Annotated in this window: 42 protein-coding genes (1 of these 42 cut by a window edge); 26 read left to right on the forward strand and 16 right to left on the reverse strand. The window is 52.6% G+C overall.

Annotated features, from left to right (window positions below):
• Positions 1-687, reverse strand: the 5' portion of a protein-coding gene (gene cas3 / locus SH580_RS19805; RefSeq protein ID WP_319832545.1) for a CRISPR-associated helicase Cas3'. 1,956 nt of this gene lie to the left of the window's left edge; the window shows 687 of its 2,643 coding nt (coding positions 1-687); its start codon is at positions 685-687; its stop codon lies off the left edge, out of view.
• A gap of 296 nt (positions 688-983) precedes the next feature.
• Here cas3 and SH580_RS19810 point away from each other — a divergent pair, with 296 nt between their 5' ends.
• The gene (locus tag SH580_RS19810) at positions 984-1,808 is read left to right on the forward strand and encodes a BrxR family helix-turn-helix transcriptional regulator (RefSeq protein WP_319832546.1); all 825 of its coding nucleotides are present in this window, start codon (positions 984-986) and stop codon (positions 1,806-1,808) included.
• 198 nt (positions 1,809-2,006) lie between these two features.
• Here SH580_RS19810 and SH580_RS19815 read toward each other — a convergent pair whose 3' ends face one another.
• Genes SH580_RS19815 through SH580_RS19845 form a run of 7 tightly spaced genes read right to left on the reverse strand, consistent with a single transcriptional unit; the run spans position 2,007 to position 10,268 of the window.
• Complete coding sequence (locus tag SH580_RS19815; RefSeq protein ID WP_319832547.1) at positions 2,007-4,526, reverse strand: BatD family protein; 2,520 nt, start codon at positions 4,524-4,526, stop codon at positions 2,007-2,009.
• On the reverse strand, positions 4,526-5,461 hold the full coding sequence (locus SH580_RS19820) for a hypothetical protein (RefSeq protein ID WP_319832548.1): 936 nt from the start codon (positions 5,459-5,461) through the stop codon (positions 4,526-4,528). Before SH580_RS19820 ends, SH580_RS19815 begins: the two co-directional genes overlap by 1 nt.
• On the reverse strand, positions 5,422-6,639 hold the full coding sequence (locus SH580_RS19825; protein WP_319832549.1) for a vWA domain-containing protein: 1,218 nt from the start codon (positions 6,637-6,639) through the stop codon (positions 5,422-5,424). Before SH580_RS19825 ends, SH580_RS19820 begins: the two co-directional genes overlap by 40 nt.
• Positions 6,636-7,664 (reverse strand): VWA domain-containing protein, encoded by a 1,029-nt coding sequence (locus SH580_RS19830; RefSeq protein WP_319832550.1) that lies wholly within the window; start codon positions 7,662-7,664, stop codon positions 6,636-6,638. The genes SH580_RS19825 and SH580_RS19830 overlap by 4 nt, the downstream gene beginning before the upstream one ends.
• Positions 7,661-8,410: a hypothetical protein gene (locus SH580_RS19835; RefSeq protein ID WP_319832551.1), complete on the reverse strand. Its 750-nt coding sequence runs from the start codon at positions 8,408-8,410 to the stop codon at positions 7,661-7,663. The genes SH580_RS19830 and SH580_RS19835 overlap by 4 nt, the downstream gene beginning before the upstream one ends.
• Positions 8,411-8,412: 2 nt before the next feature.
• Complete coding sequence (locus SH580_RS19840) at positions 8,413-9,282, reverse strand: DUF58 domain-containing protein (protein ID WP_319832552.1); 870 nt, start codon at positions 9,280-9,282, stop codon at positions 8,413-8,415.
• Positions 9,276-10,268 carry an AAA family ATPase gene (locus SH580_RS19845; RefSeq protein ID WP_319832553.1) on the reverse strand — a complete coding sequence of 331 codons (993 nt, stop codon included), beginning with the start codon at positions 10,266-10,268 and terminating at the stop codon, positions 9,276-9,278. Before SH580_RS19845 ends, SH580_RS19840 begins: the two co-directional genes overlap by 7 nt.
• A gap of 287 nt (positions 10,269-10,555) precedes the next feature.
• Here SH580_RS19845 and SH580_RS19850 point away from each other — a divergent pair, with 287 nt between their 5' ends.
• Entirely contained in the window at positions 10,556-11,698 is a 1,143-nt protein-coding gene (locus SH580_RS19850; RefSeq protein ID WP_319832554.1) for a DEAD/DEAH box helicase, read from the forward strand.
• Between the two features lie 19 nt (positions 11,699-11,717).
• Here the strand turns inward: SH580_RS19850 and SH580_RS19855 are convergent, their stop codons facing one another.
• The 3 genes from SH580_RS19855 to SH580_RS19865 form a co-directional block, all read right to left on the reverse strand.
• On the reverse strand, positions 11,718-12,242 hold the full coding sequence (locus SH580_RS19855; protein WP_319832555.1) for a cob(I)yrinic acid a,c-diamide adenosyltransferase: 525 nt from the start codon (positions 12,240-12,242) through the stop codon (positions 11,718-11,720).
• Between the two features lie 205 nt (positions 12,243-12,447).
• Positions 12,448-13,104 (reverse strand): response regulator, encoded by a 657-nt coding sequence (locus SH580_RS19860; RefSeq protein WP_319832556.1) that lies wholly within the window; start codon positions 13,102-13,104, stop codon positions 12,448-12,450.
• A gap of 16 nt (positions 13,105-13,120) precedes the next feature.
• Positions 13,121-15,055, reverse strand: a complete 1,935-nt coding sequence (locus tag SH580_RS19865) for a sensor histidine kinase (protein ID WP_319832557.1) — start codon at positions 15,053-15,055, stop codon at positions 13,121-13,123.
• 308 nt (positions 15,056-15,363) lie between these two features.
• On the opposite strand from SH580_RS19865, the gene SH580_RS19870 reads away from it, so the two are divergent.
• The 9 genes from SH580_RS19870 (at position 15,364) to SH580_RS19910 (ending at position 29,940) form a co-directional block, all read left to right on the forward strand.
• Complete coding sequence (locus SH580_RS19870) at positions 15,364-16,059, forward strand: PEP-CTERM sorting domain-containing protein (RefSeq protein ID WP_319832558.1); 696 nt, start codon at positions 15,364-15,366, stop codon at positions 16,057-16,059.
• Between the two features lie 191 nt (positions 16,060-16,250).
• A complete protein-coding gene (locus tag SH580_RS19875; protein WP_319832559.1) occupies positions 16,251-19,730 on the forward strand; it encodes a sulfatase-like hydrolase/transferase in 3,480 nt (1,159 codons plus the stop codon).
• 160 nt (positions 19,731-19,890) lie between these two features.
• The gene (locus tag SH580_RS19880) at positions 19,891-20,319 is read left to right on the forward strand and encodes a hypothetical protein (RefSeq protein WP_319832560.1); all 429 of its coding nucleotides are present in this window, start codon (positions 19,891-19,893) and stop codon (positions 20,317-20,319) included.
• 107 nt (positions 20,320-20,426) lie between these two features.
• Positions 20,427-20,570: a PEP-CTERM sorting domain-containing protein gene (locus SH580_RS19885; RefSeq protein WP_319832561.1), complete on the forward strand. Its 144-nt coding sequence runs from the start codon at positions 20,427-20,429 to the stop codon at positions 20,568-20,570.
• Positions 20,571-21,341: 771 nt separating this feature from the next.
• Complete coding sequence (locus SH580_RS19890) at positions 21,342-23,198, forward strand: sulfatase (RefSeq protein WP_319832562.1); 1,857 nt, start codon at positions 21,342-21,344, stop codon at positions 23,196-23,198.
• Between the two features lie 14 nt (positions 23,199-23,212).
• Complete coding sequence (locus tag SH580_RS19895; RefSeq protein WP_319832563.1) at positions 23,213-25,141, forward strand: sulfatase; 1,929 nt, start codon at positions 23,213-23,215, stop codon at positions 25,139-25,141.
• Between the two features lie 219 nt (positions 25,142-25,360).
• Positions 25,361-26,833 (forward strand): sulfatase family protein, encoded by a 1,473-nt coding sequence (locus SH580_RS19900; RefSeq protein WP_345786234.1) that lies wholly within the window; start codon positions 25,361-25,363, stop codon positions 26,831-26,833.
• A 230-nt stretch (positions 26,834-27,063) separates the two neighbouring features.
• On the forward strand, positions 27,064-28,329 hold the full coding sequence (locus SH580_RS19905; protein WP_319832565.1) for an SHD1 domain-containing protein: 1,266 nt from the start codon (positions 27,064-27,066) through the stop codon (positions 28,327-28,329).
• Positions 28,330-28,401: 72 nt separating this feature from the next.
• Entirely contained in the window at positions 28,402-29,940 is a 1,539-nt protein-coding gene (locus SH580_RS19910) for a sulfatase family protein (RefSeq protein ID WP_319832566.1), read from the forward strand.
• 160 nt (positions 29,941-30,100) lie between these two features.
• On the opposite strand, the gene SH580_RS19915 is transcribed toward SH580_RS19910, so the two are convergent.
• Entirely contained in the window at positions 30,101-31,480 is a 1,380-nt protein-coding gene (locus tag SH580_RS19915) for an IS4 family transposase (RefSeq protein WP_319832567.1), read from the reverse strand.
• 178 nt (positions 31,481-31,658) lie between these two features.
• On the opposite strand from SH580_RS19915, the gene SH580_RS19920 reads away from it, so the two are divergent.
• Positions 31,659-32,285 (forward strand): transposase, encoded by a 627-nt coding sequence (locus tag SH580_RS19920; protein ID WP_319832568.1) that lies wholly within the window; start codon positions 31,659-31,661, stop codon positions 32,283-32,285.
• A gap of 53 nt (positions 32,286-32,338) precedes the next feature.
• Complete coding sequence (locus SH580_RS19925; protein ID WP_319832569.1) at positions 32,339-32,506, forward strand: hypothetical protein; 168 nt, start codon at positions 32,339-32,341, stop codon at positions 32,504-32,506.
• 36 nt (positions 32,507-32,542) lie between these two features.
• Here SH580_RS19925 and SH580_RS19930 read toward each other — a convergent pair whose 3' ends face one another.
• Both SH580_RS19930 and SH580_RS19935 read right to left on the reverse strand, forming a co-directional pair.
• Positions 32,543-33,223, reverse strand: a complete 681-nt coding sequence (locus tag SH580_RS19930; protein WP_319832570.1) for a response regulator — start codon at positions 33,221-33,223, stop codon at positions 32,543-32,545.
• Between the two features lie 14 nt (positions 33,224-33,237).
• Positions 33,238-35,211, reverse strand: a complete 1,974-nt coding sequence (locus SH580_RS19935) for a sensor histidine kinase (protein WP_319832571.1) — start codon at positions 35,209-35,211, stop codon at positions 33,238-33,240.
• Between the two features lie 220 nt (positions 35,212-35,431).
• Here SH580_RS19935 and SH580_RS19940 point away from each other — a divergent pair, with 220 nt between their 5' ends.
• The 4 genes from SH580_RS19940 (at position 35,432) to SH580_RS19955 (ending at position 42,238) form a co-directional block, all read left to right on the forward strand.
• Positions 35,432-36,220, forward strand: a complete 789-nt coding sequence (locus SH580_RS19940) for a PEP-CTERM sorting domain-containing protein (RefSeq protein ID WP_319832572.1) — start codon at positions 35,432-35,434, stop codon at positions 36,218-36,220.
• 267 nt (positions 36,221-36,487) lie between these two features.
• Positions 36,488-38,026 (forward strand): sulfatase-like hydrolase/transferase, encoded by a 1,539-nt coding sequence (locus SH580_RS19945; protein ID WP_319832573.1) that lies wholly within the window; start codon positions 36,488-36,490, stop codon positions 38,024-38,026.
• A gap of 20 nt (positions 38,027-38,046) precedes the next feature.
• On the forward strand, positions 38,047-40,359 hold the full coding sequence (locus tag SH580_RS19950) for a glycosyl hydrolase family 95 catalytic domain-containing protein (protein ID WP_319832574.1): 2,313 nt from the start codon (positions 38,047-38,049) through the stop codon (positions 40,357-40,359).
• Between the two features lie 10 nt (positions 40,360-40,369).
• Positions 40,370-42,238, forward strand: coding sequence for a sulfatase (locus SH580_RS19955; RefSeq protein ID WP_425607105.1), 1,869 nt, complete (start codon positions 40,370-40,372; stop codon positions 42,236-42,238).
• A gap of 124 nt (positions 42,239-42,362) precedes the next feature.
• Here the strand turns inward: SH580_RS19955 and SH580_RS19960 are convergent, their stop codons facing one another.
• Entirely contained in the window at positions 42,363-45,146 is a 2,784-nt protein-coding gene (locus SH580_RS19960; protein WP_319832576.1) for a sensor histidine kinase, read from the reverse strand.
• 57 nt (positions 45,147-45,203) lie between these two features.
• Positions 45,204-45,863 carry a response regulator gene (locus tag SH580_RS19965; RefSeq protein WP_319832577.1) on the reverse strand — a complete coding sequence of 220 codons (660 nt, stop codon included), beginning with the start codon at positions 45,861-45,863 and terminating at the stop codon, positions 45,204-45,206.
• Between the two features lie 285 nt (positions 45,864-46,148).
• On the opposite strand from SH580_RS19965, the gene SH580_RS19970 reads away from it, so the two are divergent.
• From SH580_RS19970 to der, 9 genes are all read left to right on the forward strand, one after another.
• The gene (locus SH580_RS19970) at positions 46,149-47,540 is read left to right on the forward strand and encodes a sulfatase family protein (RefSeq protein WP_319832578.1); all 1,392 of its coding nucleotides are present in this window, start codon (positions 46,149-46,151) and stop codon (positions 47,538-47,540) included.
• Positions 47,541-48,014: 474 nt separating this feature from the next.
• Entirely contained in the window at positions 48,015-48,896 is an 882-nt protein-coding gene (locus SH580_RS19975; RefSeq protein WP_319832579.1) for a YitT family protein, read from the forward strand.
• Between the two features lie 62 nt (positions 48,897-48,958).
• Positions 48,959-49,999 carry a 3-oxoacyl-ACP synthase III gene (locus SH580_RS19980; protein WP_319832580.1) on the forward strand — a complete coding sequence of 347 codons (1,041 nt, stop codon included), beginning with the start codon at positions 48,959-48,961 and terminating at the stop codon, positions 49,997-49,999.
• Positions 49,996-50,901 carry an alpha/beta fold hydrolase gene (locus SH580_RS19985; protein WP_319832581.1) on the forward strand — a complete coding sequence of 302 codons (906 nt, stop codon included), beginning with the start codon at positions 49,996-49,998 and terminating at the stop codon, positions 50,899-50,901. The genes SH580_RS19980 and SH580_RS19985 overlap by 4 nt, the downstream gene beginning before the upstream one ends.
• 204 nt (positions 50,902-51,105) lie before the next feature.
• Entirely contained in the window at positions 51,106-52,638 is a 1,533-nt protein-coding gene (locus SH580_RS19990) for a PAS domain-containing hybrid sensor histidine kinase/response regulator (protein WP_319832582.1), read from the forward strand.
• The gene (locus SH580_RS19995; RefSeq protein ID WP_319832583.1) at positions 52,599-53,813 is read left to right on the forward strand and encodes a response regulator; all 1,215 of its coding nucleotides are present in this window, start codon (positions 52,599-52,601) and stop codon (positions 53,811-53,813) included. The genes SH580_RS19990 and SH580_RS19995 overlap by 40 nt, the downstream gene beginning before the upstream one ends.
• 110 nt (positions 53,814-53,923) lie before the next feature.
• The gene (locus SH580_RS20000) at positions 53,924-54,406 is read left to right on the forward strand and encodes an Lrp/AsnC family transcriptional regulator (protein ID WP_319832584.1); all 483 of its coding nucleotides are present in this window, start codon (positions 53,924-53,926) and stop codon (positions 54,404-54,406) included.
• On the forward strand, positions 54,406-55,587 hold the full coding sequence (locus SH580_RS20005; RefSeq protein WP_319832585.1) for an aminotransferase class I/II-fold pyridoxal phosphate-dependent enzyme: 1,182 nt from the start codon (positions 54,406-54,408) through the stop codon (positions 55,585-55,587). Before SH580_RS20000 ends, SH580_RS20005 begins: the two co-directional genes overlap by 1 nt.
• A 125-nt stretch (positions 55,588-55,712) precedes the next feature.
• Positions 55,713-57,278 carry a ribosome biogenesis GTPase Der gene (der, locus tag SH580_RS20010; RefSeq protein ID WP_319832586.1) on the forward strand — a complete coding sequence of 522 codons (1,566 nt, stop codon included), beginning with the start codon at positions 55,713-55,715 and terminating at the stop codon, positions 57,276-57,278.
• Positions 57,279-57,671 lie beyond the last annotated feature (393 nt).

Below are 57,671 nucleotides of genomic sequence, written 5' to 3' on the forward strand. Positions count from 1 at the left end.
CTGATGGATGCGCGGGTTCCAGCGTAAGCTGTCGAGAACCTCATGACTGCGATCTCTTAGGCTTTTGTCATCCGTTGAAATGTTGGCTGGAAACCAATCCGCGTTTGAACCAATCCAATCGGAGAAAATGGTGAAGCCCGTCAATAGGTGGATGCGCTCAAATTCATGTTTTGCAATTTCAAGCGGAAGAGAGCCGAAACTCTGTATGAGAAGTTCGGTAAGTTCGTTTCGTAATTGAAGGAAACTGTTGTTGCCACCTTCGTAGGGGGCTTGCTTCATCGTTCTGCAAGCGAGGGGATAACTCCCGTGGTGTCCACCGGTGCTGACCAGCCAATATTGGCTTTTCTTGTTTCCTCGCAAAGCAGAGTGGTTTTGCAGATGCCATTGGCTGACGATGGCATGATTCGTCGTCAAACTGTCAGCGATAATGCTTTCCTTTAGTGTCTGGTGCCATGGCCAGAGTGGCGCTTTGAGTTGAAAACCAGGTGTGAGCTTGCCGATATCATGCGCAGCGACCAGCGCGACACTTCCTTGCGGTAGTTGGTTCGCTACGAGAGGCGGCAGTCTGGAAAGTAGGGTCTCAGCAACAGAGCCGACGATTTTACAATGTTCGGTAACAGAGAGGCAGGGCTGCCCCGTCTCTGGATCCGTTTTCGCCCAGCAGTCATTGAGTGTGAAGTCCTTCATCGGCTAAAATCCTCCGTAAAGAGCTGCTCCCACTCTTCCATTAGAGCGATTGGACCGTTGGGATTACTTTTCGTATGAGCGTAAAAGGTCATTGGTTGATTGTATGATGTAAGCAACGCTAGCTTTGGGTGCGAGGAATTTTAATGGAAACTTACCAACGTTTCTTTGACTTGATTTATTTGTGAGCTTCGTGAGTGAGTAAATCAATAGTAAAATATAAAGTGGTCGTAAAAAGTTTATGGGTCGTGTTGAGGCTTGATTAAGTGGTGCGCATCTGTTTACTGGTCCTATTTATTATGGGGATGGATCGAACGATTGCAGGATGGAGTGAAAAGCAGCGCTTATTGTTTATTGAGCGCTTGTTGTATTGGCGTGGCTCGATCAATCGGCGGGATTTATGTGACCATTTTGGGATTTCCTTGCCGCAGGCGACAAAGGATCTGGTGTCTTACACCACGATGAATTCTGGGGCGTGTCAGTATGATGTGCGGCGCAAGTGCTATGTGGCTTCTGCGAAGATGCAGACAGTGCTACAAGAGCCGGATTTTAGTGAAGACATGGAAGTGGTGGGGGCTGCCATGCGTGATGGCCTTGAACTTGGTGAATTTGTGCTGGGGGGCAGTCGCCCGCGGCGAGTGGCGGACCTGGCATTGCACCGAAAGTTGTCGTTAGCGGCTTGCAATCAGGAATGTGTTGAGGTCGCTTATTGGTCCGTCAAATCGGGGAGCTCTGAGAAGCGTTGGTTGAGCCCGCGTGGCTTTGGTTTTGACGGTTTGCGCTGGCATGTGCGTGCGTATTGTCACCGCAGTGAGCTGTTTAAAGACTTTGTGATTGGCCGCTTTCAAACTGTGGGGCGGAGGAAGCCATGTCCTTTTGAGGATCTGGTGGATGTGGACTGGTTGGAAACGGAGACTTTGAGTTTTTGTGCGAATCCTGAGTTGGATGCGAATCAACGTACCGCACTTGAAATGGATTACGGTATGGAGGCGGGGGCTCTGCAGTTGCATGTGCGGCGTGCGATGCGGATCTATGCCTTGCGCCGTTTGGGCTTTGTGAAGATGCCCTTAGAGCCACCTATGTTGAATGAGTTAGAGCAGTTGAAGTGGGTCTGTGAGACTTGAGGTGGGGAGCTAGGGCAGGGGGAACGTCGAACTTTGAACGTCCAACGTCCAATAGTGAATTTAGGCAGGGTGCGAGGTTTGTGGGCATGCCGATTCTAGTAGAACAGCCCTAGCTTATAACGCACTCCCCGAGTTCTCTCTTCAGGGCGTGTCATTGCAGACGGACCTGCGCTACCGATTTCCACTCATTTATTTTGCTTAATCTGCCTGAATGAGTTGGAGGGTATTTGGGGGCACCCAACAGCTGCGTTGGTCGTTGAGTTGGATATGGTGCCAGTCTGCGCGGGTTTCTATAAGCGTGCACTCGAGACCGTCGTGAAGTGGTTCGTTGAATGCGTTAGCGTAGGCGTAGCCAGGGCCTTTCTTGGCGTAGATGCTGTCGACGATGATAGTACCGGATGGGGGGGATTGGAGTATGCGGTGGCTGAGATAGCTTGCGCTGATGAGTAGGCACATTGCCAGCAAGCTGCTACTGATGTAAGTGCTGCGCCGGGGATAGCGAAGCATGACTAACAGGCTGCCCCAGAAGAGTGTGTTGAGGATTAAGCAGCTGATTTTGAGCCATGTGGTCGGGATCTTTTGTAAGTAACTGCGGCTGTCGGGCACTGTGTTGAGTGCGCTGGCTCGTGCACTTGCCAGGCTGGCCGCGAGTTGCGAATCAAAGGGACGCTGTGCTTGTGCGGAGCGATAGGCGACGATGGCACGTCCGAGCTCACCAGCTTGATACCATGCATTGCCGGCGTTGACCCAGGCTTCTGCGCCATGTCGGTGGGTGGTTGCGAGGTTTTCAAATTTGAGAGCGGCTACGGTATAGGCGGCAATGGAGGCGTCGCTACCGACTGGCGCGGCTTGGGCTTGTGCGAAACTTTGTTGCGCTTCGCTCCATTCGTTTGCTTTGGATTGGGGGCTCAAGCCAAGAGTGAGTAGACACAGCAGCAAGCTGAGCTTGCCAGTGTGGCGGGCAATTGTTTGCGCGATTTGATTGAGGTTTTTATATTCTGGCTTGGGGGCCTGGCGGCTGAATTCGGCGGCATCGGTCACGTCGTGAATCTGCTGGAGTGCTTGCTGGGTGGCTGTGTCCGCGCCGATCTTTTGTAGGGCTTGTTCGCTGTCGCCACGCGTCCAGGCCTGGCTTTGGCTGCCGAAAGTTGTGGCCATGAATTGTAAGAATGCAGGCCATTTCTCCGGGGCGTGACGGGGGATCTTTTTGAAGCTTTTGTAAGCGGCTACGCGGCGTGCGTAGTCGGGGTTTAAGGCGCGGCGGCGACGTTCGCGCACGACTGGCAGTAGTATTAGAAATAGAATGGGGCCTAGGCAGAGTAGTGGCCAGAAGAGTTGATTGAGCCACTGAGTGATGAGGTTGAGTGTGTCGTTCATGGGATTTTTTTCCAAATTATTCCAGATGCCTTGTGTTTGTGAGCTTAAGCGGACCGCGGCTCCTTCGAATGTGCCATGGGGAATAAAGTCTAGTCCATTACTGGGTTTTAAGTGTAGCGGGATGGCTTGGGTGCGGATGCTTTGATAGCTGCCTGTCTCGGGGTTGAATGTGCGGAAATACAGTGAGGGAATGGCTTGGGTGGATGTGGCCAGTGGACGGAGGCGGGTGCGGAATAGACTGCCGTCTGCTTGCCAGAGTGTGCGGTATTGATCGTCGACGACGAAGCGTTCGCGCAGGCCGCTTTGTTGGCTGAGTGGCGGCAGTTGCAGCATGCCGTGTGGTGCGCTGCTGCTGACTTTGAACTCCAGTTCCATCAGTTGCCCGATTTCAAGTTCCGTTGGGCTGGCGCTGGCTTGGATGGAGATGGGCTCAAATAGGCCGGTGAAAGTTGCTTGCTCGGAGTCGATGGGCAGGGGCAATACTTCGATATCAATCGCGGGTGCGGTGGTGTAAATGCGCCGGTAGCGTTCGCTCGGTTCTACGGGGGTGAAGAAGCTATTGTTGAAGTGGGCGGCGTAGCGGGCGAAGCCTTGGTCGGGCTTCTCCAGTAGGGCGCACTCTAAGTGTGTGGTGGGCAGTGTGTATTTGCCGGCTTGTTCGAAGCGTAGAAAGATCGGCAGTTCTATTGTGCCGAGTGCTTTTTCATTACCTTCGAGCCGCGTGCGGGTGGCGATGACGCGGCGTCCTCCGATGGGGAGGCCGACCTGCACTTCTTCCGCTGCAGTCGAGCGGGGAATGACTATAGAGATGTTGGGATCGTTGAAATAATCAGGGAATAGCTTTAAATGCTTGAGTGCGGCCGCATTGATGGAGCTGTGCCATACGAGGTCGATGCGTAAGGGCTCGCCGACATAGACTTTAAGTTTGTGGGGTGTCAGTTGCAGCGACATTTGATCGGAGCGTTGAGGCTCACTGACGATGATTTGAATTGGAGCGGTTTGGTAGTGCGTACTGGCAGATTGAAAGTCAAAGGCTGGCAGTGTGACTACGCCTGCTTTTGTAGGTAGAAACCGGATACGGGCTTGACTGCCGGCGGGTTCGCTCTGGGTGGCTTGCACCTCGATGTCCAAGATGCGGAAGCCGTCGGATTGTTGGGGCCAGTCTTCTGGAGTGTCCACCACGCTGTCAAAGTCGACTCGTAGGCTAGCGATGCGGTCGGTGAAGAAGCTTTGTTCGCGAGCTTGTGCTTGAACGTGTTGCAGTGGCAATTGCGGCTCGCTTTCCTGAGCGGACAGACTGAGCGCGAGCAGGCTGAAAACTATAATAAAGTAGCGAGGCATCAGTAGTCCTTCTCCACTTTGGCGGCGTTGGCTTCGGCGCGTTTTTGTTGACGGAATTGTAAGCTGCCTTGCTCTTCCATTAGAATGTCCTCGGCGGAGTAGTTCGGCTCCGGTAGTGCTTGCATTTCTGAGGCCGCTGCGAAATCGCCCTGCATGGCATCGGAGCTACTCATGCTCTCTTCGGAGTCTTCCATGTAATCGTAATCTTCTTCCATGTCCTCATACTCTTCGCTGTCTTCGGAATTCTGCTCGGAGTCGCTGCGGAGCAGGTCTAGGATTTCTTCGATGCTTTGTTCTATAATTTGCAGGCTTTGGTGGGCATCGGGCCAGTGAATCCAAGCGGTGAGCAGCTTGATCGACTGCTCTTGTTGGGCTTGCACTTGACTAAACAAGCGTAGTGGTTCGGTCAGGACAGTTTCGAATTCCGGCAGATCGAGGTCCGGTGGCGTGAGTTGTTGGTCAATGCGTTGCATTAAGCTACGAATGTGCGCACTGTCTCCGATGCATGATTTTTGTTGTGCCTGCATGTCTTGCGACCAGTTGTCGACTTGCTCGGCAGCAGGTTCGACGGGGGCGAGGCGCCTGCGTCGATTGTTGAAGCGTTCGGGGTCGGTGGCTATCAGTTTTTGACGCAGCTGAGTTTGTTGCTCCAATAGGGCTTGGAGTCGTTCGATCAGTATTTCCATTTGCGCCTGCAGGTCCGCATCGGCTTGTTGTTGAGCTTCAATCTGTGCTTGGAGTTGGCCGATCAATTGAGCGGTGCTTTCGAGCCGTATGCCCGCGCGGTTAAGGTCATTTTGGTAACGCTTCGCGGAGAGAAATGCAAGTTCGGCACTTTGTGCATAGTCGAGTGCGGTTTGTGGATTGGCCTCTGCATTGGCATTGGCGAGTTGAATCAGGCTGAGGCCGCGGTTGAATTGAATGGGCGCAAGCATGCGCGGTGCGGCGTTGTGGTTGCTGGCGTAGTCGTAGACTTCGCTGAATTCGGTGTGGGCGGTTTCGAAATCGCCGTTTTGGTAGCTTTCGAGAGCCGCACTAAACGCGGACTCGATGGCGGGGGAGGCGGCAGACACTTCGTGTGGTGTGATTGTGTAGAGTGTGCACAGTAAGAGTGCTGCTTGTCCGATTTGCAGGCCGTTGGCTCCCCAGCACTCGGAGAGACGAGTAGCAGGAGCGCTAGGATCAGTAAGTAGGGGGCGGCTTCCTGATAAATGCGTATGCCGTTTTCGTTGTCATTGGCATCCACCGGGAGGTCTTGGGCATAGTCTTGGTAGAGTTTACCCAAGTTAAAGGGAGTGGTGCCGACGGGGAGGTATTGTATGCGTGTGCTGCCGGCCGCAAGCGCGCGTAGGGCCTCGTCGTCGAGTTGGGTGTACACGGTGCTGCCGTTTTGTGCGAGAAATGTCGTGTCGCCTTTTTCATCTGTGATCGGAATCGGGCTGCCGGTATTCGGATCGCCAATACCTATCAGTAAGGTGTCGACTGCGCTTTGTTTGAGTCGGTCTAATGCGTTCTCGAAGTGTGAGCCGTTGTCTTCGCCGTCGGTGAGAATGATGAGGTCTTGTACCTCTTCGCGACCAGCGATGAAGACTTGGTCGACTGCCTTTTCGATGGCGGATTGTATGGTGGTGCCACCGAAGTCGACGCTGCGCGGGTGGGCTTGCTCTAGCATGTAGCGGGCAAAAGCATAGTCGTGGGTCAGCGGGCAGAGAATGGATGCGCTGCCGCCGTAAACGATCAGGCCGACCCTTTGGTTGGTAAATTGCTCAAGCGCATCGCGGATGCCTTGCTTGGCGACTTCGAGGCGTGAGGGAGACACATCTTGAGCGAGCATGCTACGCGACACATCCAGAGCAAAGACTACGTCGCGTCCGGTGCGTGAAGTGGACTCCATGCGAGGCGCGTATCCGGGGCGTGCCAGGGCGAGTACCAAAGCGACAAATGCGAGCACGCGCAATATGTCGCGTAGACGGCGATGGGTGGGGCGCTGGCCGCCCATTGTTTGAATGACAGCCAGGCGTTGTTGACGGGCATAGCGGAGCAATGCGATCAGCGGCAAGGTCAGCAGTAGTAGGGCGAGGGCAGCCGGCCATTGAAATACAAAATCACTCATGGCACGACGCGCAAACTGGTTGCTTCAAGGGTTAAGGCTATCACTAGGGCGGCTAGGCTGATGGCGAGCGGGAGCCAAAACCATTCCGCGACACGGTCAAATTGTTGCGTGGCTATTTTACTGCGCTCTAGCTGGTCGATTTCCTGATACACGGCGCGCAAGGACTCCGCGTTGTGAGCCTTGCGGAATATGCCTCCTGTTTCGTTACTGATGTGCTCCAATACTTGTTCGGCCGCATTGAGCGTGTCGGTGGCTGATAAGCTGTCGGGGGCGTTGACGGGGTCTCCTAAACTGATGGAATAAATGCGGCAGCCCCAGGCTTTGGCGAGGCCCGCAGATTCAATCGGTAAGTGGGCACCGGAGTTGTTTTCGCCGTCGGTGAGCAAAATGATAATGCGGCTTTTAATGGAGTCCAGTTCGCTGGGATTGAGGCTGCCGCGCAATTCGTCCAGGCTGTGTAGTCGGGCCGCGGCGATTGCGAGGGCATCTCCGTAGGCTGTGCCGTCTTCGTTGGGGCGTTCTTGAATTTCTAAGTGACGCACGATTTGCAGCAGTGCTTTGTGCCCAAAGGTTAATGGGCTGCGGGTGTCGGCGTAGCGAGCAAAGGTAATCAAGCCGATCAAATCATTGGGACGGCCTTTGAGTGCTTCGCCGTCGCCCGCAATGAATTGTTCGACCATGGTCTTGGCGACTTCCATGCGGCTGGTGCTTTTGCCTTCGAATGTTTTGGTGCTCATATCCATACTGCTGGAGACGTCGACCAGCATTTGGATTGCAATACCTTCGGATACTTGAGCGTCGTAGGAGGAATTGGCCTGTGGACGGGCCAAGGCAACTAGTATCAATACGATGGATACGTGACGAAGCGAAGGAGGCAGCCAGAGCCAGCGAGCCTTGCCCGAAGATTGCAGTGGCCATTGTTGCAGTGAGTCCACTGTGATGGAGCTGCGCTTGCGCTGGCGCCGGCGTAGTAGCCAGAGCGTGGGGAGAATCAGCAGCAAGACCCAGGGATCATGAAATGTCATGACTGGACCTCCTTTTCGATTGCAGCGCGGAGGGTTTGAGGATCGGCCTTGGGGTTATAAAGGGCTGCCTCCATCGTCATACGCAGCTGGTGCGAGAGAGAGGGATCGGGGAGCAGCTGCTCGATGAGAGTAACTGGAATGGTGTCGGATTTTAATGCTTGCTGTAGTTCGTTGAGTCCAGGCTTGGGCGTGATCTTGTTGGCGGGCTGCTTCGATTTTGGCCGTAGGGCATAGTAAAGGATGCCGATGCCGCCGAGCACGATTAGTAGGTAGAGCCAGAGGGGAGTTTGCCTTGCTTCGTTTGCTTCAGAATCTGCGGGGAGTGGCTCGGGCGTGAGGGGATCTTCGGTGCTCGCATAGGGGAGCACTTCGAGTGTCAGCGGGGCGAGCGTATGTTCACTTTCGTGCGCGCCTTGTTCGAGTCGAGCGTGGATGCCTGACCATTCGATCTTGCCAGAACGGGTGGGTTGAAAGATCCAGACGGCGCTTTGCCGATAGAAGCCTTGACTGTAAGTGATGGGGCTCTGTTGTTGGGCGACGAAGTGGAGGGCCGGCATCTTGGGCAGTTTTAGCTCGAATTCGGCGTAGTCGCTGCGTGTCATTTGAGCGTGCAGTTCGACTAAATCGCCGGGGTGGCATTCTGTTGGGCTTAGGCTGAGCACAATGCCGTGTGGCTGGCTTGCTTGCATGTGCAGCGGCAACCAGGCCAAGCAACAAAAGCCGAGAATATAAAGCCAAGTGCGCATGCTTAGCCTCCGGTCACGTCGGCGCTTTCACGCTGACGCTGTTGAAAAAATCCGGCGAGGGCTTGCACGCAATCTTCGCCGACTTGCAGTGAGAGTAGGTTGACGCCGGACTCTAGCATCTCGCGTTCTAATTGCTGGCTGTGGGCCTGACCAGCGCTTTGCTGTGCCTTTAAGTCGACGATACGCTGTTGTCCGGATTCCGCATCTTCCATACGAACCAGGCATTTGGGGGCGGCCGGATCGGAGGGCTTTTGAGCGATATGGATCGCATTTACATCGTGACGGCAGGCGAGGTTTTGCAATTCGTGGGAATAGTCGTCCGTAAAAAAATCGGAGACGACAAAGACCACGGAATGTTTGCGGGCAATGTGCGCAAAGCGGCCAAGCGCTTCGGTAAAGTTCGTACCGGTGTTTTTAGGTTGGAAGTTGACCAGTTCATCCATGATTCGCATGGCGTGGCTGCGTCCTTTCGCTGCCGGGACGATTTGCTCGATCTCGTCGCTGAAGAGAATCAGGCCGACTCGATCCTGATTCTTAATGGCAGCCATGGTCAGTAGCGCGCAGATCTCGGACACGGTTTGTGACTTCGCGCTCTGGCTGCCGTGCCGCATGGAGGCGGAGACATCGACGATCAGATAGAAGAATTGTTCGCGCTCTTCGACGTAGCGTTTGATGTGTGGCGTGCCGGTGCGCGCGGTGACTTTCCAGTCCATGGTGCGCACGTCGTCGCCCGGTTGGTAGGGGCGCACGTCCTCAAACTCGATGCCACGACCGCGGAAAATCGAGCGATACTCACCTGCGAGTAAATGCTCTACCGGGCGGCGGCACTTGAGCTCGAGTAAGTTCAGGCGTTGATCGAGTTTGTCTAGCATGCCTCGTTCAGTCCTGATTCCGAGACGGGCACTGCGGATAGAATTTTATCCAAGAGATCGTCTGAGGTGATCGCCTCGGCCTCCGCTCGATAGGAAATCGCCATGCGGTGGCGTAGGATGTCATGTGCGACGTCTTTAACATCTTGTGGTGTTGTGTAGTCGCGGCCCTGCATGAGCGCGTGACCACGGGCGGCCAAAGACAGGTAAATCGAAGCGCGCGGAGAGGCGCCGAAGCGGAGGTAGCGGTCGAGCTCCAACTGGTAGTTGCCCGGGTGGCGGGTGGCATCGACTATGCGGATGATGTAGCGCTCGACTTTTTCATCGATGAAGACGGCTTCCAGTTCTTTGCGCAGCTGCATTAGCTGATCGATTTGGAGTACGGCTTCGATTTCAGGAAGCGCTTCAGTGCGTGCCATGCGCTGCATGACCACCAGCTCGTCCTGCATCGAGGGGTAGTCGACCTTTAGCTTAAACATGAAGCGGTCGACTTGCGCCTCTGGTAGCATGTAGGTGCCTTCTTGCTCAATCGGGTTTTGTGTGGCCAGCACTAGGAAAGGCTTGGGCAGTGGGAAGGTTTCTTTGCCCAGTGTAACTTGCTTTTCTTGCATCGCTTCCAAGAGCGCGCTTTGAACTTTAGCGGGCGCGCGGTTGATCTCGTCGGCCAGTAGCAGGTTGGCAAAAATGGGACCTTTCTCCGCGGTGAAAACATGTTCGCGTGGATCGTAGACCAGTGTGCCTGTCAGGTCGCCCGGCAGTAGGTCGGGCGTGAACTGGATGCGGCTGAATGAGGCATCGATCGCCTTGGCGAGGCTGTTGATTGTCAATGTTTTGGCGACTCCGGGGACGCCCTCCAGTAAGACGTGACCGTTGCAAAGCAGAGCCAGTAGCAGGCGGTCGATCAGGGCAGCTTGGCCGACGACCAACTTAGCAATTTGTTGGCGGACTTGTCGCAGTGCATCGGAAGAAGAAGTGGCAGATGTTTGCATGATAAAATAGAGTGTGCTCGCGCGATCAAAGGTTCGGGCCGAATCGGGCAATTAAATTTAGCTTCTAGTTAAATTCAAGGATGAAGAATTGTTAGGTACTAAAAATGGCAGTGATTTTTCCCGTCTGGCTGCGGATTTAAAGATGAGCTTGGAATCAGTCATAGACAGAAGGCCTGAGCTGAAGTCAGGGTGGACAATGGCTACCAGCGCGTCCATCTTGGAGTCTGGTTTTCCATGTGCCTCAATTGCGTGTATTCTGCGCGCTTATCTTTTTATCACTTCGACTTATGCCCTTTTCTCCATTCGGACTGGCCTCTTACTTTTCAAAGGCACTTGCAGCAGCTGGCTATACCGAGCCAACTGCGATTCAGCGGGCCGCGATCCCGATGATTCTTCAGGGGGCCGATGTGTTGGGGATCGCCAAAACAGGTTCGGGTAAAACCGCAGCCTTTGTCTTGCCCATATTGCAGGGCTTGCAGGGCGCGCCTTTATCGCGACACCGCCAGCCCCGGGTGCTGGTCTTGGTGCCGACGCGTGAACTGGCGGATCAAGTGAGTCAGGTTTTTCAGAGCTTCATTCCGTGTTTGAGCGCAGGCATAAGCTGTCGAGCCGTGTATGGCGGTGTTTCGATGAATACTCAGATGCAAGCTCTCGGTCGGGTAGATGTTTTGGTGGCGACACCCGGGCGACTGTTGGATCTGATTGATAAGAACGCGGTGCGACTTTCGGAGGTGCAGACATTAGTCTTAGACGAAGCGGATAAACTATTGAACCTTGGTTTTGAAGAGGAAGTGAATCGTTTGCTACGCTTATTGCCGAGGCAGCGTCAGAGCTTGCTCTTTTCGGCGACGCTGAATGACGATATTTCGCAGATGCAAGGCTTGATCTTAAAACAGCCAAAAATTTTGCAGATCGATGAAGTTGGTGAGTCGATCGAGCATATTCATCAGCACGGTTATTTTGTGAGTGAAGCGCGTAAGGGGCCCTTGTTACGTTATTTAATTCAGCAGCAAGCGATGGAGCAGGTCTTGATCTTCGTATCGTCGCGGAAGAAAGCCGATAATTTAACGTTCAAACTGCGTAAAAACGGTATCAATGCATGGGCGGTTCATGCTAAAATGGGGCAAAATGCGCGACTGGATACTTTGGAGGCATTTAAGCAAGGGGAGTTCTCTGTGTTGGTGGCCACCGATTTGTTGGCACGTGGGATTGATATCGATGGCTTGCCATATGTGATCAACTACGAGTTGCCGCGCTCGCCCAAAGATTACCTTCACCGTATTGGCCGCACGGGGCGGGCCGAGGCCAGTGGTGAGGCGATTTCGCTGATCACTCCTGATGAAATGCATCACTTCACGGTGATTCAGAAAAAGATGGGGCAAGTCGTGGCGATGAAGCCCAGCGACGAGATTGATCTGCGTGGTTGTTGATGTTCGTCGAGACGCTCGATTATTGGGCGTGCTCGCGTCCCATTAACCAGAGCAGGTCGGCGAGTCGGTTTAAATATTGGATCAATTCAGGCCGAACGCTGGCACCTGATTCTTTTAGGGCGACGACGCCGCGTTCTGCGCGACGACAGGTGGTGCGCGCGCTGTCGAAGAATGCGTCCGCCACCGTATCGCCCGGGAAGCTCCAGCCCTTGAACTGGATGTCTTTTTCTTTTTCGGTCACAAGCTCGGTGAAGTGATCGATCATTGCGCTGCTAATTGCTTGCTCGCCGTATTTTTCAAGGTAGCGCGCCTGGTCCGTATCGTCGGTGGCGAGCTCGCCCATGTAGTTGATGAGCTGCTTTTGCACTGAGAGTAAAAGCTCTTTCGCTGCAGGCTGATCGGAGTGTGCTCTACAGAGACCGATGGCAGAGGTGAGCTCATCGATCCGTCCGTATGTCATTACACGTGGATGGGTTTTAGGCACCCGTTTATTAAAAAGTAGGGCTGTTGTGCCGTCGTCGCCTCGTTTGGTTGCTATGCTCATTTGGATTAGAATGCTGATGAGTTGGGGCTGAATCAGATGCACCCATGTTTCATTTAGGGTGACGATTTCATTTTCGGGCAGAGCATTCAAGTGAAGTCTTGAATATTTATTGTGGTCGCTGTGAGTGGCTGGCCCTGGCCATACGCCGAACGCTCACTGCTTCAAGCTTTGGAGTGCGTGTTTTTTTGTATGAGCCCAAAGAACACTAATCGCCGCTGGAAAAGATACCTGTCCTATAAGCCTTAGTGATTGCTGCAGGTGCGTTGGGCACTTGCAATTTTTCATATATACGGCGCACGTGTGTGGCGACAGTAGAAGTTTCAATTTTCAGATGATCCGAAATTTCTTTTTTCATGTATCCCTCGCTGAGTAGTTTTAAGATTTCAAGCTCTCGCTCTGAGAGCAGCTGTTTGGCATTTGGGGCGGGAATTTTTTTCTGTACCGTATTGATAATGAATTTAGCCACGCGAGGGTCTAAAGAAGCGCCCCCTTTGACGACGGTCTGTATGCCGTTAATGATTTGCTCCAATGTGGATTCTTTCAGTAGATACCCCGCCGCGCCCAGGTGGATGGCCTGTAAGATGTCGGATTCGTCATCCGATTGACTTAAGACGATGATTTTTATGTCGGGTCGATACTTGATCATCCAAGGGATCGCTTCCAGCCCAGACATTTCAGGCAGGTTTAAGTCTAACAGTACCACATCGGTGTTGGTATCATGCTCTAAGGCTCGTAGAGCTTGTTCCGCCATGCCAAACTGATGAGTCAGTTGTATCTTAGGCTCTGTTTCCAGCGCTAAGGCGATGCCTTCGCGGTACTCCGGATGGTCTTCGACCATAATGATGTTGATTGTTGAGGGCATGGGTTTTTGACTGTATTTATTGCCAGAATAGGAGCGAACTATTTTTTCTGCACAGGTGAATGATTGTAGAGTATTCTGCGCTGTGACTAATACTGATGCTGGCGTGCATGACGCGCGCGCGTCGTTTTAGTGATGGAGGCACCTTTTGTTCCTTGTCGTCGGGAAGGCCACGGCCGTCATCTTGAATCTTGATTTCAATCAAACTGGAATTTGCGTTCATTTCAATGCTTACCTGATCGGCATTGGAGTGTTTGACGATATTGGTGATGGATTCCTTTACAAACAGGAACAGGTCCATCTTCAGGCGCGGTTTGAGTTTGTTGAAGTAGTTCGCCCCTTGGACCGAGATCGTGTAGTCGGAATTGACGAGCATGCGTTCCGCGATGCGCCGTATATCTTGCTCTAAGTCGCCCACGCGGCCCATTGTCTGTAAGTCGGTGCAATGGCGGATGGCGGCACCTGCACGTTTGGTCAGCTCACGTGAGCGGGTGAGGGCGGTCTTCAAACGTTCCGGTGAATCAACAGAGGACAGCGCAATATCACCGAGTAAACCGATGGTGTGAAGGCTGGCGCCGAGATCGTCGTGTAGGTCGGCGGCGAAGCGCTCGCGGATGCGTGCAATTTGCCGTAGGCGCAGGATGCGGTCCACGAGAATGACGACCACGATGCCTGTCGTGAGCAACATCGCGAGCCAACTCATACGCCGGAGCGTGATGCTTTGACGGGCGTAGCGGCGGTCCAATTCTGCCCGAATTAGAGGTCGTTCTGCCTCCAAGTGATAGCGCTCTTCGAGTTGCTCCAACCACTCGCGAATCGGGAGGATTGTGCCGTAGAAATTTTGGCCATCGGTCAGTTTCGTTAGTGGGCGTGCATAACTTGAGTATTCAAAATTGGTCGTCGGTGTTTTTTGATACGCTACATTGGTCTGATTGGAGAATAGCTCGATTTCAGCAAAGCCAAAGGCAATTGTAGGCTCTGGCATCAAAGTGTCGATGAACGGTTCGACGGCCGTCAACCTGACGAAACGGCAGGCCTGTGGGTTCAGGTCGCGCATGATGATCGGGCCGCTCTCATAGGCATTCTTTAAATGGAGATCCAGTAAAACAGTGCTCTCAGAAAAATCAGCTTGATTGGAGCCTTCGATCAAGAGCCTGCGGGGCATGCCAAAGTCGAAGCCTTTGGAGAGCGGCATATTGTTGCTCAGTTCGATGCGATGCAGGTGGATCCGGTCCAGTTGGTAAGCGTCTTCCAAATCAATGCTTATGGCGAGAGGTGCGTGGGGCTCGGAGATGCGAACCATCATTGCAATGCTCTGTTCGCCGCTCGCAGCGTTCATGGTATAGGGCATGAAGCCGTCGACTAGATAGCGCTCATTTCGGGAACTGTCGTAGCCGCGACTTTGTGAAGAAGCGGTCACTTTACTGCCGAGCGCGTGATTGTGATTGCCTTCAAAGATCAGTATCTCTGCGAGTTGAAGGTTATATTTCAGGTCCCAGGCGCGTGGGGAGAGTTCCGTGGCTTGAATGCGTATCCATGAGGCTTGCAGGCCGGGAGTGGCAAACGTGTAAGGGGCAATGTGTTGATCGCCATCCGTCGGTCGAAATTGCGTAATTAATTCGCCTTCAGGATGCATTGCCGTGCCGGCAATGATCTCCAACTCGGCCGGAAAGCCGTCGGAGATCACGCCCAGTTTGCTGTCCTTCACGATATGTGGCACCAGAATGATTTGGTCAATGTTCTGGAAGCCTTCGAGTTCGACTTGGAACCACTCGCGATGATTCGGCTCAGTATGTGAGTCGGAACGATTCCCATTGGAGCCGACTCCTGTCTGAAAACTAAATTCAGCGAGTTCAGCGATGCGCGAGTCGATCTCTAAGAGTCGGTTCTCCAATACAGAGATTGATAACTCTACGAGCGGCTGTGTTGGCTGGCCGTAGAGGGCAGTGTTCACTACGAAGCAGCCTAGAATAAAGTAAAAGCAGCTTTGAAGCTTGATAATTTGAAGGGCACGCATGCTGACAGTTCACGATTTCAGGATCTTATGCCGCTTCCGTCGATGTAATAATCGAGCGAATTTATGCATTTTTTGCGTTTTGTAGTCCATATGGAGGATAGCGGAAATTATGAAATGATAGTAGTATCACCCCTCTTGCATTCTAATTTCTCTCTAAAACATCAAAATCAATATTAACCAACCCCCTAAAATACGCATTTTCTGGACTTAGTGAACAGCTAAGTACCCGTTGATGTATCAATCATATGAAAAATAAATTAATACTCGCAAGCGCGGTGCTTGCCTCAACTCTGTCTTCATCAGCGGCTCTTGTGTATAGCACTAATTTCACTGGTGATGATTATACTCAAACCTCTACTGCCGTCGTATTTGACAATGGCACAACCACCGCTGTCGAAGAGTGGTTTGGTTCAACAAATGGGATTGGGATCGCTGATGGTGATCTCACTCTTGGTAATACTACTGAAAATAGATTCCGGGGTGCAGGCGTCTGGCTCAATGCATCAACATGGGCAGCCGGAACCGTTACTGTTGAGTTTGACGCGGCGAACTTTACAGCCGGGACTGATTCGAAAGCCATTTTCCAGGCATACGCTGCAAATAATGTGGATGCTTCAAATACGGTGAGTTTGGATCTTCATGGAAATTTCCTCTCAGCAGATGGCCTTCCAGTTGCAACCGGAAGCGCTTCGATTGCTTTGCTCGGTACTCAACAAGAAATTACCGGCAACGGGAACATCGCTTTCACCTTTACCTATAACGGAACCGATGACTTTATTGGTCTGGTCTTCGCCAACCTCAACGCCCAAAGCACGGGTACGGGAAACACGGTTGATATCGATAACCTTACGGTGAGTACGATTCCAGAACCAGGCACGTATGCGTTGCTCGCTGGCCTGACTGGCCTGGCATTCGTGATGGTTCGCCGTCGTCGTGCTTAATCAGCCGACAGATTACTTTACCAAGCCCTCGGATCTCGCGATCCGAGGGCTTTTTTGTATTCATCGTTATTTGCCGGGGAAGGCATCCTTGAATTGGTATAGCATTTTAATATCTCCGTGCGCGTGTAGTTCATATGTAGTATAGCTTAATTTTAAAATGATAGTATTATCACGCGGATACCATTACGTCTATGAACTCCCCATTCTTCCTTCTCGGCGCGCTTGTTGCCTCTACACTCTGTTCGCAGGCGTCAACGCATGTCGTTTTCTCCGAAGATTTTGACGACTTCACGGTCACGAGTCAAACGGGGGGCGTCAGTGAGCTCGGCGGGGCCGCGGCTGCCGTGACACACGGTCAGTTTTTTAGCTCCAACAATTATGTGGATGATTCTGGCTCCACGCTGGACTTCACCACTGACGCGAACGCGAATCGGACGCGTGGTGCGGGCGTTTGGTTGGATACTCGGGGGTGGGGTGTCGGCACGGTTACTGTGACCTTTGATATTTCAGGCTTCGTCCCAGCCACGGGTGAAGGTTCGGGTTCCTACCTTCAGACATACACTGCCAGTGGCGTGAATGACACGGATGCTGTCGGGGTCGATATTCACGAGAACTTCAATAATGGTGTTGTTCTCAGCGGCGCAGCCAGCTCTGGCACGCTGGGGGATGCGACCGCAATCACTGCAGATGGTACAGCGCTGCAGCATACTTTCACCTATTCGGGAGAAGAACAGATTGGCCTGTTCTTTGTCCATCAGGCGGTGAATGGCGAGGGCACAACAGCAGCCTTTAGCCTCGATAATCTCTCCGTGGCCGCTCAGACGATTCAACCGAATATAATTATTTTCTACGTCGATGATCTCGGGCATCAGGATGTCCAGATTAACGATTTGGACGATCCTTGTCCCTACGAGACGCCAAACATGATCAAACTGGCTGAGTCGGGCATGAATTTTACTCAGGCGTATTCGCCGGCGCCCACCTGTTCGCCCTCACGTGCGGCGATTAACACCGGGCAGCATCCCGCTAAGACAAGGTTCACGCACGTCACGCTCGACGACATGAGTGATGGTGCTGCTTCCGAGTTGCTGATTGCGCCTTACTTGGAGCTACAAATTGACCGTAATTTACTGACCAGCGCCGAGGCCTTGCAAGCAAATGGCTATCGCACTGGTCACTCTGGGAAGTGGCATATCGGGCTCAATGCCGCCAACTACGGCTTCGAGACGGTCAATCATAGCCGTGGCGCGCACCGCAGCATGAGCCCCGATCGACTCTCGGACTTTGCCACGACGAGCGCTTCGGATAAGTATCAGCTCAGCGTCGAAAAGTATCCACCGGTCAACGCCGCCAATCCTCTGGGGATGTCGTATCCCTACGATGAGGTCACGGAGTCCGCACTGCAGTTTATTGATGCGAACAAGGACGAGCCATTTTTCCTGAATCTCTGTCATTGGATGGTTCACTGGCCGGTGCTCACTCGTAACGAGGAGCTGCTCAAATACTATTGCGACAAGCTGGGCCACGATTACGCAACTTTATCGCCTGACGACTGGACCACACCCGGTCAGACCAATCCTTATTTCGCTGCGATGGTCACCACGGTGGATTGGAGTCTGGGGCGGATCGTGTCCTACTTGGAGGCCACTGACGATCCCCGCAATCCCGGTCAAAAATTGATCGATACGACTTATATTTTCTTCAGTTCAGACAACGGCGGAGCGGAGCAGCGTCGCGATGAAATTATTTCCGACAATGCACCGTTGAGAGCGGGCAAGGGCTATGTGGCCGGAGGCGGTGTTCGTATTCCACTGGTGGTTTCAGGACCACGCATTGCCGCAGGCACAGAATTTGATAAAATCGTCAATCAGCTGGATTTTTTCCCCACCTTCCTGTCGTTGACCGAGACAACGATCGCGCCGACTGATTTTGCAGAGCTCAGTGGTTTGGATATCGCTCCCGTGCTGCTGGATCCGACGCCGCTGGACGCTCAGGTGCTGGATGCGACGGGGCAGGAGCGTGAGTTTCTGTTTTGGCACTACCCGCATTATGGTAACATGAACGCCGCGCTGCGAAGTGGTGATTATAAACTGCATAAATCATACGAAACGAATACTTACGAGCTGTATCGCCTCTATGATGGTGTGGATGCCAATAATCGCGCCGTCCGCTTGGACATCGAAGAAGCCAATGACTTAGCGGCAGATCCTGCCTATGCGTCCGTCTTGCAAGAATTGAGCGGCATGCTGGAGGGAGCGCTGCTGGCCGATGACGCAGAACTGCCTTACCTGAACCCAGACTATGCAGGCGTTGATCCGTCAACGGTCGCTGCGCCCGACGTCAGCTCGTTTCAATTCTTCACGCGTGAGGCTCAACTGACGATCGAAGCCAGCGGACCAAAGATTCAAGAGGCCTCTGTGATTTATTGTGACGGACCCACGAGCACTGGAGACCACGATGTGGTGGCAGACGAGTTTATCTCTGGCATGCGGGAGCCTGCCACGCTGAGTGCCGATGGTTACACCGTGAGTGCGGTGATTCCTGAGAGTATCACCGCTTACTGCTTCATGCTGGTCGATGAGAACGGGTATATGCAATATACCAAAGCCGTCGACAGCCCGAGCGTTGCGCTGCCGGATGCGCTGGCTCATTGGTCGCTCGACGAAGACGCGGGCAGTCAGGCTGCAGATATTTCCGGCAATGGGCACCATGCGACGGTGAACGGTGCTGACTGGAGTGTTGGAGTTGCCGCCGGTGCCTTGTATTTTGATGGCGTGAGTGATGCTGCGGAGATTCCAGTCGGGGCAGTGGGCGCGATTGATAGTCAAATCAGCATCGCACTGTGGGCTTATGGTGGAGCGACGCAGCCAGCGAATGATGTCGCTTTGTATGCCATCAATTCGGCTGAAGCTCGTATGCTGGGCATCAACCTTCCCTGGGGGAATGGTAAGATCTTTTGGGATGCGGGCGGTGATCGAATTATTTCAGCGGTGGCAGCCGTTGAGAGTTATAGAGGGAAGTGGAACCATTGGGTGTTCACCAAAGATACGACTGCAGGCAGCATGAGTATCTATCTCAATGGCGCTCCGTTCTATTCCGAGACGGGATTGACGGGCTCCATGTCGGGCATCACTCAAGCATGGCTGGGGAGTTCGGGTGGTTTCGGCGGTGCCAGCTATGAGGGACTTTTAGATGAAGTGATGCTCTATGATGTGGCACTGAGCGACCTGCAAGTTGAGGCGCTCTATAGCCGCTATACGCCTCCGACAGACTACCAAGCGTGGTTGTTGAATTATCCCGGCCTAAGTGATGCCTCTTTTGAGGGAGACCCCGAGCAAGACGGGATCGCGACTGGGCTCGAGTTTGTGCTGAATGGCACACCCACGGAGTCGGGCGAAGTCATCCTTCCCGAGATGGATGCCGCGGGGGAGCACTTTGTTTTCACCTTTACGCGTCGCGCGGAAGCCGTGCCCTTCACGGTGCAAACTTTTCAGTATGGATCGAGCCTGTCCGCATGGACGGACCTCAATATTACCGAGCCGCGCGCCAGTGAAGTGAGCTTAGGATCGATCGTTGGAGGGCTACAGCAGGTGACAGTGACGATCCCAAAAAGTCTAGCTGTGGATGGAAAACTTTTCGGTCGTTTGACAGTGCTATCAGTGGCCGACTAGATGCATCGATTTTTCTTTGCTTTGTAGTCCATATGTAGTATATTCGAAATCCGCTACAGATAGTAGAATAATGCTCGATTATTGGTAGTCACTCTAAGATAAACCCTTACCCTAAATTAAGTGGGTTGTTGGCCTATGCCGCGACTCTCACATGATTAATATGAAAAGTATATTACTTATTACAGGTGCAGCTCTTGCCTCGACTGTCTCTTCACAGGCGGCGACAATCGTCTTTACAGGCGCCAATGCCTTTGAGGCTGCCGTAGATGTCGGGACACTTGGCATTATTACGGAGCCAGCGCAGGACGCCACAGTGACTTCGTTAAGCTACACTGTCAGTGGGCTGACCATTGATGCTGATGGAGTCAACAACGATACAGTCACCTTCACGATTGCTATTTCACCAGTCGGCGCGGGGCCTATTACTTGGGATACAAATGACAATGGCATACGTGAGTTTGACTACAATACTGGGACTTTTAATTCGAACTCGGAGGGAATTGCTTTCGGAACCATCTCGGTCTCGGGAACTTCTTCAGGGGGAAGAGTTACTTGCTGGGTAGTGCCCTGTATACGGAAGCTACCGTGAGACGTTGGGGGAGTGGTGACGCTTTTACAATCGTTGGCGATATTACGAATACTACTGTAACTAACCCTGCTGGTCCTTCAGTGGCTTTGAATGACACATTTTTTAGCATGACTCAGGCCAGTGGCGCTTGGAATGCGACTGATGTTGATTTTACAGTGAATTTGACAGCCGTCCCAGAGCCAGGCACTTACGCATTGCTCGCTGGCCTCACAGGTCTGGTATCTGTAATGCTTCGCCGTCGTCGCGCATAATTCAGCCGACAATTTAATTTTCAAAGCCCTCGGATCTCGCAATCCGAGGGCTTTTTTGTGGATAAGTTACTGGAAGTTGCATGGATTCTCTCGGGAGGTGCTAGCGACTGGTGTCGCTACATTGTCGCGAACTCGCGCTAGCGAGGTCGACCGCGCCTTGCGCGGGGATTTGACGCGACTGGCGTCGCATCGCTACGTTGTAGCGACCTCGCGCTAGCGAGGTCGACCGCGCCTTGTAGGGGGATTCGACGCGACTGGCGTCGCATCGCTACAGTGGTCGCAACTCGTCAACCGCGTTGGATGTAGCTCTTAAAATGGCCGAGAGGTGCCGTAGATTGAGTGCTTTACTGCACCATCTTCGGCAGACCTTTGTCAATTTTTGTCAAAATCTGCGGCCATCTGCGGTTATAGAAAACGCTAGATATATTCATTATTTTATGCGCTGGTAGTCCATATGTAGTATAGCAATTTTCTCAAATGTTAGTAATATCGAGGCAGTCGTTCTTATGATCACATCGTAAGAGCGACTACACGTTTAAAACCCTAGAATATTCGGACGCTTTCACTCAACGTAAGTATCCTATCCAGTGAATACGTGGTGCGCCTGTCTCGCCATTATGATATAATTTAACCCAATTAGTCTACGCCTCTCTGGCGACTCTTGCAGTCGTCGCTCCATCTGATTGATATTCAGTAGTATAAGCATGCGATGTAAACACTCACAGCGATGAGTGTCGCAGATTTAATAACGCTCAAATAAGCTATAATTTTATGAATAAGATTAAACAAACCCTGGTCGCTGGCTTACTCGCGGTCGCTTGCATTCCGATGCTTTGCGCGGAGATCAAACAGCCTAATATCATTATCTTCTACGTCGACGATCTCGGCTGGCAGGATATACAGGTTAACGATGTCGACGAGCCCTGTGCTTATGAGACACCGAATATGGTCAAGTTCGCCGAGTCTGGCATGAATTTCACTCAAGGCTACTCGGGGGCGCCGACCTGTTCGCCATCGCGTGGTGCGATCAACACCGGGCAGCATCCCGCAAAAACACGCTTCACGCACGTCACGCTGGATGATCGCAAGAAGGGGAAGAGTAACGAGCTGTTGATCGCTCCTTATCTAGAGGCGCAACTTGACCGTAAGTTGCTGACCAGCGCCAAGGCGTTGGCCGCGAATGGCTACCGCACGGGGCATTCGGGTAAATGGCATGTGGGTCTGACTCCAGCGAGCTATGGCTTCCAAGTCGTCAATGAAGAGCGCGGTATTCACCGTAGCGTGCCGGACCGCACCAAAGATTTTGCAACGAAGAACGATCCTAAGTTCCCTTTGAGTAAGGAGAAATATCCGCCTTATAGCGATAAGAAGCCAGAGGGCATTTCATATCCTTACGATGAGGTGACGGGTTCCGCGATCGAGTTCATGGATAAGAATAAGGACGAGCCGTTCTTCCTCAACCTTTGCCACTGGATGGTTCACTGGCCGATGCTGACACGTAATGGCGAACTGTTGGAGTATTACTGCGATAAATTCGGCCAGCCTTTCCCACCTAAGAAAGGTGACATGACTTTGCCAGGACAGCAGAATCCATACTTTGCATCGATGGTCACCAGCGTGGACTGGAGCCTCGGCCGTATCGTGGAATACTTGGAGAAGACCGACGATCCGCGCAACCCAGGCAAGAAACTGATCGAAACAACTTATATTTTCTTTAGTTCCGACAACGGTGGTGCCGAGCAACGTGGTAAAGAAATTCTCTCGGATAATGCACCTTTGAAATACGGCAAAGGTCACACGGAAGGCGGCGGCGTTCGCGTGCCAATGATGATTTCAGGCCCTGGCATTGCTGCGGGCAGTCAGTTTGATGGTCTAGTCAATCAGCTCGACTTCTTCCCGACCTTCCTTGAGTTGACGGGCTCTGAAATCGCCGCGAGTGATTTTGCAGAACTCAGTGGCTTGGATATTTCTCCAGTCTTGCATGGCGAGAGCGACAAAGTCCTCGATGCGAACGGCAAGGAACGTGAATTCCTGTTCTGGCACTTCCCACATGGTTCTGGCTGGAAGTCTGCAATTCGCAGCGGCGATTATAAGCTTCACAAACGTTACGAAACAAATGACTACGAGCTGTATCGTATCTATAAGGATGGTCAGCGCAACGATTTCGAAGAAGCCAATGACCTCGCGCAAAATCCGGAATATGCATCCGTTGTCGAGCGATTGAGCGGCTTGCTTGAAGATGCACTGATTGCTAATAATGCGGAGCTGCCTTATTTAAATCCCAACTACGCCGAGGCGACAAAACCGGCGGCGAAGCCAGGTGCTGCTTCGTTTAAAAAAGCCACACGTCAGGCGCAGCTAGCGATTCAAGCGAGTGGCCCGATGATCAAGGAAGCGGCTGTCATTTATTGCGATGCGCCCGTGGCTGGAAAAACGAAGAAAAACCGGCATAAAGGTGGTGGTGCCGTTACCGAAGAGTTTATCCCCGGTATGCGTCGTCCTGCCACGGTGAGTGCTGATGGCTCTAGTGTGAGCGCAAAGATCCCAGCAGGGATCGAAGGCTACTGCTTCATGCTGATCGATACCAATGGCTTCCTGCAATACACCGATGTAGTCGCTGCCAAATAGTGAAGAAAGAAATCATGAAACTTAACTCCCATACCTCACTGCCGTTTTTTAGGCGTATCGTTCGAGTCAGTGCCACGATGCTGGTGGCATCGTTGTGTTCGACGGTCGTCTCGGCTGACGATGGTCGTCCGGAAAAGCCGAATGTGCTTTTGCTGCTGGCTGACGATCTCGGCTGGCAGGATGTGAAGTGCTACGACATCGACGAGCCTTCGCCATTTGAAACACCGAACATCGACGCGCTCGCGAAGAAGGGTGTCCTATTTTGGCAGGGCTATTCGCCGGCACCGAGCTGTGCACCGAGCCGTGGGGGCATCATGACTGGGGCACATCCGGCCCGCACTCAGTTCACACACGTGGTGGGTGGCACGCCGCCCGCGCCGTATCATAAGACGGCGCACCGCATGATGCCACCGTGGTATAGCGGACGCATGGCGACCAACTATGTCGCGCTGCCTCAGGCGCTTAAAGATAACGGATACACCACCGGGCATAGCGGCAAATGGCACCTCGCCATGAAGCACTTCTCTTACCCACAACCAGAGGATATTGGTTTCGATTGGAGCCGTAGTAACGCGGGCACCACTGCGATCATGAAGCCACATCGTTTGACTGGGTTTGCCACCAACGATCCTAAGGATCCGTATCGTCTCGATGAAAACGGCTTTGCGACGCATGAACTCAGTGAAGATGCGCTGACCTTTGTGCGCGAAAATAAAGATAAACCGTTCTTCCTCTTTTATGCCACTAAGCTGGTGCATGCGCCCATTCATACACGCAGTGAGCGTTTGCTGAAAAAATACGTCGAAAAGCTCGGGGTGGAACTGCCTAAGAATCCACAGGAATGGAAGGGCGAGGGGCAAACGAATCCCTTCTACGCCGCCATGGTCGAGGAACTCGATTACTACGCGGGGCAAATGTTCGACTATCTGGAAACAACGGAAGACCCGCGTTGGCCGGGGCACATGTTGAGTGAGAATACCTACATCATCTTTACCTCAGACAACGGCGGTATGGAGAATATGCCTGGCGAAGTGATCACCGACAACTATCCGCTCGATCGCGGTAAGATATCCGCCATGGAAGGTGGCACACGAGTGCCACTGATTATCGTCGGCCCAGGGATCGATGCGGGCGTGCAAACCGATGTCATGGCGAACGGCCTCGATTTCTTTCCAACGATTCTCTCGTGGACGGGGACACAGAAGCCTGCAGGCAATCAGTTTGACGGCAGCGATCTTTCTGAACTGCTGGCTACGGATCCCACTGATCCGCAACTTGTGAAACAAGAAGACGGTCATGTGCGTGACACTCTGTTTTGGCACTTCCCAAACAGTCAGGCACTCGAGAGCACGATCCGTATTGGTGACTATAAGCTGGTGCGCAACTACGACCACTTGAATCCACGCAATGATGCGTTAGAGCTGTATCAACTGTATAAGACCGAGAACGGAAAGCAGACACGGGTGGATATCGAAGAATCCAATAATCTCGCCCTAAAAATGCCAGAAAAGGCAGAGGCAATGAATCAGATGCTGACCGAGAAGTTAGAAGCGATGGATGCGAGCTATCCTTACTTTAATCCACATTTTAGTGATGCACTGCCGAATAAGGAAAAGGTGCCGACTGTGCTGTCTCATAAAAGAAACGGCAATGTTGTGGAGTATCACTATCAAGAAAATGGTGCGAAGCTCGTCCGTGCGCAACTGATGTATACATTCAATGGAGGCGACAGTGATGAAGAGTGGTTCCGGATGCCTGCCGACGTGTTGCCTGGCAATCGCGTGGCCGCCACTTTGCCTAAGGGGACGACTCACTATCTGATCAACTTAATCGATGCGAACAACTTCCTCGTGAGTTATCCCGACGTGAAGAAATCGACGCGGGGCAACAATCTGCCGTCGAAGGTCGCACCCTCTGTTCCAGAGAATATTTCTAAAAAATAACCGGGGGCATTTTTTTGCAGAGTAAACGATTCACTTGATTGGGTTTGGAGTTCCGCCTTCAGGCGGCAGTGTATTTAGGGTCAGGCACGCATGGCCGCATGAATGCGGAACTCCGAACCTGAGTCGACGCTTTAACATCGCTCACACTTAAAATTGAACTCAGAATCTGCGGAACAGAAATCACCGCTAGAACTTTAAAGCTTCAGGACCATAATAATGATGAAAAAGTATTTGTTTAAAACCGTCGCGACTTGCCTTGCCTCACTTGCTTTAGCGACGAGCGCCTTTGCCACGGAAAAGCCGAACATCGTCTTTATTCTTTGTGATGACCTTGGCTATGGAGAAATTCAGGCACTGAACCCCGAGCATGGCAAAATCAAGACGCCTGCGGTTGATCAGTTGGCTGCGGAAGGGATGATTTTTACCGATGCGCACTCCGGCTCTGCGGTGTGCACCCCCACGCGCTATGGTTTGATGACTGGCCGCTATAGTTGGCGCACGAAGCTCCAACGCGGCGTCGTTCAAGGCTTCGCCCCCAATCTAGTCGCCGCAGACCGCCCAACTGTGGCGAGCTTCCTCAAAGCGCAAGGTTACCACACGGGCATCGTGGGCAAGTGGCATCTGAACTTCCAGTATCTCGATCCTGAAACGGGTAAAGTGATACAGCGAAAAGGGAAGAAAACGCTCGCCCCTGTTGGCAGTAAGATTCCAGATGGACCAGTGGATCGTGGTTTTGATTATTACCATGGCTTCCACCATGCCGGTGACATGAAGGGCGTGATCGAAAACGACACCGTGATCGCGCACGAAGACGAAGTGAATATGCTGCCACGCATTACGCGCAAGGCGGTCGAATATATCGAAGCACGCGCGTCCGAAAAAGAGACACCGTTCTTTCTCTATGTGCCCTACGGTTCGCCGCATACGCCGATCGTGCCGTCGCCTGAATGGATTGGTCGCAGCGGTCTCGGGATCTACGGTGATTTCGTCATGCAGACAGATGATGGAGTGGGGCAGATTCTGGCCGCACTCGACGCGAACGGCCTGACGGAGAATACCTTGGTTATTTTTAGCAGTGATAATGGCACCTCCAAAGCGGCGGACATTGATGCACTTGCAGAGCAAGGACACATCGTCAGCGCCGGTTTTCGTGGTTCGAAAGCGGACCTGTGGGACGGCGGACACCGTGTGCCTTTCATTGCTCGCTGGCCGGGGCATGTGGCCGCTGGCTCGACTAGTGATCAGTTGATTTGCCTGACTGACTTGTTTGCGACAGCCGCAGACATCACTGGTGCCGCAGTCCCTGCAGAGGGTGCTGAGGACAGTGTTAGCTTTCTGCCGGCTCTGTCGGGGAAGGAAATCGTGTCGACCCGCGCAGGTGTGATTCATCATTCGATCAGTGGTCACTTTGGCTACCGTCAAGGAAAGTGGAAACTACTGTTGGCCAAAGGATCGGCTGGTTGGACAGGTCCCAAGGAAAATCAATTGACCAAAGACACGCCCAAGGCGCAGCTTTATGACATGGAAAATGATCCGGCGGAAACTACAAATCTCTACGAGAGTCACCCTGAAATCGCGCAGCGTCTGTTGGCGCAACTCGAAGCGGATGTTTTCAACGGTCGCAGTACCGCCGGCCCCGAGTCGAGTAATGATACCGACGCAATTGACCTCTGGAAAAGTGAAAAGAATTGAAACGAGTGAAACGAATTTGTTTCTGGAACTTCGTGCTATTGCTCAGTCTGTTGTCCGCGTTTGCCGAACCGGCAAGCCGACCGAATTTCGTGTTTTTGGAGACACAACCAGCAAGTCATAGAGCTAAAGTTTCCGATGAAACAGGAACTACGCCTGCAAAACGCTCCATGTCGCAGCACGAAAAAATAGTTAGTTGATCGCAATTGAATGCAAAAACTAGAATGAATCAAATGCGCGCAGAGAACTTCAGAATACTAGGATTCGGGCGAGTCATCAACCGACTCGCTACACTCCATCGCAGTATGGTTTATTTGACGATTGTAGGCATGCTGACTTCGAGCGTCTTCGCTGAGAGCCCACGCATCTGGAAGTCTCCGAATGGAACTTTTTCCGTTGAGGCGGAGTTCGTTGGCATCAAGAATGATGTCGTTCAACTACGCCGCACGGATAACAATTATACGGTATCGGTGCCCATGCGTCAGCTCTCGGCTGCCGACCAAGAATATCTTCAGCAATTTACAAAAGTAGAGAGGCACACCGCAGAGGTTCAGAAACCTAAAATATCTGCAGGGCATCGCGCCGAATGGATGGAAGGGCAGTGGGGCTTTCGTTTCAATATGCCAGGGATGATGCAGCCGGAAGCGCTGGCTAGTTTTGATGTGCGGGCCATGATGGATCAAATCAAGGTGCTGGATACGGCGGCATGGGTGCAAATCAATCTCACGCAAGGAGCGAACGGTTCTTTTTACACCTCACCCCATGCCGAACTGGCCAAGCATATTTCTCCCGACATCGTTCCTGAGCGCGACCTGTTTGGTGAAATGCTAGATGCACTCAATCGGCAAGGCTTCAAGGTGATGGTCTATTTTGCGTCAGAAGGCCCTGCTATGGGCAAACACCCCGACAAGGCTCTGCCGGGTGTCATCGAGAACTGGAAGGAATACGCCAAATCGCTTAAGATGACGCCTGAAGAAGCGGTGGCTGAGATCATCGTGAAAGAGTATTCCTTACGCTACGGAACGAAGATCGCCGCCTGGTGGTTCGACCATCCCAGTTTCGGCGACATCCCGATGCTGGAAAAGGCGGCGCGTGCCGGAAATCCGAATGCGGCCTTGGCCTTCAGTGTCAGGGAATTTTCGAAGCTCACTTCCAATGATGAATCCGACTTTACCGGCGGTCATCCTACTCCGATGAAAAAGCAAAAGGCGTCCACAGAAGAGAACGAAGTCGCTATTGAGATGATCGAGGAAGACAATTATATCGACGGTTCTTTGGCGCATTTCTTTCCACCCATGCAAGAGACTTGGAACTCCGGAGAGCCCGTCTTCGAAACGGAACAGGCCATCGATTGGACGCTGCGTGTTGTTAAGGCGAAGGGTGCCATCACTTGGGCGGTCGCCCTGGCGGATCCCAAAAAAAAGAAGGCGCCCCTGGCCACCTTTCAATTTAATCAACTAAAAGCCATCAATGAGGCCGTCCGAAAGAGTCGGGAATAATCTACGCCCCCCAATACAAAAGATGACATCAAGTAGATCAAACTTTGGAAAAGTAAATAAAAGGAATCCATCATGAAATTACAACAAGCACTCTTAGTCTCGGCACTCTCACTACTTGCAGTCTCGGGCTTGGTCGCGAAACAGAGGCCCAATATCATTTTCCTGCTGTCTGACGACCAGAGCACGTATTCAGTAGGCTGCTACGGCAACCCGGATGTGCAGACGCCGCAGATGGATAAGCTGGGTGCGGAGGGTATGATCTTTGATCGTCACTACGATACGACGGCGATCTGCATGGCGAGTCGGGCCAACATTCTGACCGGAATGTATGAATACAAAACCGGCACCAATTTTTTTCATGGAGACATGCGCCCCGAAGTCTGGGCCAAGTCGTATCCTGTCTTATTGCGCGAGGCTGGCTATCTCTCCGCATTTGCAGGGAAGTTCGGCCTTGAGGTCGAAGGCAAAGGTTTGTGCGAAGAGGACTTTGATGTGTGGGGTGGTGGCCCTCAGCAGACGAGTTACGAGACCAGTAAAAATAAATCGATGGCGAAGTATGCCGAAGAGTTTCCGCATTCAACTTTGTCGTATGGCGCTTTTGGGCGTGATGTGATCCGCGCAGCGGTTAAGCAGGACAAACCTCTGCTGCTATCCATTAGTTTTAAAGCACCTCATAAACCTTCCGTAGCGGACCCTCGCTTCGACCCTATCTATGCGGACAAAGTATTCACGAAGCCAGGCAACTATGGTCGTGAGCATGCGGAGGGACGTGCGCCACAAAGCAAGCAAGGGCGTCAATATGTTTACTTTTCGGACTGGGGCTATGACAGCAATTATGACGAAGTCATGCGCACCTATCATCAGCAGGTTTACGCCATTGATGTGGCGATTGGGATGATTCGCGATGAACTGGAAGCTCAAGGAATTGCAGACAATACCGTCATCATTTTCACCAGTGACAACGGCTACATCTGTGGCTCACATGGATACGCTTCGAAGGTGTTGCCGATGGAAGAAGCCTCACGCGTGCCCTTGATGATTTACGATCCACGCGTTAAAACTGCAGGGCAGGGCCTCCGCACGCAAATGCTCACAGGGAACATCGATTTCGCGCCCACGATCCTGGAGCTCGCAGGGGTGCCGATTCCTGAAAATATGGATGGCAAGAGTCTGCTGCCGATCTTGAAGGATCCCACAAAAGGCGGTCATGAGCAGTTGACGCTGATGAACACCTTCGGGCCGGATGCCACCAAAGCGATGAGCACGGTGGATGGGCGCTACAAATATACCTTTTGGTGGTATGGGGATGACGACATGGATCCCACCGAAGAGTTGTATGACTTAGAGAAAGATCCACTGGAACTCGTGAATCTCGCCAGCAACCCGGAGTTTGCACCTGTCATGGAGCAGATGCGTCAAAAATACGATCAAGGCTACGAGCATTTGGAACAGGAAGCCGTGGATTACAATGGCTATCAGAGATATGTGAGTCTTTTTGATCGCGAATTACCAATCGACCAAAAGCAGCTCGAAGAGAGCAGGCCAATCAATCGGAAGAATCCGCAGGCCAAGAAAACTAAGAAGGCGAAGAAAAACAAGAAGGACAAATGAGGAGCGTTCGAGCGCCATGGGAGCCGTTCGTTGCCTAGCTATTTGGATGTATTAGTCGGTGCATTCCATATTTGGCGTGTAAGGTTGGGAGTTCCGCCTTTAGGCGGTTACGTTGTGTAAGCGCGCATGTGCAGCGCCTTCCGCCTAAAGGCCAATGTCTTTAAGGATTGGTGACTTCTATAGTTTTAACAACTCGTTTTGACTGGGCAACTTTAGTTTTTGGCCAGTCTTTTGTGGGTTGTCGTAGGGTTCTGGGGCAAGTTCTAGGTCTTCGTTTTTTAATAACGGCATCATATATAAGATCATCTAAGAGTCGCTGTATCCACTGAGCCAGCGCTTGCGGGGTGATCAAGTCTGCACCGACTTGCAGTAGCTCGCACAGTGCGGCTGTCTTGTGCAAAACCTTGGCAAAGCTGATGCGCAAGGGCTCAACGCCTGCGGCAGAAGCGACGCTTTGGCGCTGCTTGGCGATCAGCGCGGCCGCTAAGAGCATCGCGAGCACTTCTTGGGCTGCGGTTTGCGGAGTGAGTGCGTCAAGTAGTTCTCCGCGGGCGTGCAGGTGGCTTTTGAGTTCTCGGAAGAATAACTCTTCCTCCCAGCGTGCGGCGTAAAGGGCGATCAGTTCTGTGGCTGGGCTGGTGGTGTCATCGAGCAGACTCGTCCACAAGCGTATTTGAAGACACGAACGGTGACCATTCTGGTCTTCATAGCAGACTCGACCATAGATCTCACGTAGTTCGAGTACCCCCACCTTCTTGCGTGTGGATGGATCAATCGCTTTGACTTCGACTAGCCATGAACCATCCGCGAGTTGCCGCGTGCGCTTGGCTTTGAGATTAGACTTTATCCGAACCAGAACGTGACTGTGTGTGCGCCGGAGCATTGACCAGAGTCCCCAGATCAGCGAAGGATAACCGAACAGTCGGTCGGCTAAAAGCAGACTGCGCTCGGGCAGATCCTGCGCCGCAAACAGTTGCCGCGCGAGTGTCAACTCGCCCTCGCCTTGCCAGCCTAAACGGGTGCCCAAAGGTTGGTGCATACCCAATTCCACCAGGACAACTGCCAGCAAATGCGCGAAAGCAGGTTCACCGCTACCGCGGTTGCAAGCCACTTTTGAAGCCTGTTCATTAATGGTTCCGGTATTACGTAAATTGAAACGAGTCCCGTCGATGGCCACCAACCGATATGCATGATAAAAGGCCTGCACATCTCGCTCACGGTCGGCTAACGGACGTAGCGCGATAGGCAGTATCTCTTCGATCAGCTTCTCGCCAATCGACAAGGCCCGCTGGCTGAGCGCGCTGTCCGAGATGCGCACTCCGGATACCGCCTTGGTATTAGACGAGAAAGTACCCGAACGTGCCAACTCATGGTAGACCCTGGACATCAACCATTCCCAGCCATTTAACTTGGCTTGGCCACCACCGCGAGGACCGTGCTGCGCGAAAATCAGAGCGCAACTCTCACGGCTAAATAGCTCCTCAAAGGCAGCTGGAAAATTAGAAAACAACGGTAAACACAAGGAGGTGGATGCGCTCATTCATACAAAAGAAGCAATCGTCCTAAAAGGTACGAGTCTTAAATGATTGCGCTAACTAAAATCCAATCCTTAAAGGCATTGGCCTAAAGGCGGGACTCCGAACGGCTGTCACTTATGCTACATCTGTTCAAAGCTTACCAGTTATCGCGAAAACTATCACCTTGTCTATGAGCTGAAATTGATAAAAATTCGCGGTATGTATCGTTGGCGTAAAATGTCCGATGCGGAGAGGACTTCGATTCTTGATGCCAGGCGTGTGAAGCAGCAACCATGGCATTCGCCCCCACATCGAGAGGGGACTCATACGCGACAATTTTTATTAAATGGGGCTTGTTATGAGCACCGTCCGTATATCGGGCATTCTGCGGATCGGATGGAGACTTTCAGCCAGCAATTTTTGCAAATGCTACACGAAGAGGGGGCTACCGTATACGCTTGGTGTGTCTTGCCGAATCACTATCATTTTTTAATTCAAAGTCAGGGTATCTTGCGTGTTTTAAAATCGGTTGGTAAGTTTCATGGACGAACTGCCTTCATGTGGAATGGAGAGGAGTCACAGCGTGGACGGAAAGTTTTTTATCGTTCCGTGGAAAGGGAGATGCGTTCGGAGCGCCATTTTTGGAGTAGTTTAAACTATGTGCATCATAACCCGGTGAGGCATGGCTATGTCTCGAAATGGAAGGATTGGCCGTGGAGCAGTGCGAGTGATTTTTTGACTGCGACTTCTCAGACTGAAGTTCTGAGAATCTGGCAAGAGTATCCTTTGTTGGACTATGGTGAGGGTTGGGATGATCCCGAGTTGTAAACGGATACGTGCTGTATTCTGCCTGTAATCGAGCAATTAACCTATCGGCCTGAGTGCAAAAGGACCTGGGCAACGAATTGGAAGAGTGGTCGAGTGCGGGCATTACGGAAGTGAGTGCTGTGGCCATTGATGATACCTATGAACTCGTCACCTGTGCGGTAGACGTGTCCGGGGGCGTGACATCGATTTTCTTGCGCCTTGCAGTTGAGCAATCGCTATAGATGGATTGAGATATTTAACTGTTTTCTGCGTAATTACTATTCTTCGTCCGAGTGAGGATGCGTCGGTAGAATCCCAGTTTTATAGGCCTCCGCCACGGCGGAGGGGGCATTGACGACATTTAGTTTTTCGAAGATATGCGCGATATGATTATCTACGGTTTTGGAGCTAATCTTCAAGCCCTTGCTGATTTCTTTCCTCGCCTGTCCCTGACTGATTAGAGACAGGATCTCCATTTCGCGGGATGAGAGTATTTCATTTCCCGTGGTCGGAGCTTTCTGCTTCTTGAAGTTGTGCAGAAGAAAGTTCGCCATTTTAGGATCCAGCGAGGCTCCGCCTTCCATGACGATTTGGATGCCGGATTTGATTTCCTGGGCGGATGCGGATTTTAACAAATAGCCGGCGGCTCCTCGTTCGATGGAGCTCAGGACATCGGCCTCATTTCTAGACTGTGTGAGGATGATGATCTTTGTTTTCGGCACGTATTCCGTGAGCCAATGGATGGCCTCGATTCCTGACATCCCGGGGAGGTTGAGATCGAGCAGGATCACATCGGGGATTTGCTGAAGATTTGGACTCTGAAGGTGGCGTAAGGCTTGTTCAGCGGTTCCGAACTTGTCGATGAGTTCCAGCTTCGGGTCGTCTTCAAAGGCAAAGCTGATCACGTGTCGATACTCGGGGCTGTCTTCCACCAGTAGGACTTTGATTTTCTGAGTCATAGTGTTTATGGGAGCTATTTGAATAGCCGTGTTTGTCGGGTTTTAAGCTTGAGGGATATGCAGGTTCCGCCGGATTCGGATGGCTCGACGGAAACCTGCGCGCCGAGTAGTTTGGCACGGCGTTGAAGTGAGGCGGGCACGGTATGTTTTTCGCCGTTGGACAGGCCGCGTCCGTTGTCACTGATGTTGAGCTGAATCTCTTGTGCACTGGCGGTGAGCTTTATCCGGACCTCGGACGCATCAGCATGGCGGTTGATGTTGATCAGGCTCTCTTTGAAAAAGAGGAAGAGGTCGCCTCGGGCTTGTGGCTTCAGGGCGTTTAGGGATTCTTCACCTTCAATTTCAAGTGTGTATTTGAGGTTGGCGATGATGCGCCGGGCGGTGTGTCTGAGGTCGGCGGGCAAGTCGGCATGTATCTCCTTGGCGGTCTGCGAGTCGATGCAATAGCGGGTGGCTTCACTGGTGCGGTCGGTGAGCGATTTAATTTCATCGACGGTGCGAAGCAGCTTTTCCGGCGAATCGAGAATGTCTTTGAGATGAGTTCCGAGGAACCCGATGGCATGGAGGTTCGCGCCGAGTTCGTCATGCAGATCGGCGGCAAAACGTTCCTTCATTTGGCTGGCCTGCCGGATGCGGAGGATACGGTGAATTAGGATGCTTAGGCCGATGCCGGCTGCAAGTAACGCGGCGAGCCAGCTCAGGCGCCTGACGATAATCTTCTGGCGCGCGTATTTCAGATTCAGCTGATGTTGCACCAGAGGCAGGGCCTTCTCCAGATCATTGCGTCGGGCGAGTTGGTTCATCCACTGGCGGATGGGCAGGATGTCTCCATAAAGATTGCGGCCGTCGGTGAGACTGGAAAAGGCGCGAGTGGGGTTGAGTAGAGGGAAGTTGGCGGTGACCGCTTTTCCTTTCGCCACGTTTTGTCCGCCGGAAATTAGTTCGATTTCAGAAAAACCAAAGCGGGCTTCGGTGATACCTTCATAGTCATTGGTATAAGGGACTGCCGCAGTGACACGAATATAGCGGAACGGGATGTCGCCCCGCAAGCGATGCATCATAATCGGGCCAGTTTCGTAAACGGATTTATAGCGCAGGTCGAGGAGCCGGACAGCATCGGAGAAGTCGGCCTGATTGGAGCCGTCGATATGCATGAGCCTCGGGATTCCGAGGTCCTTGGAAAAAGCCTGAGGAACCGTATCGCTCTGCTCTACGGCATGTAGGTGGATGTAATCGAGCGAGCGTGGTGCTTCCAGGTCGATGGTGAAGAAAGCCTCCAGTTTCGGGGACATTGTGCTGATGACGGCGATGCCCGGTTTTCCCTGCGCGGCGTCCATCAGATAAGGCACGAAACCGTCCACCAGGTATTGGGGAACGCGCGCGGGGTTGGAATCGGTCGAAGAGGTGGAAACCGGTTGATGCAAGGCGACGTTGTCGGGGCCATTGAAGATCATGATCTCCGACAACTCCAGATAGTATTGATGGTCGAACTGGCGTGGGGACAGCTGGGTGGCATTCAGCCTGATCCAGCTGGCTGTGGTGCCGGGGGGGCAAACCACCACAAGTGGAGCCCGGCGGGGGAGCAGTTGATCCTGCTCTCCGTAAGAAGCGATCACGACGCCCTCGGGATCGGACGAGGTGCCGACAATTAATTGAAATTCCTGCGGTAACCCCTCCGCCTGGAAGCCGGATTGTGCCGCGCGCCAGATGGCGGGAACCAGCACTATTTGGTCGATCGGACTCTCCTTTTCGAGTTTGATTTGAATCCATTCAGTGTGTGACGGCTCGGGGTAATCTCTTGACCTGAAGCCGATGGATCCGACCCCGCTGCGCAGTCTATAGCCAGCGAGTTCTTCCAGTTCGGCTTGGATGGCATCCCGTTTCATCTCTAGTTGGGAGATTGAAGCTTCCGCAGCAAGCTGGGGGGCGGGAAGAAGAGATCCAGCCAACAGTAGCAGAAGACTATAGATGGAAAGGGCCAGTTTCATGGACTCAACGTTCCAGTTTGAAGCGCCGTCCACAAGCCATTTTGATGGAAATTTGGTACTGCGACGGAGGGCATGTTTATGGGGGTAAAACACCCATAGACGACTCGTCAGTTTATTGAGATAATCTAGCCGAGTAGATTACAAACCGGCTGCGCGATCACCGCAGATCAATGTGATCTACAGCAAGCTAACGTATCAATCCTTAATAATCCTAAATCAAATGAATACACTTAACACCCAAATTCGACTACTGTCCGCAGTGGCAGCCGTCTCCTTATTCGCAGCGAGCTTTGCTCAAGCCGAAGAAGTGCTTCTAAATGACAGCTTTACCACCAGTGCCGTAGTCGAAGAAGCTCTTCAATTTAATGATCTGGACTCAAACGACTGGCGCGCCACCAGTGGAACGAATTGGGCAATCGCGTCTGGTAATTTGACTAATTCTGGTGGCGGGACAAATGCACAGGATGAGGGTGGTCTTGGTAAGTTGATCGACCTCACTGGCATCAGCGACACTTCCCTGAATCAGCTCAAACTGGATGTGACTTTTACCACGGCCGAGGCCGGTGAAGAGTTGTATGTGCACATCCGCGGCTTCATAGGCTCCGCGCCTGCGGACACTACGGACTTCATCAACCGTAATGCCACCGCTGGTAACTTGTGGGATCTTACCGGGACTGCGTTTACAGCGACGACCAATAAGATTAATCTGAACTCGGGCATCGGATTCGACGCCTTTGACAACACCACCGCGACCAGCGCAGTTGAATTGAGCGACGGAGACGCCGGCCTGCACAACTTCAGTCAGACCTTTGATATGTCTGGATACGCAGTCAACACTATCGTGGGATATGACTATCTGGTGCTTGCCTTTACTCGTGATGAACTTGGCACAAGCCCAAGCGTTTCGATCGCCGACATCACGTTGACCGCAATTCCCGAGCCCGGCACATACGCGCTGCTCGCGGGGCTTACTGGCTTGGTGTTTGTGATGGTGCGTCGTCGTCGTTAGATCCTGAGCATGTCGAAGGGCGCTTAATTAGACCAACTGTTGATTTTTTCACAGCCCTCGGATTTCACGATCCGAGGGCTTTTATCTGCTTTTGAGAGTCGCGGAACATTGCTACTTTAGATCTATCCTCGATAGATCATCTCATCGCTCATCTCGATCTATAGCTGGAAATTGCCCCCCGATTTCGAGCCTTTCTCGCCCTTGTCCCGCGTATGGGGGATATTTTTAATAGTTGGTATATGTTAGTATTAATCTGAACCCTTTCACATGCTTTATCTGCTTTCCCTTCTGTTTGATATTAATCGCTTATGTGTCGTTAGTCTGCTGGCGGCTTTCGCATCGGCTGTCGCTGCAATCGCGACCCCGCCGAATGTCATTTTTATTCTGACGGATGACCAGCGCTTTGATTCGCTGAGCATGACGGGGCATCCCATTACGGAAACGCCGCACATTGATCGTTTGGCGGAGGAGGGCGTCTTTTTTAAGAATGCCTTTGTCACCAGTCCGATCTGTGGGCCGAGCCGCGCGAATATTTTTACCAGTCAATGGGAGCGGAAGAACCAAATCGGGTTTACCAGTGTTTCTAAGAACTATGTGTCCGCCGAGGCTTTTGAGAACAGCTTTCTGATGCAGTTCAAGGGGGCGGGTTATTCGACCGCATTCATCGGCAAGCATCACACCAAGATCGTGGATCGCTCGAACACGCCTTTGAACGAGAGCATCGATTTTGCCTATTATGGGGAAGGGCACCTTGGGTTTTATCCGGCCAAGAAGCGCAAAATCTTTTCCAACTTAAAAAATCAGTCACAAACCGAAGGCTTGTTTGAGGCCTTTCAAGCTTACTTGAATCCCGGTATTGACTACGACTATTTTTACAAGAAAGCCGATGCATCCATCAAAGATCAATTGCAGCCGCGCGATCCGAACAAGCCATTTTGCGCCTGGATTAATTTGAACCTGCCGCATCAGTCGAGTCTCGGTGGCATGGGGACACGGCCCAGTGACCCCGAGTTTTACTCCAAGCGCTACGCCGACCGAATCGATGATTTTGAGATTCCCGCAGGCTATCCAAACAATCTGACGCTGCCGAAGAGCGTGCTGACGGCAAAGGAGCAACCCAAGTATTATCGCTTCAATGAAGATACATTGCGTCGCACATTGCTGGCAACCTCACGTGCGGTGTATGGTATCGATCAAATGGTCGGTGATCTTCGCGCCATGTTGAAGGATCTGCAACTGGATGAGAACACCATTATCGTCATTTTCTCCGACAACGGTCTGCTCTACGGCGAGCATGGACTGGGTGGTAAGACGATGCTTTACGAAGAGTCGGTGCATGTGCCTTTGATCGTTTACTCGCCTTTTTTATCGGCAGAACAGCGCGGTGTGCAACGCGCGGAGCTCGTGGTGGGGCAAGACATTCCAGCGACCTTGCTCGATATGTGCGGTTTGCCGACTCCTGATACCTACCAAGGCGTGAGCATGCTGCCTCTGATTGAGGGCAAGTCGGTGGACTGGCGCAAAGACGTTTTTCTGGAGAATCTGTTCACCGATCAGGGCTACCCGCGGCAGGAAGGGGTGCGAGGCGAACGCTTTAAATACATCCGTTACTACAGCAAGGAGGAGGATCGCCTGCAGTATTTGCCCAATGGCATCGAGGGGGAGCAGCCGATCTATGAGGAACTTTTCGACATGGATGCGGACCCTGAAGAGCAGCATAATTTAGCCAATAACCCCGAATATGCGTCCGTCTTAGCTGTCTATCGCACACGCTGCCTTGAGCTAGATGCGGAGCTGTCGCAGTAAAACTTTCAATGATACACCCGATGTTTAAGAAAACGTTTAAAGCCTTATTACTACTCGCTCTGTCGGCGACTACACTGCCTGCGACTGCCACGGAGGTGCAAGTCGATGTCAATTGGCCGGATTTTTTGGCGCGGCACGATCTGGTGTGGGAAGAATCGCCGATGGCCTGGCACGATGGCCCCTTCATGGGCAATGGTATGTTGGGCACGATGCTGCATCAGCTCGATGATCACCAACTCCGGATCAGTCTCGGCCGTGCCGACGCAGAAGATCATAAGAAGGAGGGGCCGCCCTTCATTTCTCAATCTCGACTGCCGAACGGTTACTTTACGCTGACTACCGCAGGGAAGATCACAGGATTTGAAGGACGCTTGGATTTGTATAATGCAGAAACACGCGTCCGCGTGAGCACCGATCAAGGTAGTCTCGATATACGCGCTTTCGTGCACAGCGAAGATATGGTTATCGCGTATGAGCTAACGCCCTCGGGTGGCGAAAAGGGCGCGCACTTAGACTTCGTGCCACTCAAGGCCATCGCGCCGGCGCGCTTACAGGCGGATCTCGAGATCGCCGAGAAGGGGAAAAAGGCACACTCTAGTCGCAGAGGTTGGGCTTCGTCTCCGTACGAATACAATCCAGATCCAGTTTTGTCCAAGGTCGCGGGCTATGACGTCAGCCGCCAAACGCTCGTCGCGGGTGGGGAAATCGGCACGGCTTGGACCATTCGCGAGGAAGCGAATGGAGCGCGCCTGCTACTTGTTTCGATTGAGCACAGTTATCCGGAAGCCACCGCGGTGAAGGACGCGGTCGCACATTTGAAAAAGGTGCAAGGCGAGTCGTTCGAGAGCATGCTGGCGCGTCACCGCGTGTGGTGGCACAATTACTATCCGAAGAGTTTCATCAGTTTGGACGACACACGGATGGAAAGTTTCTATTGGATACAGGTGTATAAATTTGCTGCCGGTGCCCGCAAGGGACGTGCCTTTATGGACACGATGGGGCCGTGGATGGTTGAAAATACCGCCTGGGCCAACGGCTGGTTTAATTTGAATACACAGTTGTCCTATTGGTTTTTATCGACCGCCAACCGCTTCGAAGTGGCGGAGAGTCTTTTCACTAAACTTGATGAAAAGTTGCCGACCTTAGTCGCAAACATGCCAGCTGAATACGGTGATGACAGCGCGGGTATGTCGACGATTGTGCCGCAGACGTTCATCAGCCCCTTTCCCCGCGGTAAGCTCGGCTTCACTGGCGAACTGCTGTGGACCTGTCACGACTACTGGCTGATGCTGGAGCGCACCATGGACGCCGAGCGGACCACGGAGAAATTTTTCCCGCTGTTGAAAAAGTCGGTGAATACATATTTGCACATCATGGAGGAGGGCGCAGACGGCAAATTGCATCTGCCCTATACACGCTCGCCGGAATACGGCGGTGGTGAGGATTGTAACTTCAATCTGTCGCTCTTTCGTTGGGGCTGTGCCACGCTGGTTGAGATCGCGGAGCGTTATCAGATCAACGATCCGCTCTTGCCGAAGTGGAAGGATGTGTTGGCACGCCTCGTCGATTATCCGGTCAATGAGAACGGCTACATGGTGGCGAAGGATTTTCCCTTTGAGCAATCACATCGTCATTACTCGCATCTGATGATGATCTACCCGTTGTGTGAGATCAATATCGACCAGCCAGAGAATCGTGAACTAATCGCGAAGTCGGTCGATCACTGGATCAACTATCCCGGCCGCGGGAATGCCGGCTACTCCTGGAGTGGGGCGGCGGCGATGTATGCCTTGCAGCAAGATGGCGAGACCGCGGGCAAATACCTCGATATTTTCATGAAGATGCAGGAGCTGTATCCGAACAATCCTGCGGAGATCCATCCGACCACGATGTATACCGAAACTGCGCGGGTGCAGCCAGTCACGGAAACACCGCTCTCCCTTTGCGATTCCATGCAGTTGATGCTACTCCAGAGTTGGGGCGACACGATTCGCGTCTTTCCAGCCATTCCCAAGGCGTGGAAGAACGTCTCCTTTGACGGCCTGCTCGCCAAGGGCGGCTTTGAGATCAGCGCCACACGTAAGGACGGTCGCACCGAGTTTGTCTCCGTCAAAAGTAACGCAGGAGAGTCTTGCATTTTGAAGTTAGATTTTCAGCCGGAACGCGTTGAGGGCATCGCAAAGTCTGCGGTGAAGCGCTTGGCTGATGGACGCTTCGAAGTCGCACTACAGCAGGGCGACGAGGCAATCTTCTATAATAAAAATGTCGCTCAGGCTTACGTTGCACCCGTCCAGGCACTGCCTGAGAACTGCAACACTTTTGGACTTAAATAATCTTTATATTATGAAAATGAAATTATTATCCCGCACACTCTTGTTGCTGCTGCCTCTATGTAGTTTGGCCACGACCGCACAGGCGGAAGCACGCCCACGACCGAATGTGCTTTTATTACTGACCGATGACCTCGGCTGGCAGGATATCAAAGCATACGACATCGACGAGCCCTCGCCAATGGAGACACCCAACATTGATGCGCTCGCTGGTAAAGGCGTGATGTTTTGGCAGGCATATTCACCTGCGCCGACCTGCGCGCCCTCACGCTGCGCGATTATTAGTGGTGTGCACCCTGCACGCGCGCAGAAGACGCACGTGGTCGGTGGCGCGCCTCCCAAGCCTATTAACAAGCACCTGCGGATGATGGACCCTTGGTATAGTGGTCGCATGCCTGAGGATACCTTCACGATTGCCAGAGCCTTGAAACAGGCTGGCTATGTGACTGGACATTCCGGCAAGTGGCACATCGCGATCGATCATCACGCTTTTCCTCAGCCAGAAGATGTCGGCTTCGATTATACACGTTCGGACCGCGGTTCGCGCGGTGGGATGAAGGATCGCCTTAAAGATTTCGCGACTGATGCGCCAAATGATCCCTACCGTTTGGATGCGAACGGCTATCCTTATCATCAAACCAATGTCGACGCCATCACCTTCATCGAAGAAAACAAGGACCAGCCGTTCTTTCTCTACTACGCGACCTGGTTGGTGCACACGCCGATTCATACCCGTGCGCAAGAGCACTTGGAAAAATATGCGAAGAAGCTCGGAGTCGATCCCGCGAACTTACCCTCGCGCGACACTCCCGGTCAGACCAACCCCTTTTACTGCGCGATGGTTGAAGAACTGGATTACTATGTCGGGCAAGTCTTTGAGTATCTGGAAACGACCGAAGACCCACGCTGGCCAGGACATATGTTGAGCGAGAATACCTATATTATCTTCACCTCGGACAACGGTGGCATGGAAGGCGGGCGCGATGAGCGCTACACCGATAACCACCCCCTCGCGCGTGGCAAGATCTCGGCGATGGAAGGGGGCACGCGTGTGCCCTTGATCATAGTCGGTCCGGAGATTCCAGCCGGCGTGCAAACCGATGTTCTCGCCAACGGCCTCGATTTTTATCCCACGATTCTTTCCATGGTTGGCGCTGCGAAGCCCGAAGACAAGATCCTTGATGGCACGGATCTCTTGCCCTTGCTTACGCAAGATCCGACCGACCCGAATCTGGTGAAAGGCGCGAACGGCGAAGTGCGCGATACCATGATGTGGCACTTCCCACATGGTCATGCCTTGGAGAGCACGATTCGAATCGGGGACTATAAGTTGATCCATAACTACGACCATGTGAATGACCCCGATACGGAAGCCCTGGAGCTCTATCGTCTGTATGACTCGACTTCCGGAGAGGCCAAGCGTGTGGATATCGAAGAGTCCAACAACCTCGCCGCGACTATGCCGGAAAAAGCGGAAGCGATGTATCAGAAATTAAAGGGCATGCTCACCGAAATGAAGGCCAGTTATCCATATTATAACCCGACCACCACTAATAATCTGCCGCATAAAGAGAAGGTGCCGACTGTTCTTGAAACCCGGGTTCAGGGCAACCGAGTCGCCGCGCAGTTTGAAGAGCATGGAGCCAAAGTGGTGCATGCGGATTTGATTTATACACTCAACGGTGGCGATCGCTATGAAGAGTGGTTTCGTGCGCCGGCAACGGTCAATGCCAATGGCTGGGTGACGGCGGAGCTCCCGGAGGGGACGACCCACTATATCTTCAACTTGATCGACGAGAATAACTTCCTAGTCAGTTATCCCGACCTCGATGGGGTGAAAGGGAAGGTCGCTTACTCCGACTACGCGCTTAAGAAGGGATGAAGCCGCGTGTTTAATAAACGTTGATTTTGATCTTCACCGATGCCCCGCATCATGTCTTTGTATTTCAAGAGGGGATCGCGCCCCCAAAGCTTGGATTGCCACGGCGTAATTTTTAAGCTTAAAGTTACTTATTTGTATCCGCCTGCGGCATGGCTGTGTGGGGGATACTGAGTCGGATGTGGGTGCCCTGATTGACTTCCGATTGAATCTGGAGCTCTGCTTTGAGGCCTTTGGCGCGCAGTTTGAGCGTGCGTAGGGTGTGTTTCTTCGCCAGTTTTTCCTGACTCATACCGACGCCGTTATCAGATATGGTGAGCTCGATGGTGCGTGGGGTCTGCTGCAATGAGATCTGCACTTGGCTGCAGGCGGCATGATGCTGAATGTTATAAAGTGCTTCTTTATAAAAGAGTAGAAAGTCCTTACGCAGGAGGGGCGCGCTTAGAGCCGTATTGCTGGCAGGATCGAGTTGCAGGGAGTATTGGACGTCAAAGAGACTGAGCTTAGTGAGCTCTTCCAGGTGTGGCAGTAGATTTTGCGATCGGCCAATGCGAGGCGCGGTGGTATGCAGCACTTCCCGCAGGCCGAAGCTGCTTTCTTTGGCCAGCTTGAAGATTGCTTTGAGCCGTGCCGTGTGGGCAGGGTCTTTGATTTGATCCATCAAGTATTCGGTGTGTATATTGATGGTGCCGAGGTTACTGCCCACGTCATCGTGTAGATCACTGGCGATTCGTTCGCGGGTGTCGCGCATCTCGCGCCTGACTTGGAGGCGATGGTGGATCGTATAATAGAGTGCGCTGGACAGTAGCAGCACGATGAGGGCGAGGGTGATCCACTGGGATAGCAGGCGCACTTCTTTAAGTGTGGCGACTTGTGCTGTGCTTAGGTGTTTTTGTTCCTCTAGTAAACGTTGCCGGCGATTCAGTCCTTCGAGCCATTCCCGGTGTGGCAGGAGTTTGCCCGATTGAGTCATGCCATCGTAAACGGATTGATCGGACCAGAATAGTTGAATGCCAGAGGGATCGCTGAGTCCTCGGGCGATTCTGGGCTGACTCTTTTGAGGGTTGAATACACGGCCGATGAGTGGCAGCGGGCTGCCTTGGTAGAGGGGGGTCATTTCGCTTAATTGGATCCAGGGGCGCGACAGTTCGGTTGGCTGCGAGGATTCGATGAAGTTAAGTCTAACGATTCTAGACGAAGTCGCAGGGAAGTGTGCCGTGTAAGGGTTCAAGCCAGGGTTTCTGAGGGGAATTTCACGGTAGCTGTTGTCACTCACGAGCGGGTTTTCGTCTGCATCCAACAGCTCAATCGTGAAACGCACCGGGAAGGCTTGGCCCGGTTTATAAATAACCGCAGGGTCGAGTCGCACGGCATCGATGGTTTGATCCTCTGGGTAGATCAGATCCAATTTTTGACTGGGTTCGTGCAGGCGTTGCCGCGTGACGAGTGTAAAGCCCAAGCCGCCGGAGCTTCGTGGGCCGATTTCAGGTAAACCGAGTGGGGTTTGCTCATCGGTGAGGTAGTCGCGTGAAAAGACTCGATAACCTTCGCGGCTACTATTGGTCGTGAGTCTGGCTCTGGGGGCGATATTTGCCTTGCCTGAAAATACGAAGATCTCAGAGAATCCGCCCGCATATTGATTGTTTCCCATCCGTTTGGGTAAGTTGGTAAACCGGATTTCCAGTAATTGGGTTTGAATCGGCTCGAATGTCACAAATTCAGGTAATGAATGTCGAATGTCCTGCTGTGAGTCTACGAGGTGTGCGAGGCTGACAAATTCCCCGTCTACACTGGCCCGTATCTCGATATCGTTTGGCCAATACGCGTTCTCAGTCAGGCCGGCCTCGTCGCCGAGATACAGTCTAAGCGGGAGCAGGGCGACCGCATCAATTTCGACTGGCTGCTGCCACTTGAACATCAAGCGTGTTCGATTGAAGGCGGAACTTTGCCACGAAGTGAGGTAGCCGCCGCTGCCAGTGGGCTCCCCACCGTAGGTGACGGGGAGTGTGGCTAACTCGGCTTCGATTGCTTGTAAACGTGCTTTGTTTTGACGGTAGGATCGGAGCAGTTGCTGGGCGAGCCATTCTGTCCATTCCAGTTGCTCCGTTTTGTTGTTATGAATGTCCGCTTTCCACACGACTTCTGCATTTGTTTCAATCGGCGTGGTTGTGGTGACTGACAGCGCCATCTGTGGGTCTTCACTGATGGGCGCATCAAAGATCAGTCCTCCAAGCGTGGTGATACGCTCGTTGCGTGAGCTCAAGGAGAGGATGAGCGATTGTCCGGAATGAGTGGCCGGAACGTTAAAAAAGACCCAAGTGCCTTTGAGTGAGTCAGGAATGTCGATGATGCGGCGCTTCCAATTGCCGTCGCTAGTGCGCAGGCTGACTGCTTGCGGCGAGAGTTTCAGTTTATCTGCATTGTTTATTAGTATTCCGATTCGTATTCCATAAGGCTGGGGCAGTTTGCCGAGCTTGATTTGCAGTGCATCGACTGTGCGGATGTCTTTGGGCTGTTTTATGATTAGTAAGCCCGACTCGACTTTCGCGGGTAAATCTTCCGTAGGATGGTCGATTTTCAGATATCCGTTAGAGCTCGCCGTGACGGAATTCGCAGCGGGCGTGACCTGTGTGATATAGTCGGGCAGTGATACCAGTCGATTTTCCTCAATGGGGCGGTTGTTTGACTTCTTTTTGCTGCTGGTGCTGACATTAAAGAAGTAGTGACCGTCGGTTCCATAGACGTTTTTACCATCGACGGACCAAGGCTTTTTTACCGAGGGATCACGCCAATGCCCGCCGGTGGTCATATCGATGCCTTCCACCGCCCGCAGGCTTGAGCATGTAAGCAGCAGGAGCATACATGCCAGTAGCCAGTGCATTTGCTGTCGCCAGTGGGAGAGGTCGTTCATTTCTAGGCCTGGGGCTCTGAGCGAGTCCGCCGTGTTACGGGATGCTTTGCATGGAGGTCAAATGATATGCATGGCCGCCGCCTTGGTGATCGCTCCGGAGACGTTGTGCACTTGTAATTTTCGATAGATATTGCGGATGTGGCTGTCGATCGTGTGCCGGCTGACATGTAATTGATCGGCGACTTCGATCCGTGTCGCCCCATCAGCCAGTTTCTGTAGCACTTCGACTTCACGGTCAGAAATTTCGGCTTCGTGCGATACCGGCTTGAATGCACGGAAGGTGGCAAAGACCATTTGCGCGATTTCTGCGCTTAGTGGCGCGATTCCATTATGGGCATCTTCGATTCCTTGAATGATCGATTTGATGCCTGAAGCCTTCATCAAGTAGCCTGAAGCGCCGGCCCCGAGGGCTTGTAAGACACGGGTCTTATTCTCAAACACTGTCAGAATGAGCACTTTGGTTTCCGGCGCGAGCTCGCGAAGTTTGGGGATAGCCTCAATGCCATCCATTCCCGGCAAGCCCAGGTCGAGCACGATGATATCGGGGGCCCCCGATTCGTTTAAATATTCAAAGGCATCTTCTGCATTGGAAAAAGCCGCATTACATTGGAGCGAGGGGGCAGCATTGATCGCCGCGCGCAAGGTATTACGGAAGTCTGAATGATCTTCAATGATGCAGACATTAATGGGGGAAGAGTCGGAAGGAGGTGTCGCCATAAAATGCTGAAAATTACTCTCGGAAATGCACCCAATCAAGGATAATGGGGCGAATCATCTATTTCTACTCCGACGGTTCCCACTTAGTAACGATTGGTCGGAGTTGAAAATCACTTGTTCGAGTTATATACAGAAGCGATGAGATCGTGTAGACTATTGTATTAATAGAATTCGTTGATTCCCTGTAAAAGTGTTTTATTTTGTATCTGTGTTAATGTTAACATTGCAATTGCATCCTATTCTGTATCAGAATTTTAATAAACCCGAAATTTTTTAGAATACATTATGAAATTATCCTCTTGCTCACTTAGACGTTCTTTACTCGGCCTATGTCTCGCAGCTTTGCCGCTGCTCGCTCAAGCAAAGGAGGCCGTCGAGCGTCCAAACATTGTCGTCGTCATGGCGGACAACATGGGCTGGGGCGACTCGGGCACCTACGGTCATCCCACCATTCAGTCGCCGAACCTCGATGCGCTGGCTGCGCAAGGAATGAAATTTACCCAAGGCTATTCGGCTGCCGGGGTTTGCTCGCCTTCGCGTTCCGCCATACTCACAGGACGCACTCCTTATCGTAATGGCGTCTGGCGTCACTTGTCTGGCGTGCATCAAGCGCATCTACGCGCCAGCGAGATCACGTATCCGGAGCTCTTGCGCGAAGTTGGCTACCAGACCTGTCACGTCGGCAAATGGCATCTGCTTTCCAGACAACAGTTCGACAATCCCGAATACCCGCAAGTGGGGGAGCAGGGCGGTTTCGATTACTGGTTTGCGACTCATAACAACGCCGACCCGAGCCATAAGAATCCTAATAACTTCATTCGCAACGGCGAGCACGTCGGTGAGTTGGAAGGCTACTCCGCACCGCTCGTTGCCGATGAAGCCATTCACTGGATCAACGAACTGCGGGACCCCGAGAAACCCTTCGTCATGTCCGTATGGTTTCACGAGCCACACAAGCCCATCGCTACTGACATCAAGTTTTCCTCGCTCTATCCCAACGAATCCGAACGGGACGCCACTTACTATGGAAATATCACACAACTGGACTATGCCCTCGGCGAGGTCATGAAAGCGCTCGACGCCAATGGATTGACCGACAATACCCTGTTGATCTTCACCTCCGACAATGGCCCCGTCCCCTCATCCGGTGGTGATTCCGGAGGCTTACGTGGCAATAAGCGCAACGACTTCGAAGGCGGCATCCGCGTGCCTTTCCTCGTCCGCTGGCCTGGGCACATTGAGCCCGGCACGGTGAGCGACACGCCCGTCATCGGCACCGACATTTTTTCGACTGTCTTGGACATCGTCGATGTTCCAGCACCGCAGGACCGCACCATCGACGGCGCCAGCATGCTGCCTGTCTTTGCAGGCAAAGAAGCGAAGCGCGAGATCCCGATGTTTTGGCGCACACACGTCTCTTCCCCGGAAGACCGCGTGGCCATGCGCCTCGGAGATTGGAAGATCGTGGGCAACGACACGCTTACAAAATTCATGCTCTTCAACGTGCAGGAAGACAGTCAGGAGAAAAAGGACCTAGCTTCCCAAATGCCCGAGAAACTCGACGAGATGAAGCGACTGCTGGTCAAGACATGGAATGACATCAACGCCGAAGGCCCCAACGAATGGTGGGAGGGTGAAAACAACAAGCCAGTCCGCGGCGGCACGTTCAATTATTAAGATCGTAGAGGCTTCACTTGTGACAATGCCATAGCATAATAGAATTCAAACGAGCACGCTACAGAAACTGCGGTTCAACACCGAAAAGGTGCCTCGCCCTGAGCTAATCACGTAGTATGCAATGGCATTGGAACATAAGGTGATCCGTGAACATTCAGGATTCAGTGAAAGGTATTGCTGCCTTGTTTCAACATATCTTGGAGAAGTATCCCGAGCGCGAGAGCAGCGTCTATGCGGGCGGCGATGTGGCTTAATTGAATTGGCGATTTCTATCCAGAAAAGTCATAGAACCCCTTTTACTGGGGATGTATATTGTAAATGTGGCTGTGCAGCATCTATGTCTGGCCTGTGTTGTAGATTCTGAGTTTTGATTTTGCGGGCGATCTCATTTGACAGTCTGTGCTGTGCTTGCAGGCCTTGTTGAGCGATTTCCTTCTTTTATCTGATGATGACTCTTTCTAATTTTAGTATTTTATGCGCCGCTTGTTAACTGACTATAGTATTCTCGTTCTGGCTGGGGTGCTGTATGCAGTGGCCTTGAAATATTTTGTGCTGCCGTCTAAGGTGATTCTGACCGGAACTGAAGGCATTGCGACTGCGCTGTCCTATTATTACGATAGCTATTGGCTTTTCATCATGCTTTACATGGTTTTCCAAGCTGGCTTGTTGACATTTGCTTTTGCGCGCGTGAGTCGTGTCTTTGCCTTGCGCTCCTTAGTGGTTGTCGCAGTCGTGGTGCTGGCCCTTGCGTTTTTGCCGGAGTTGAGTTTTGCCGATCCTGATCCGAGTAATGAGCGTATTATATTGGTTCTTTTTGGCGGGTTGCTGGCTGGAGTGGCCAAGGCAATGGCCTTTACTCATCGGGGCTCGACGGGTGATGAAGACATTCTCGGGGCTTATTTTGCGTCTAAGTATTTGAAGCCGGTGGGTTCGATCGCTATTTTCGCTGCGATGCTCTCTACCGCATTTGGCTTGAATATGGACTTGATTAAGAATGGGGAGTTTGAGTCGGTGGTGAATACTTTGATGTATACTTGTATTTATATCTTCGCATCGGCGGAGACTTTGAATAACTTGTATAAGAAATTCAAAATTACGATGTTGGCGATCATCACCAATGAGTTGAAGCCAGTCGGTGAGGCCATCACCAAGGCTTCAGCGCACCGCACGTATACGGTGCATCAGGGGCAGGGGGGGCATCGTGGCGAGGATTGCCACATCGTGCGGACGATTATTACACACGAGGAATTGCCACAAATGGTGGCCGCGATTCAAGCTGCGGATCCGAGTTGCTTTTATTATCATCACGATATCGAGGGTATTTCCGGGCGCTATTATATCGCTCCGATTGCTTGAGATTGTTGCTTTGCAAACTTTTCACTCGCAACTCACATCGCGCTTGGCGTATCTCCTCTACTGTGAATTTTAAAAATGTAGCCATCGAATCGATCGCGTATTCGCTCCCGGATGAGGTGTGGACCTCGGCGGATGTGGAAGCGAAACTGGCGCCCGTCTATCAACGTTTGCGCTTGCCTGAGGGGCGCTTGGAGCTGATGACCGGCATTCAGGAGCGTCGTTTTTACCCTGCGGGCACGCCGGCCTCAGTCGCGTCGGCGCAAGCTGGTGAGGCGGTATTAGCCCAGTCTTCTTTTGATCGTGAGCAGATTGATTTATTGATACATGCTGCCGTCTGTCGCGATCGTCTGGAGCCGGCGACGGCCGCTTATGTGCATGGCTTGCTGAAGCTTTCTGGCCGGGCGCAGATTTTTGATGTGTCCAATGCGTGTTTGGGCTTTCTCAATGCCATGGTGGTGGCGGGGAGTATGATCGAGAGTGGGCAGATTGAGCGTGCTTTGATTTGTTCAGGAGAGAATGGCCGCCCTTTAGTGGAAAACACCTTGCAGCAGTTGATGCAGCCAGAGCTCACCCGGCAGTCGATCAAACCGTATTTTGCGAATTTGACTATTGGAGCGGGCGCGGTTGCGGCGGTGCTTTGTCGTAAGGATTTGGCGCCAAAGTCGTGTCCATTAATGACTGCTGCGGTGGTGGAGACGGATACCTCCCACAATCAGCTATGTCAGGGGGATAGTGCGGGCGAGGCCTTGGAGATGTTGACCGATTCGGAGGAACTTTTGGTGGCAGGGATTGGTGTGGCCACTCGCGCGTGGGCGCAATTTGTCGCGGCCACTGGATGGACGGCGGAGACGCCGGATCGAATCATCACTCACCAAGTCGGCAAGGCACATTCACGCGAACTGTTTAAAGCCTTGGGCCTGGACCTCGCCAAAGATTTTACCACTTTTGAAACGCTGGGTAATGTTGGCTCGGTCTCGTGTCCGATCACACTGGCAACGGCGATGGAGCAGGGCGCGTATTGTGCGGGGCAGAAGGCTGCACTGCTGGGGATCGGTAGTGGTTTAAGTAGTATAATGATGGCCGTGGAGTGGCCCCAAGCATGAGTGTCGCGCGCGCAACCCAACTACCCGCTGATGTGCGATTGGAGTATCCTTTCGCGAGTCATGAATTGAGCCTGCGCAGCGGGGCTACGATGCACTATGTGGATGAGGGCGCGGGGCCCGTTGTGATTATGCTGCATGGCAATCCGACTTGGTCGTTTTATTATCGCAACTTGGTGAAGGAGCTGCAGGCGGCGGGTTTTCGTTGCATCGTGCCTGACCATATTGGTTGTGGCCTGTCGGATAAGCCGGAGGACTATAATTATACTTTAAAGCAGCGTATCGAAGACATCGAAGAGTTGATTGACTATCTCGGCATCGAACATTTCAGCCTGGTTGTGCACGACTGGGGGGGGGCGATCGGTTGCGGCGTCGCAGGGCGTCGTCCGGAGGCCTTGGATCAATTGGTATTGCTCAATACCGGTGCTTTCCTCTCCAAGCGTATTCCGTTCCGAATCGCCGCTATCAAGCTGCCTGTTTGGGGTGAATTTGTGATTCGTGCGCTGAATGGTTTTGCGGGCCCCGCGGCCACCATGGCGGTGAAAACGCCGCTCAAGCCAGCGGTCAAGCGCGGCATTTTGTGGCCCTATCGAAGCTGGCGTGACCGTGTGGCGGTTTGGAACTTTGTAAAAGACATTCCTTTGCACGAGGGGCATCCTTCTTATGCGACTTTACGGGAAGTGGAGCTTGGCTTAGCTAAACTCGCAGATAAACCGATTCAACTCGTTTGGGGCGCGCGGGACTTTTGTTTTAGCATGCACTTTCATGATCGCTTTAGAGCATTTTTTCCACAATCGGAATCGCAGGTATATCCTAAGCATGGGCATTACATCCTAGAGGACGGTGGTCGCGAGGTCTGGCAACAGATTGTTGCTTTCTTGAGCGATTCCAAGGGTGCGCGCTAAGACATGTGGAGTGGCCATCGGGGTGTTATCGTGCGTGAATTAACTTATTTGAGGTATTAATCGATCTTCTATGTTGATTCAGCGGGGCTTAATTGCCATATGCTTCGATTCCTTGCCACATCGAGACTTGATTTGGCTAAGGTGATCCCCTTATTTGCTCCGTGCTCTTGTCTTAGAGTCGCAGTTGATTTTCCTTATCTCTAAATGCCAGCAGCATCCAACCCCTTGATTTCTATACCGGATCACTGTCCGTGGGGCATTGCTGTGTTTTCTCACAGCACGGGAAAAGTCCTGGCAGCTAATGACACGATGGAGTCTGTATATGGCTGTCGAGAGTCACTTGCGGCTGCGGACTTGTTTACACTTTCGGTAGAAGGACCGTTTGCGATGAAGCTGAGCTCGCTGGAGCCGGGAGCGAAGTGGACTGGGCGGATTTATCCACAGCTGAACAAGCACGGGATCGATTCCGTGGAGGTGGTTCTCGAGCGGCTGGCGTATGAGTCCGATCAAGTGTGGCTCTACGTGCTGGAGCATCCTGTGGTCAATGATGAGGTGCGGTTTAGCAGCCGGAGTGAGCTGAATATGCTGCGGGTTCTGTTGGATAATACCTTGGAGTATGTGTTTTTCCGTGACCTCAAAGGGAATTTTATTTTGGCCAATCGGGCCTTTCGCTCAGCAGTGGCTGTGGGGGGGGACACTCCGGGGGTGGATACTAAAATTGAGGATTTCGTTTCAGAGAAAAGTGCGGCCTGGATGAAGTCGCTGGACATGCGGATGATTGAAACCGGTCGGCCTGTGGTCAATGAGGTCTCACTGTTTGTTTTTCAAAATGGCACTAAGCATTGGTTACAGTTGACGACTGTGCCGGTGCGTAGTGATGAAGGCGCTATTATTGGTTCGCTGAGTGTGGCACGAGACATTAGCGACTTGAAGCGCACTGAGTCGGAACTACGTAAGGCGATTGCTGAAGCGCATGAGGCCAGTCGCGCCAAGGGCGATTTCCTGGCTGCCATGAGTCATGAAATTCGCACTCCTATTAACGGAATCATTGGAGCCTCCGAGCTTTGTCGGGAGACTGAGTTGGATATCGAGCAACGCAGCTACGTGGATACTGTGATGCAATGTGGGTCCACTTTGTTGAGCTTAGTGAACGATGTGCTCGATTTTTCTAAAATTGAAGCGGGACAGCTTAATTTAGAGAGCCTGAATTTCAGTCCACGTACTTTAATCGAGTCGGTGGCGGAAGAATTTACACCCGCCACTCGGGCCAAGGGCATCGAACTAGTCGTCAGTTATGATACGGATCTGCCGGAGTACATGCTGGGCGATCCCACTCGCGTGAAGCAGGTCTTTTATAATTTGGTAGGCAATGCGATTAAGTTTACCGATGTCGGGGAAGTGGTGATGCGTGCCGAAGTGGTGGAGTTGAAAGAAGATGCGGTGCGTGTTCTTTTTTCGGTCACCGATACAGGAATCGGTATTTCCAAAGATCGTCAGGATGCGATTTTTAATAGCTTCACACAGGCCGATATGTCGACGACTCGCAAATACGGTGGCAGTGGTTTGGGGCTTTCGATTTGTCGGGAATTGATACGCTTAATGGATGGCTCGGTTCAGGTGATTAGTGAGCCAGGGAAGGGCGCCCGCTTTGAATTTGAGATTCCCTTTCAACTGACCAGTAGCTCGGGGCCGAAGCGATGCCCTTTAATGCAGAGTTGGCTGGTTTGCGTGTGTTGATTGTGGATGATAATCATACGAATTGTGATCTCTATCAGCAAATGTGTGCGGGATGGGGGTATCGCAGTCATGTGGTGCATGATGGGCTGTCCGGGCTAGCTGCTTTGGAGGAGGCGATTCGTGCTGGCGATGCCTATCGTTTGATTTTACTGGATCAGCAGATGCCTGGATTAACGGGGCTGGACTTCGCAAGCCTGGTGCGCTCGCGTCCTGATTTACGCAGTACAGAGATTATATTATTGTCCTCATCGTTGAATCATCAGGAGGCGGAACGTGCCAAAGAGATCGGGGTCTCGCGCGCCTTGTCCAAGCCGGTCAAGCGGGCGACTTTGCAGGAAGTGATTCTTGAGACATTTGAAGTGGGCGGTGCCAGTGGTCGCCTTCCGACGCGTCCGCCGTTTGAGCCCGTTACAAATTCCAAGTCTTTACATATTTTGCTAGTGGAGGACAATCCCATCAATCAGGACCTCGCTTGCCGTCGTTTAGAGAAGTTGGGGCACACGGTGACTTTGGCAGAGAATGGACACGAAGCAGTTGAAGTGGTGCATAAAGAAGCGTTTGATTGCATCTTGATGGACATTCAGATGCCAGGTATGGATGGCTATGAGGCGACACGGGTGATTCGTGCCCATGAAGCGTCGAGTCGATTGCCACGTCAGTATATTATTGCGATGACGGCGCATGCCATGAAGGGCGATCGTGAGCTTTGCCTTGAGGCGGGCATGGATAATTATATCCCGAAGCCGTTTCGTGTGGAAATTTTGAAGCAAGTACTGGAGCAAGCAGCCTCGTTTCATGCTGAGTGCGTGGAGGCTGAAACGGGCGGTAGTCCGGAGTCCCGGCGCGGAGCTTTTGCAGAGCGACTTGAGGCAATGGACGCTGAGGACCGTGAAGATGTGTTGGCGACGGCCCCCATCTTTTTAAAAGCTTTGCCCAAAGATGTGGCTAAGCTCCAGGATGCGGTGAGCCGAAAATCCTTCAAAGATTGCTACTTTGTTGCGCATACACTCAAGGGCGTTGCTGGTATCTTCGGTTGCAAGACAAGTATGAATCTGGCCGAAAACTTGGAAGCGACCTGCCGCGCCGAGGATTCCGATCAACTTGAGGGCGATGTGGAGGCCTTGCTGGCTGCGATCAATTCCTTGGCCTGCGACTTGAAGTGCGCTTTGACTTAGGGGCGCCGATCATTGGGCGTGCCAGTGCGAATAGAGCTGCTATTTTGCCGTAGAAAATCGCTCGTTTGCACAATTGCTTTTTTTGAGAATCCCTCTTTACTCGCGCGCTTATGAGTTCCGTCCTGCAATTGCTCCTCGAAGGTGAGCATCTCAATACTGCCCAAATGGCGCAGGTGCTCGGCCTGTCCGAGTCCGAGATCGAAGCCGAATTAAAACGCCTCAAGGCCGAAGAAGTTTTCCTCGGTTGGCGCCCTGTGCTCAATCCTGATCGAGCGCAAGAGAACGTCGTGCGCGCCGTGATCGAGGTAAAGATTAGCCCCGAGCGCGATGGCGGTTTTGACCGTCTGGCCACGCGTATCGCACGTTTCGACGCAGTCGAGTCCTGCTTCTTGATGTCCGGTGCCTACGATCTGCTGGTCTTTGCTAGCGGTAAGGATCTGCGAGAAGTCGCTTCCTTCGTGTCGGAGCGTCTGTCCACTGTTGACGGAGTGCTTTCGACCGCGACTCACTTCATGCTGCGCGCTTATAAAGAGCAGGGCTATCTGCTTCTGTCGCCCAGCGAACGCGAAGATAAACCCGCAGTTAGTCCGTAATGAGTGATTACAGTCAACATTTTGTGGCAGACCATGTAAAAGGGCTGCCCCGTTCCGGTATTCGCGATTTCTTTTCAATTGTGGCTGCGATGCCACAGGCGATTTCCCTCGGCATCGGCGAGCCCGACTTTGTCACGCCTTGGCACATCCGTGAAGCGGCGATCTTTGCACTCGAAAAGGGCAAGACCAGCTACACTGATAACCTCGGTTTGATACGTCTGCGTCGTGAGATCAGCACCTATGTGGAAAACAACTTTGGCATCAGTTACCAACCGGAAACAGATGTCTTGGTCGCGGTCGGTGTCTCTGAGGCCTTAGACATTGCGCTGCGCGCGGTGCTCAACCCCGGCGATAAGGTGCTTTATCACGAGCCTTGTTATGTCTCATACAGCCCCAGCATTGTGCTGGCACATGCACAGCCGATCGCTGTCGGCACATCGGCCGAAGATCAATTCGGCATCGATCCCGCACGTGTGGAAGCTGCATGGGAGCCCGGTTGCAAGGTACTGATGCTCAACTTCCCGACCAATCCTACCGGTGGGGTGACCGAGCGTGCCAAGCTGGAGCGCCTGGCTAAATTCGCGATCGAAAAGGACTTGCTGGTCATCAGCGACGAGATCTATTCCGAGCTCACCTTCGAGGGTGAGCATACCAGCATCGCCTCGCTGCCTGGTATGCAGGAGCGCACTATCTTCTTACACGGCTTCTCGAAGGCATTTGCCATGACGGGCTTCCGTATCGGATATGCCTGCGGTCCCAAGCCCTTGATCGAAGCGATGATGAAGGTGCACCAATACAGCATGCTCTGCGCACCGATTCTCTCACAAGAGGCCGCCATCGAAGCGCTTAAAAACGGAGCGCCGGCCGTGGCTAAGATGAAAGAACAGTATCACCGTCGCCGCGATCTAATCGTGCGCCGTTTCAACGAAGCAGGCTTAGACTGCCACTCGCCCAAGGGTTCTTTCTACGCCTTTCCATCCATTCAGTCCACCGGTCTCGACTCTTTGAGCTTCTGTAAGGGGCTGCTGGATCAAGAGGAAGTCGCCGTAGTTCCTGGCACTGCTTTTGGTCCGAGTGGCGCCGGTTTTGCCCGTGCCAGCTTCTCTACTAGCTACGAACGCATTATCGAAGCCACCGACCGTATCGAACGCTATGTTGATAAATTAAGCAAAAACGCTTAACTTATCCGCCCAGCGCGTCAGTTCCCACCTCCTGGAGCAATCTTGGGGGTGGACGTCTGCGCTATCATTCTATTAATTCAAAATATCGATATTGAGCGTTCTACGCTCCAGTATCTCTACTCACTATGATCGATCCATCCAGAACCGTCGCCCTAGTCGGGCGCCCTAATGTCGGGAAAAGCCGTCTCTTTAATCGGCTTTGCGGTAAACGCATGTCCATCGTGCACGATATGCCCGGAGTCACCCGCGACCTTATTTCCACCGAAGTCCGTGATGACTACGTTCTACTCGACACCGGCGGTATCGGCATGGAGATAGAAATGACGTCCAAGAAAATCTCGGTGGCTGCCGAGGAGCAAGTTGAGTTCGCCATTCAGGCGGCTTCGGTCATTCTCTTTGTAGTCGATGTCCGCGAGGGCATTACGACGCTCGACGAGATTGTTGCTCAAAAGCTCCGTCGCTATGGTAAGCACGTGATTTTGGTGACGAATAAAGTCGACCTCGAAGAACACGAATCGGCTGCGGACGAATTCGTCAGCCTCGGACTGGGAGAGCCATTACTGGTATCTGCCGAGCACGGTCGCGGAATCACTGCGCTGGAGGCTGCCATCGACACGAAGCTAGGCCCGAAGCCAGAGGGGAGCGAGACCGACCAATCCAAGCGCATCCGTATTTCCCTGCTGGGGCGTCCCAATGTCGGGAAGTCCTCGATTGGCAATCGTCTGCTCAAATCGAAACGCCTCATCGTGAGCGATGTGCCCGGCACCACTCGCGACTCCGTCGAGCTCGATCTCGATTATCAGCATAAGGATGGCGAACTGCTCAAGTTCCGCCTCGCCGACACCGCCGGCCTGCGCATGAAGCGCAAAGTGGACAGTCCTGTTGAATATTTCTCCAGTGTACGCACACAGGCCGCGATGGAGCGCTCCGATGTCGTCTTTCTGGTGATCGACGCCGTGGACGGTGTCACTAAGCAAGACCAGGCCCTCGCCGGTGAGATTCTCGATGCAGGCCGTGCACTCGTGATCGTGGTTAACAAGTGGGACCTCATTATCGACCGCTGGACGCATGATCCGATTGAAGGCTTCAAGAACTTAAAGCACTTTTTGAAAAGCTACGAAGAGTCACTCCGCAAAGAGATGTTCTTCCTGCCCAATCCGCCGGTACTGTTTGTATCCGCGGCCACCGGTTTTGAAATCGAGTCTATGCTCAACGCGGCCGCGTCGATTCAGGCTACGCTGGATATGAAATTGTCCACCGGGAAGCTCAACAGTGTGATTCAAGACCTCTTCGAAGCACGTGCGCCCAAGATCGTGGGCACCAAACGCTTCAAGGTCTTTTACGCTGTGCAGACAGGTTCACGTCCCTTACGGATACGCTTCTTCTGCAATCGCATCGAGCGACTTGATCCGAGTTATCGCCGCTATTTGGAAAAGGCCATCATTCACGAATTCCGTCTGGATGGTTGCCCCGTGCGCTTTGATCTCGTCGGGAAGGAACGCCGCTATGAAGAGGGCGAGGGCGAACACGCGCACCGTCACAACGACACCTTGCAAAATAAGGCGCGTCTCAAGAAGATGGGGCCCGATGCCGCCAAGCTCGACACCAAGCACCCTGAGCGTCGTAAACGAATCACCCAAGTCAAAGCCGCCCACAACGCTAACAGTAGTAAGCGCGGTAAAAAACGCTAGAGCACGCTGGGGGGCGTCTTGTGGGGATTTATTAGGCAGAATCATTTGGGGCAGAATGATTTTCTCCATGAGCGCTTGTGATTTAGATGTATTGTGTCGCTGGTGGACGCGGCGCTGCCCGACTTGCACATGCTCCCACACCACAGCTCTCGTCGGAGCTTCACCTTGATGTGTTCAAGTGGCCTCGGTTCTCTGAACCGGGGAGGGGACGTCTTGATCTGTTGCTTTAGGTCGATGAATTACAGCATAGCTGGAGACCGCTTATCCTTTCTCATCAGGCCACTTTTCGCTAAAGCTCGTGCGGTCAAAATTAACCGATATTTTCGCGGGAGAATTGAATCAATGCCATTACGTTGGTGACATTTTGCTGCCTTCACTTCCTTTTAATTTTTG

This window comes from Coraliomargarita algicola (genome assembly GCF_033878955.1).
Classification (GTDB): Bacteria; Verrucomicrobiota; Verrucomicrobiia; order Opitutales; family Coraliomargaritaceae; genus Thalassobacterium; species Thalassobacterium algicola.

What these genes read in the sequence shown, in the direction of transcription:
- SH580_RS19810 (WP_319832546.1), top strand. Translation starts at nt 984, where the DNA reads ATGGGGATGGATCGAACGATTGCAGGATGGAGTGAAAAGCAGCGCTTA.
- SH580_RS19815 (WP_319832547.1), bottom strand. Translation starts at nt 4,526, where the DNA reads ATGCCTCGCTACTTTATTATAGTTTTCAGCCTGCTCGCGCTCAGTCTG.
- SH580_RS19820 (WP_319832548.1), bottom strand. Translation starts at nt 5,461, where the DNA reads ATGCTTGCGCCCATTCAATTCAACCGCGGCCTCAGCCTGATTCAACTC.
- SH580_RS19825 (WP_319832549.1), bottom strand. Translation starts at nt 6,639, where the DNA reads ATGAGTGATTTTGTATTTCAATGGCCGGCTGCCCTCGCCCTACTACTG.
- SH580_RS19830 (WP_319832550.1), bottom strand. Translation starts at nt 7,664, where the DNA reads ATGACATTTCATGATCCCTGGGTCTTGCTGCTGATTCTCCCCACGCTC.
- SH580_RS19835 (WP_319832551.1), bottom strand. Translation starts at nt 8,410, where the DNA reads ATGCGCACTTGGCTTTATATTCTCGGCTTTTGTTGCTTGGCCTGGTTG.
- SH580_RS19840 (WP_319832552.1), bottom strand. Translation starts at nt 9,282, where the DNA reads ATGCTAGACAAACTCGATCAACGCCTGAACTTACTCGAGCTCAAGTGC.
- SH580_RS19845 (WP_319832553.1), bottom strand. Translation starts at nt 10,268, where the DNA reads ATGCAAACATCTGCCACTTCTTCTTCCGATGCACTGCGACAAGTCCGC.
- SH580_RS19850 (WP_319832554.1), top strand. Translation starts at nt 10,556, where the DNA reads ATGCCCTTTTCTCCATTCGGACTGGCCTCTTACTTTTCAAAGGCACTT.
- SH580_RS19855 (WP_319832555.1), bottom strand. Translation starts at nt 12,242, where the DNA reads ATGAGCATAGCAACCAAACGAGGCGACGACGGCACAACAGCCCTACTT.
- SH580_RS19860 (WP_319832556.1), bottom strand. Translation starts at nt 13,104, where the DNA reads ATGCCCTCAACAATCAACATCATTATGGTCGAAGACCATCCGGAGTAC.
- SH580_RS19870 (WP_319832558.1), top strand. Translation starts at nt 15,364, where the DNA reads ATGAAAAATAAATTAATACTCGCAAGCGCGGTGCTTGCCTCAACTCTG.
- SH580_RS19875 (WP_319832559.1), top strand. Translation starts at nt 16,251, where the DNA reads ATGAACTCCCCATTCTTCCTTCTCGGCGCGCTTGTTGCCTCTACACTC.
- SH580_RS19880 (WP_319832560.1), top strand. Translation starts at nt 19,891, where the DNA reads ATGAAAAGTATATTACTTATTACAGGTGCAGCTCTTGCCTCGACTGTC.
- SH580_RS19885 (WP_319832561.1), top strand. Translation starts at nt 20,427, where the DNA reads ATGACTCAGGCCAGTGGCGCTTGGAATGCGACTGATGTTGATTTTACA.
- SH580_RS19890 (WP_319832562.1), top strand. Translation starts at nt 21,342, where the DNA reads ATGAATAAGATTAAACAAACCCTGGTCGCTGGCTTACTCGCGGTCGCT.
- SH580_RS19895 (WP_319832563.1), top strand. Translation starts at nt 23,213, where the DNA reads ATGAAACTTAACTCCCATACCTCACTGCCGTTTTTTAGGCGTATCGTT.
- SH580_RS19900 (WP_345786234.1), top strand. Translation starts at nt 25,361, where the DNA reads ATGAAAAAGTATTTGTTTAAAACCGTCGCGACTTGCCTTGCCTCACTT.
- SH580_RS19905 (WP_319832565.1), top strand. Translation starts at nt 27,064, where the DNA reads ATGCGCGCAGAGAACTTCAGAATACTAGGATTCGGGCGAGTCATCAAC.
- SH580_RS19910 (WP_319832566.1), top strand. Translation starts at nt 28,402, where the DNA reads ATGAAATTACAACAAGCACTCTTAGTCTCGGCACTCTCACTACTTGCA.
- SH580_RS19915 (WP_319832567.1), bottom strand. Translation starts at nt 31,480, where the DNA reads ATGAGCGCATCCACCTCCTTGTGTTTACCGTTGTTTTCTAATTTTCCA.
- SH580_RS19930 (WP_319832570.1), bottom strand. Translation starts at nt 33,223, where the DNA reads ATGACTCAGAAAATCAAAGTCCTACTGGTGGAAGACAGCCCCGAGTAT.
- SH580_RS19935 (WP_319832571.1), bottom strand. Translation starts at nt 35,211, where the DNA reads ATGAAACTGGCCCTTTCCATCTATAGTCTTCTGCTACTGTTGGCTGGA.
- SH580_RS19940 (WP_319832572.1), top strand. Translation starts at nt 35,432, where the DNA reads ATGAATACACTTAACACCCAAATTCGACTACTGTCCGCAGTGGCAGCC.
- SH580_RS19945 (WP_319832573.1), top strand. Translation starts at nt 36,488, where the DNA reads ATGCTTTATCTGCTTTCCCTTCTGTTTGATATTAATCGCTTATGTGTC.
- SH580_RS19950 (WP_319832574.1), top strand. Translation starts at nt 38,047, where the DNA reads ATGTTTAAGAAAACGTTTAAAGCCTTATTACTACTCGCTCTGTCGGCG.
- SH580_RS19955 (WP_425607105.1), top strand. Translation starts at nt 40,370, where the DNA reads ATGAAAATGAAATTATTATCCCGCACACTCTTGTTGCTGCTGCCTCTA.
- SH580_RS19960 (WP_319832576.1), bottom strand. Translation starts at nt 45,146, where the DNA reads ATGAACGACCTCTCCCACTGGCGACAGCAAATGCACTGGCTACTGGCA.
- SH580_RS19965 (WP_319832577.1), bottom strand. Translation starts at nt 45,863, where the DNA reads ATGGCGACACCTCCTTCCGACTCTTCCCCCATTAATGTCTGCATCATT.
- SH580_RS19970 (WP_319832578.1), top strand. Translation starts at nt 46,149, where the DNA reads ATGAAATTATCCTCTTGCTCACTTAGACGTTCTTTACTCGGCCTATGT.
- SH580_RS19975 (WP_319832579.1), top strand. Translation starts at nt 48,015, where the DNA reads ATGCGCCGCTTGTTAACTGACTATAGTATTCTCGTTCTGGCTGGGGTG.
- SH580_RS19985 (WP_319832581.1), top strand. Translation starts at nt 49,996, where the DNA reads ATGAGTGTCGCGCGCGCAACCCAACTACCCGCTGATGTGCGATTGGAG.
- SH580_RS19990 (WP_319832582.1), top strand. Translation starts at nt 51,106, where the DNA reads ATGCCAGCAGCATCCAACCCCTTGATTTCTATACCGGATCACTGTCCG.
- SH580_RS19995 (WP_319832583.1), top strand. Translation starts at nt 52,599, where the DNA reads ATGCCCTTTAATGCAGAGTTGGCTGGTTTGCGTGTGTTGATTGTGGAT.
- SH580_RS20000 (WP_319832584.1), top strand. Translation starts at nt 53,924, where the DNA reads ATGAGTTCCGTCCTGCAATTGCTCCTCGAAGGTGAGCATCTCAATACT.
- SH580_RS20005 (WP_319832585.1), top strand. Translation starts at nt 54,406, where the DNA reads ATGAGTGATTACAGTCAACATTTTGTGGCAGACCATGTAAAAGGGCTG.
- der (WP_319832586.1), top strand. Translation starts at nt 55,713, where the DNA reads ATGATCGATCCATCCAGAACCGTCGCCCTAGTCGGGCGCCCTAATGTC.